The following is a 57,046-nucleotide window of genomic DNA, read 5'->3' as shown; positions in this document are numbered from 1 at the left end:
TCGGTGGCGGCGCCGGTCGCCGCCCGCAGGCGCTCCCCGATGCGCAGGGCGAACGCGTTGAGGAACGACTCGTCGTAGCCGCGGGTCCGCCGGCCGCCCGACTGCCGCCGCTCGCCGCGTCCCCGCAGCATTGCCGCGGTGGCCTGCACGAGCAGCGACGTGTAGAGCAGTTCGACCGCCTCCAGGTCGGTCGGCCACCCCAGCACCGTGCTGAACCCGAGGTCGTCGGACCACACGGCCTCGCACCGGTTGGCCGCCGCGACCTCCTGCACCAGCAGCGCCTTCGCGCCCGCGTACGGGGAATCGGTGCCGAGGCGTACCCCGGTGGGCACGTCGGCCGGGTCCGGTGCGGCCAGCAGGGCCGCCTCGATGCTGTGCCGCGCCATCAGCTCCTGGGCCTTCGCCGTGAAGGCCTCCGCCTCGGCCGGGAAGGTGGTCGACTCGGCTTTGGCCAGCAGGGCTCGGACCCGCTCGAGCATGCGGGAGCCGCCGGGCGCCGGCCGGGTCGTGGCCGCCGCCGGCGCGCCGGGCGGCGGGCGGAGCACCGCGATCGGCGGCAACCCGTCGACCAGCGCCAGCGCGTCGACGGCCGCGCGCAGGGCGGTGAAGCGGTCCGAGCCGGTGCGCGCCGACCAGGCGGCGAGGTGGCGGTCGTCCGCGTTCCACCACACCGTCGCGGCCAGCTCGTGAAGCTGCGCCTCCCACCAGTCCGGCACCGGATCGGCCAGGTCCCGGCGGTGCGCGGCGAGCGCGTCCACCACCAGCCCGGCGTCGCGCGGACCCAGCCGGCGGGTCGCGAGCCGGGCCAGGTCGACCGGCTGCCAGCCGCGCGGCACGAGGCGCCCGACCGTCCGCACCAGCCGCCGGAAGAGGGCGGCGTCCACCGCTCGTGCGCCGTCCGCACCGCCCGTGCCGATCATCAGCCGGTCCAGCTGCCGCTCCGCGAGGCGTACGTCGGCGCCGCGCACCGCCGCCAGCGCATCGCTGACCAGCTCCTCGGCATCCGGCACGGCCGCTTCCCCCCTCGACAGGTCGTGCGCCCGATGACGCCGGCCGCCCAGCCGACCGTACCTCCGGTCGTCCGGCTGGCTCGGCCGCTCGTGACGGCCGCCACGCGCTCGGGCAGGTGTCGCCCGTGCCCGGCATGCGCCGCCCGTTTGCGGGTAGGTCGGATGCCGACGCGAGGTGAGACGAGGTTCGCGGATGGCGGGACAGTGGCTGTTGGGCAACGGTGGCGCTCCCCGGGGAGAGCGGCCCACCGCGGTGCTCCTGGCGGTGCACCGCGAGGACGAGGCGGCCGACACCGGCCCGGGCACCGAGGTGTCGCTGGCGGAGCTGCGCCGGCTCGCCGACACGGACGGGCTGTCCGTGGTCGACGAGGTGGTGCAGAACCGGCCCCGTCCCGACCCCGCCACCTTCGTCGGCTCGGGCAAGGTCGACGAACTCGCGGCGCTGACCGAGCGGACGGGCGCCGACCTGGTCATCGCCGACGGTGAGCTGAGCCCGGGGCAGGTGCGCAACCTGGAGGAGCGCGTGGGCGTCCGCGTGGTCGACCGCACCGCGCTGATCCTCGACATCTTCGCCGAACACGCGCGCACCAGTGAGGGCCGGTTGCAGGTGGAACTGGCGCAGATCGCGTACCAGCTGCCGCGGCTGCGGGGCGACGGGCGGTCGATGTCCCGGGTGGGTGGTGGCCGGATGGCCGGCGGTGCCGGCATGGGTGTCCGCGGCCCGGGTGAGATGCGCCTGGAGACCCAGCGCCGCCGGCTGCGCCACCGGGCCACTACGCTGCGCCGCAACGCCACCGAGCTGGCCCGGCGGCGGCAGCGCAACCGGGAACGGCGGGCCCGGAACCAGGTGCCCTCGGTGGCGATCACCGGCTACACCAACGCCGGCAAGTCGGCCCTGCTCAACCGGCTGACCGGAGCGGACGCGCAGGTCCAGGACGTGCTCTTCGCGACCCTCGACCCGACGGTACGCCGGGTCCGCGTCGACGACGTGCTGTGCACGGTCACGGACACCGTCGGGTTCGTCCGGCACCTGCCGCACCAGTTGGTCGACGCGTTCCGGTCCACGCTTGACGAGGTCAGCCGCAGCGACCTGGTGCTGCACGTGGTGGACGCCTCCGCGCCCGACGCGCTCGACCAGATCACCACCGTGCACGGGGTGCTGCACGAGATCGGCGCCGGCGATGTACCGGAGCTGCTGGTGCTCAACAAGATCGACGTGACGCCCCCGGAGTGGGTCGACGCGCTGCAGCGGGCGTACCCGGAGGCGGTGCCGGCCTCGGCGCTGACCGGCGCGGGCGGGAACGAGCTCCGCGCCGCCCTCGCCGCACGGCTCCGCCGGCGGTGACCCCCCGCTGCGCCGCGTGGGCCGGACCTGGACTCGCTGGTCAGGCCCGGGCCGGGGCGGCGACCACGGGGCCCGCGCCGTCAACCGCGGGCGAGCGGCCCGACGTCGCTGTGCCGGCCGGGACGGACGGCGGCGTGCCGCTCGCCCGGCCCGGGGCCCCGCCGCGCGGCCAGCGCGTCGGCCACCACCCCGGTCGCGTACGCGTAGGTCGCCTTGTGGAGGACGTCGATGACGAGTTCGCGGCGCGGCCAGGTCTGCGGGGGCGCGCCCACACCGGTGGCGTTCTCGAAGATCTGGTCGCTGGTCAGCCGGATCACCGTGAACATGCCGGACGCGAGCGGCCCGCGCATCCCGACGTACGCCATCGTCGACCGCAGCACACCCATGAGCACGCCCTGGCCGTAGTGCATCACCAGGTTCGTCCCGCGTGACCGCTCCGGAGGGCGCTCGGGACGGTGGGCCAGGCGCTGGAGAGTGCGCGCGGGGACGTACGAGTCAGGTCGCCGGGTGATCCGCTGCTCCAGCTTCTCACCGAGCGTCATCACCGCCGCGCCCGCCAACCCGGCGAGCAGGCCCTCCGGCACCGCACGTGACAGCATCCCCGCCCCTACCCGTCCCGCCCGGGCCTACACCTGCCCATGATTCGGCGTTTCAGCCGGATCCGGGCGGGGACACCGTTACGCACAGTTCAGTCGACGGAGGTGGATGACATGGCCAGGCCCCGCACCGACACCGGAAAACACCCGGTGCGCACCGCCGCGCAGCTCGTCGGCGCGGTCTTCCTGCTGATCGGGATCCTCGGCTTCATCCCGGGCATCACGACCGAGTACGACACGATGAAGTTCGCCGGGCACGAATCCGAGGCGAAGCTGCTCGGCCTGTTCCAGGTGTCGATCCTGCACAACCTGGTCCACCTGGCGTTCGGCGTGGCCGGGCTCGCGCTGGCCCGGACCGTCTCCAGCGCCCGCACCTACCTCATCGGTGGTGGCGCGATCTACCTGTTGCTCTGGCTTTACGGCCTGGTCGTCGACCACGACAGCGCGGCGAACTTCGTACCGCTCAACAACCCTGACGACTGGCTGCACCTCTTCCTCGGCGTCAGCATGATCGGCCTCGGGCTGGCCCTCACCCGCCGGCCCGCCCGGCGCTGACCGGAGGCGGGATCCGAACCGGCGCCGTGGCCCGCAACGCCGCGGCGCCGTCGCGTGCCCTCAGCGTGTCGGTCAGCGCGCGGTGTACGGGGAGCCGCCGGTCAGCCGGAGGGTGAAGCCGTCCGGGCCGTGATGCTGGCTGACGTGGTTGCACGACTGGTACGTGATCCACAGGCCCAGACCGCCCGGACTGCCGTTCCCGGCCGGCAGCAGCCCGGCGTACGGGTCGGCCGGGCCGGTGCCCGCGTCGCTGACCGTGACGACGATGCGGTCGGGGGCGGCCCACAGGCGCATCCGGACCGGTGCCCGACCGTGGCGCAGCGCGTTGGTGACGATCTCGCTGACCGCGACGACCAGGTCCTCGAGGTCGTCGACCGGCAGCCGGCCCTGGTCGGCCCCGTAGACGGCGGCGCGGGCGTCCGCCGCCGACGGGTCGCGCAGGTCGACCACCGGCGGGGCCGCCTGGATCGGATCCGGCGGGGCGGGCCGGTGCTCGCGGAGGAAGGCCTCCGGCGGGGTCCAGGTCGGGCTGGGCACGTGCCCGCCGTCCGGCGTGGCGAACCGGGGATGGGTCCGGGCCACGTCGGCCAGCACCGCGGGCGGGACGATCCGGGTGTCGTACGGGCACATGCTCCAGAGCGGGAAGTCGTCGTACGCGTGGTTGATCGCGGACTCGTAGCGGGCCCACCAGTCCCACGTGGCGCCGAGCGCCACCTCGGGGACCTCGCCGATGATCCGGATCTGCTTCGCGCCGCCGGCCACCTGCTCGGCGAGGAGCTGCCGGTAGGACCGGATGGCGGCGGCGGGACGCGCGTACACGTCGCCGCCCGGCAGGAACTCCACCGCCGCTCCGGTGGGCACTGCCGCCCGCACCAGCTTGGCGTTGCGCTCGCCCAGTGCCACGAACGTCGGCTCACCCGCCTCGACGCCGCCGAGCAGGAACGGCACCACCACCGCGAGCAGCTCGTCGTCGGTGTCGTAGCGGATCGCCTCGTGGAAGTAGCCGGGGTGCCCGGCCGCCGCCCCGGTCCTCATCGCACCGTCTCCACCTGGATCGCGGTCAGCCCGAGCAGATCGGTCAGCCGGGCCGGGGTGGGGTGTGACGTCCGCAGGACCACGGTGGCGTCCCGGCGCACCGCGTACGCCTGGAGCGCGATGAGCGCGCGGTGGTCGAGGAAACGCAGCCCGGTGGCCTGGAGCACCAGGCGCCCGTCCGTCGGGCGCAGGTCGGCCCACTCCAGTGCGTCGCGGAACAGCTCCTGGTTCGACGGGTCCAGCTCGCCGGTGAGGGCCGCGTGCCCGTCGACGGGGGCGGTGGCGTACAGGTGGAACATCGGCTCGGTCTGGTTGCTCTCGGGGTGCATGCAGGCCAGCGCGGCGACGGTCGCGTCGCCCAGGGCGGAACGGTCGTACGCGCACACCGCGGCGAACGGCCCGGTGCGCATCCAGCGGTCGATCTGGTGCTCGTAGCGGGTGAACGCGGCGAGCTGCCGGGGGGTGCGGACCATGTCGGTCGCCTCCGCGACGACCCGCAGGCCGGTGAAGCCGGCGGCCAGTGCCGCCTCGGTGGCAGCGGCGTACGCGGCGACCTGGGCGGGCGGGTCGACGACCGCGCCGGCGGTGTAGGTCTCGCCGAGCGGCACCAGGGCGGCGGCGCCGCTGTCGACCGCGTCGGCGAAACCGGGCAGGCGGACCAGCCGCTCCGCCACCGGTCCGGCCGGCGTCGGCGTGACGAACCACACCCGCGCGCCGGCGGCGAGCCCCGCCACGACGTGGCGCTCCGCCTCGTCGGCGAAGACCTCCTGGTCGTCGTAGGACCAGCAGAGGTGGCCGTGCGGTGGCATCGGGTCCGTCACGTTGGTTGCCTCACGGCATCAGTCTATGCCGGGTCCCGTGACCGGCCACTCGGCCGACATGATCACGTCCGGGGGAACGTCGCCCAGATGTTCTTCGTGGTGTCGGTCGCGTACCAGCCCACGTCCAGGGAGAGCTTCTGCGCGATCTGGAGGCCCCGCCCGCCGGAGCCGACCGGCCGGGTGTCGGCGAGCTCCGGGATGGTGCTGAGGTCGTGGTCGGCGACGTCGAGGACGAGACAGCCGTCGGTGGCGAGCAGCCGCACGATGGTCGGCGGGATGCCGTGGCGCAGCGCGTTGGTGGCGAGTTCCGTCGCGATCAGCACGATCAGCTCGGGCACCTCGTCCAGGGCCGCGTCCTCGGCGAGCACGGTGCCGGTCAGTTCCTTGTGCAGGGCCGCACGGAGCCCGCGCAGGTCCGTCGCGTCGGACAGCGTCCACCGCCGCAGTTCGGTGGCACGCGGCGGTGGCGGCGAGGTGCTGAGGCGGCCCATGGCGCTCGTGTACCCCTCCTTCGCCACCGCCACGCCCGCTGTGTCCGGGCGCACGGATGTCGGACGGCGACATGGTGACGGCCGCCGGGGTGTCGGCACCGGGGGTATCTGCTGTGGTCTATGTCACGCTACGGTCGCGGCACGCCGGCACCCGTCCCGCCGGCGTACGCGGACAGGAGAGCCGTCATGAGGACACCGCTGAGACTCGCCGCCACCCTCGCCACCGTCCTGCTGCTGCTGTTGTCCCCCGCCCACGTCGCCGCCGCGTCGAACCCGTACACGAAGACGCCGGTGTCGGGGTCACTCGGCCGGTACGACGTCTCCGCCGTCTACGTCGCCGGCGTCTCCTCCGGCGGCTACATGGTCACCCAGCTCCAGGTCGCCTACTCGGCACGGATCCGGGGTGCCGCCGTCTTCGCCGCCGGGCCCTACTACTGCGCGCAGAACAACGTCGCCCAGGCGCTGTACGGCTGCGGCGACAACCGCTACCCGACCAACCTGTCCAGCCTGACCGCCTACACCCGCACGTGGGCGTCGTACGGGTGGGTCGACGGGGTGGGCAACCTCTCCGGCCAGCCCGTGTACGTCTTCCACGGCGGCAACGACACCACCGTGAAGCGGTCGGTCACCGACGACCTGGTCCGCTACTACCAGCACTTCGGCGCCAGCGTGCAGTACGACTCGGGCAGCGCCGCCGGGCACGCCTGGGTGACCCCGTACGGCACCGTGGGCTGCACGGTCACCGCCGCCCCGTTCCTCAACGACTGCGGCACCGACCCGCAGGGGGCCTTCCTGCGCAAGCTGCTCGGCAGCGTGGCGGCCCCCAACACCGGGCCGCTCGGCGGGACGCTCGTCCGGTTCAGCCAGGACACGTACGCCGTCAACGGCTGGGCCAACGGGCTGAGCATGGACAGCTCCGGCTTCGCGTACGTCCCGGCGTCCTGCGCGGCCGGGCAGTCGTGCCGGCTGCTCGTTGCGCTGCACGGCTGCCTCCAGGGCCACGGCCGGGTCGGTACGGCCTTCGTCGACCGGGCCAACCTCAACCAGTACGCGGACACGAACCGGCTCCTGGTGCTGTACCCGCAGGCGACCACGTCGACGGCCAACCCGAACGGCTGCTGGGACTGGTGGGGTTACCTCGGCGCCACCAACTACCCGATCAAGGGCGGGGCGCAGGTCGAGACGATCATGAACATGGTCCGCCGCCTCGACGGCTGAGCAGGCGCCCGGCCGGCGGCGGTGCGCGGCGCCGGCCGGGCTACACCGCGAGGATGAACGTCATCGCGGCGTAGCTGCCCAGCAGCAGGACGCCCTCGAAGCCGAGCCGTCCCCAACCGCAGGCCTGCCGGACGAGCAGTCCGCCGAGCAGGACCGACGTCATGAACAGCGCGCTGGTGGTGACGAACAGGTCGTCGGGACTGGCGGCGTGGTAGATCGAGCCGCCGGGGTAGAAGGCGTCGCCCACCACGAGGTTGATCGCGTCGAGGCTGTTGCCGCCGAGAACGGCGGCGATCGCCAGGGTCGGCGCGCCCCGGCGGACGGCGGCCACCGCGGTCACCGTCTCCGGCAGGGCGTTCACCACGCCCATCAGGATCGAGCCGACGAAGGCCGCGCTGAGCCCGGCCGCCACGACCAGGCTCTCGGCGGCCAGCGCGATGGCCCAGCCGCCGATCGCGACAACCAGGCCGACCGCCGCGAAGCGCACCCAGAGCCCGGCGGAGCTGGTCCGGTCGAGACGCCCGTGGTCGTGCGGGACGTCCGGCAGCGTCTCGGTGGTGGCCACCGCCTGCCAGAGCGGGTTGGTACCGGACCGGCGGACCAGGTGCAGCCCACCGAGGTAGACACCGACCATGGCGAACGAGGCCGGGTGCAGGCCGCCGAGGGTGACCTCCGGGGCGAAGCTTCCGAGCAGGGCCACCGCGAGCAGGGCGATGAGCAGGGCGCCGAACAGCACGTTGGACAGGGAGGCGGCGGCGTGCTCCAGGTTGACCCGGCGGTGAAAGGCGTCCGCCACGGCGACGGCGGTCGTCTGGGCCGCGATCCCGCCGACGGAGTTGCCGTAGGCGAGCTGGGGCTGCTCGGCCGCCGCGGTCACGGCGGTCATCACGAGGCCGGACAGCGAGGTCGCCAGCCCGAAGAAGACCGCACCGAAGAACGCCTCGCCCCAGCCGGTGCGGTCGGCGAGCGTGTCGCCGAGGGTGACCAACCGGATGCTGCCGACCACGGTGAGCGCGCCGGCGAGACCGAACACGGCGGCGCTGAGCCCTGGTGGCCAGGGCAGGGTGGTCAGAACGTCCGGCACCGGGCCGGGGTTCCCAGAACTCCCCGTCTGAATCCGATCGGGCGGGCCTGTCCCTTCCGCCGGACCGGCGTCAGGCGCGGGTGAGCCAGAACGTCAGGCCGAGCGCGTCGTCGGTGAAGGGCACGTCGTCCGGCCAGGTCGGCTCGCCCTCGGCGCAGTCGGCCGCCAGCACCTCCTCGGCGACCAGGTCGCGGTGCTCGGCGAGGGCCAGCGCCGTCTCCTCCCGGCTGGCCCGGTAGCGCAGCCGGATCCGGTCGGTCACCTCCAGGCCGCTGCTCTTGCGGGCCTCCTGGATCAGCCGGACCGCCTCCCGGGCCACCCCCGCCCGCCGCAGCTCAGGCGTGAGGTGCAGGTCCAGGGCCAGGGTCGCGCCGGCGTCGCCGGCCACCGCCCAGCCGGCGCGGGGAGTCTCGGTCACCACGACCTCGTCGGGGCTGAGTGTCACCGGCTCGCCGTCCACCACGATCGTCGCCGCACCGCTCTCCCGGAGGGACTCCTTGAGCGCATTCGCGTCGACGGCGGCGATGACCGCGGCCACCTGCTGCACCGCCTTGCCGAACCGCCGGCCCAGCGTACGGAAGTTCGCCTTCGCGGTCGTGTCCACCAGCGAGTCGCCCGCCCCACCGAGCGCGGCGACCGACCCGACGTTCAGCTCGGCCGCGATCTCCGCCAGCAGGTCCGGCGGCAGCTCCGCGAAGCCGGGGGCCGAGGCGAGGGCCCGGGACAGCGGCTGGCGGACCTTCATCCCGGAGTCGGCCCGGGCCGCCCGGCCCAGCTCGACCAGCCGCCGGGCAAGGGCCATCCGCGCCGACAGCACCGGATCGACCAGCGCCTCGTCGACGACCGGGTACGCGGCGAGGTGCACCGACGGTGCGGCGTCCGGACTGACCGGCACCACCAGGTCCTGCCAGACCCGCTCGGCGATGAACGGGGTGAGCGGCGCCAGCAGCAGCGTGAGGGTGGACAGCGCCTCGTGCAGGGTGGCCAGGGCCGCCGGGTCGCCCCGCCAGAAGCGCCGCCGGCTGCGCCGGACGTACCAGTTCGACAGGTCGTCGATGAAGCCGCCCAGCAGTCGGCCGGCCTGATGGGTGTCGAACCCGGCCAGCGCGGCGTCGACCTGCCGGACCAGGGTGTTCAGCTCGGAGAGCAGCCACCGGTCGAGGACCGGCCGGTCGGCGGGCGACGGGTCGGCGGCTGACGGGGACCACCCGGCGGTACGGCCGTACAGGGCCTGGAAGGCCACCGTGTTCCAGTAGGTCAGCAGGATCTTCCGGACCACCTCCTGGAGGGCGGTGTGCCCGACGCGACGGGCCGACCACGGCGACCCGACCGACGCCATGAACCAGCGCACGGCGTCGGCGCCGTGCCGGTCCAGCAGCGGGATCGGCTCCAGGATGTTGCCGAGGTGCTTGGACATCTTCCGCCCGTCCTCGGCCAGGATGTGGCCCAGGCAGACCACGGTCTCGTACGGCGAGCGGTCGAAGACCAGCGTCCCCACCGCCATCAGGGTGTAGAACCAGCCGCGCGTCTGGTCGATGGCCTCCGAGATGAACTGCGCCGGGTACCGCTCGGCGAACACCTCGGCGCCCCGGTACGGGTAGCCGAACTGCGCGAACGGCATGGCGCCCGAGTCGTACCAGGCGTCGATGACCTCCTCCACCCGGCGGGCGGTCGCCCCGCACCGGCAGGCGAAGGTCACGTCGTCGATGTACGGCCGGTGCGGGTCCAGCCCGGTCAGGTCGGTGCCGGTCAGCTCACCCAGTTCCGCCAGCGAGCCGACGCAGGTCAGGTGCCCCTCCGGGCACCGCCAGACGGGCAGCGGCGTGCCCCAGTAGCGGCGCCGGGACAGCGCCCAGTCGACGTTGTTGGCCAGCCAGTCGCCGTACCGGCCGTGCTTCACCGTCGCCGGGTGCCAGGTGGTCCGCTCGTTCTCCCGCAGCAGTGCGTCCCGGACCGCGGTGGTCCGGATGTACCAGGACGGCTGGGCGTAGTAGATGAGCGCGGTGTGGCAGCGCCAGCAGTGCGGGTAGCTGTGCTCGTACGGCACATGCTTGAACAGCAGCCCCCGGGCGGCCAGGTCCTCGACCAGCGGCCGGTCGGCCGCCTTGAAGAACAACCCGCCGACCAGCGGCAGGTCCGGCTCGAAGCGGCCGTCCGGGCGGACCGGGTTGACCATCGGCAGCCCGTACGCGCGACTGGTGGCGAGGTCGTCCGCGCCGAACGCGGGCGCCTGGTGGACCAGCCCGGTGCCGCTGTCCGTCGTCACGTACGACGCCAGGACGACGATGTGCGCGTCCGGGACGTCGACCAGCGTGAACGGCGGCCGGTAGGTCCACCGGTCCAGCTCCTTGCCCCGGAACGACTCCCCGGTGAGGTCCCACCCGTCGCCGAGCGCGGACGCGAGCAGCGGCTCGGCGACGACGAGCTGCTCGTCGCCGTCGGTCGCGACGACGTAGCGGACGTCGGGATGCACCGCCACCGCGACGTTCGACGGCAGGGTCCACGGGGTGGTGGTCCACACCAGCAGCGACGCGCGGTCGGCCAGCGGGCCGGAGGTCAGCGGGAATCGGACGAAGACCGACGGGTCGACGACCGTCTCGTACCCCTGGGCCAGCTCGTGGTCCGACAGGCCGGTCTCGTCGCGCGGGCACCAGGGCGCGACCCGGAAGTCCTCGACCAGCAGGCCCTTGTCGAAGATCTGCTTGAGCGACCACCAGACCGACTCGACGTACTCCGGGTCCATGGTCCGGTACGCGTCGGCCATGTCGACCCAGTAGCCCATCCGCTCGGTGAGCTCGGCGAAGGCGTCCGTGTGCCGGGTGACCGACTCCCGGCAGCGGGCGTTGAACTCGGCGATCCCGTACGTCTCGATGTCCCGCTTGCCGGCGAAGCCCAACTCCCGCTCGACGGCCAGCTCCACGGGGAGGCCGTGGCAGTCCCAGCCCGCCTTCCGGGCGACGTGGAAGCCCTTCATCGTCCGGTAGCGGGGGAACACGTCCTTGAAGACGCGCGCCTCGATGTGGTGGGCGCCCGGCATCCCGTTGGCGGTCGGCGGCCCCTCGTAGAACACCCACTCCGGGCGGCCCCGCGACTGTTCCAGACTGCGCGCGAACACGTCGTTCTCGTGCCAGAAGCGCAGGATCTCGTGGTCGAGCGCGGGCAGGTCGACCTGGCTCGGGACGCTGCGGTACATGAGTCCGGAGACTATCGCCGGGGATCGTTCCCGCGCCGGTAATTCCGGGGGCGCTCCGGGCACCCCCGGTAGGGTGGCCGGCATGCGGTTCGGCGTCCTCGGGCCGCTCGCCGTCACGACCGACGCGGGCGACCCCGTCACCGTGCCGGGCGCCAAGGTCCGGGCGCTCCTGGCCGACCTGCTCGCCAACCGCAACCGGGTCGTCTCGACCGACCGGCTGATCGACGACGTCTGGGGTGACGCGCCGCCGGCGAACCCGGCCGGGGCGTTGCAGGTGCGCGTCTCGCAGCTGCGCAAGGCGCTCGACGACGCCGAGCCCGGCGCGCGGGACCTGGTCGAGTCACGCGCCCCGGGGTACGTGCTGCGCACCGACGCCGTCGACGCGGACCGGTTCGTCGAGCTGGCCGCCGCCGACGACGCGGCGAGCCTCACCGAGGCGCTGCGGCTGTGGCGCGGTGAGCCGTACGCCGACGTCGCCGACGAGGAGTGGGTACGGGCCGAGGCCACCCGCCTCGCCGAGGCCCGGCTGGTGGTGCAGGAGAAGCTGGCGGCGGCCCGGCTGGCCGGCGGTGAGCACGCGCTGGTCGTCGCCGACCTGGCCGCGCTGGTCGCCCGGTACCCGCAGCGGGAGGGCCTGCGGGCGCTGCACCTCCGGGCCCTGTACGCGGCCGGCCGCCAGTCGGAGGCCTTGGAGAGCTACGCCGACCTGCGCCGCCGGCTCGCCGACGAGCTGGGCCTCGACCCCGGGCCGGAGCTGGTGGCCCTGCACCGGCGGATCCTCGACCAGGACGAGACGTTGAAATCCGCACCGGTCCGCGCCGGCCTGCCCACGTCGACCGACGCCGGTCGGCCGGCGGCCCGTGCCGGCCTGCCCGCGCCCCTGGACGAGCTGGTCGGCCGCGCGGGGGCCCTCGCCGAGCTGCGGGAGCTGGTACCTGGCCGACGGCTCCTCACGCTGGTCGGGCCCGGCGGAGTCGGCAAGACCCGGCTCGCCACCGAGGTCGCCCGCGGCCAGTCGTTCCCCGACGGCACGCACCTGGTCGACCTGACCGCACTGCCGCCCGGCGGTTCCGGCGTCGCCGAGCTGGTACGCGCCGCGCTCGACGTGCGCGAGGTCGCCGGGGCGAACGTGGCGGCCGACGACCACGTGGTGACGGCGCTCCGGCACCGGCGGGCGCTGCTGGTGCTCGACAACTGCGAGCACGTGATCGAGCCGGCGGCCGCAATGGTGGCCCGCCTGCTGCGGGAGGCCCCCGGCGTGCGCGTGCTGGCGACCAGCCGCGAACCGCTCGGGCTGGCCGGGGAGACGCTGTGGGAGGTACGCCCGCTGCCGGTCCCGGCCGAGGACACCGACGTGGAGGCGGTGCGGCGGTCGGCGGCGGCCCGGCTGTTCGCGGCCCGCGCCGCCGCCCGGCAGCGCGACTTCCGGCTGGACGAGCGGACCGCGCCCGCCGTCGCGCAACTGTGCCGCCGCCTCGACGGGCTGCCGCTGGCCCTGGAGCTGGCCGCGACGCGGGTCCGCGCACTCGGCGTGGACGGCCTGGTGGCCCGGCTGGACGACCGTTTCCGGCTGCTCAGCACCGGCCAGCGGGACGTGCCGGAGCGGCAGCGCACCCTCACCGCCGTGATCGGCTGGAGCTGGGACCTGCTGGCCGACGACGAACGGGCGGTGCTCGCGCGACTCGCCGTCCACCACGACGGGTGCACGCTGGAGGCGGCCGAGGCGGTGTGCGACGCCGACGTCGACGTACTGGCCCGGCTGGTCGACCGCTCGCTCGTGGTGCTCGACGAGTCCGGCGTCGAGCCGCGCTACCGGCTGCTGGAGTCGGTCGCCGCGTTCGCGCTGGCCCGCCTCGACGACGTCGACGCCGTCCGGGCGCGGCACGCGGCGTACCACACCGAGCTGGCCGAGCGCGCCGACCCGCTGCTGCGCGGCGCCGGCCAGCGGGAGTGGCTGGCCCGGCTCGACGCCGAGGGCGCCAACCTGCGGGCGGCGCTGGCGCACGGCGGTGGCCTGCGCCTCGCCAATGCCCTGACCTGGTACTGGTTCCTGCGTGGCCGGCTGTCCGAGGCGCGCCGCGCGCTGACGCTGGACGGCGACGCCGCCGCCCGCGCCGAGGCCGCGGTGTGGCGGGTCGGGTTCGCGCTGCTCCAGGGCGATCCGGTCCCGCCCGCCGAGGTGGAGGCGGCCCTCGACGGGTACGCCGACAGCCGCGCCACCTGGTTCGTGGCGGCCGCCCTGGTCGAGCGCAGCGAGCTGGCCGTCGCCGGGACGTTGCTGGACCGGGCCCTCGCCGCCAGCGACGACCCGTGGGTCGAGGCGGCCGTCCACGTGACGCGCGCCAGGCTGGCCCACGTCGCGAGCGACCTCGTCGCGCTGGAGCGCGAGGGCAGCCGCGCCGCGGCCATCTTCGCCGACCTGGGCGACGCGTGGGGGCGGTTGCAGGCCACCGACTGGGTGGGCGGCCGGGCCGAACTGCTCGGGGAGTACGAACGCGCCGCCGCGCTGCACCGCGAGGGCCTGCGGTGGGCCGAGGAGCTGGCGCTGTGGCCGGAGGTCGGCAGCAAGCTGTCCTGGCTGGCCTGGATCGCGACGCAGACCCGCGACCACCAGCAGGCGCGGGAGCTGGCCGAGCGGGCCCACCGGCTGGCCGTCGAGCAGGGGTCGCCGGCGGCCCTGGTCTTCGCCGAGCTGTGCCTCGGCATCGCCGCCCGCCGCGACGGCAAGCTCGACCTGGCCGTCACCCACCTGGAGCGCCTGGTCGAGGAGGGTGGCGACGACGCCGTGTTCCTGCCGATGGTGCTGACCGAGCTGGGGCGCGCCGTCGCGGACGACGAGCCGGAGCGGGCGTTCGCGCTGCACGCCCGCGCGTACGACCTCGCGGTGGCGATCGCCGCGCCGCTCGACGTGGTCGGCGCCCTGGACGGGCTGGCCTCGGCGGTGCCGGAGCCGGCGGTGGCGGCGCGGCTCCTCGGCGCGGCGGCGGCCGGGCGGGCCGCCTCGGGCGTGCCGGTCGCGCCGGCGGAGCGGGACGAGATCGACCGGCTGACCGCCCGCCTCGTCGCGGCGCTCGGCGCGGACGGCTTCGCGGACGCGTATCGGGCCGGGCACGACCTGAGCCCGGGCCAGGCCCGGGCCCTGGTCGTCGCGCCCGTCGTCAGCCCTTGACCGGCCGGTACGAGGCGATGATGACGCCGCTCTTGTGGATCCGGGTGTCGGCCAAGGTGAACGTCGTCGGCAGCTGACCCAGCGGGGCGCTCACGACGGACCGCCCTGGAGCACCGGGTGGATCCAGAACCGGACCTCGTCGACCAGACCCGCCTGGACCAGGGCATGGGTGACCACGCCGTAGCCGTACATCAGGATGTCCCGGCCCTCGGTGGCCTTCAGCCTGGTGACCGCCTCGATCAGGTCGCCCTCCAGCACCTCGGTGTTGTTCCACTCCGGGTTGGTGAGGGTGGTCGACGCCACGTACTTCTTCACACTGTTGAAGTACTTCGCGCCGGTGGTGGGGTCGCTCTCGTCCATGTTCGGCCAGGCGGCGGCGAAGCCGTCGTAGGTGCGGCGGCCCATCAGCAGGGCGTCGGCCGCGTCGGTCTGCTCGCCCGCGAAGGCGGAGGCCTCGTCGTCGAAGTACGGCACGGTCCATGCCGGGTTCTCGATGACGCCGTCGAGGGTGAGGTAGGTCGAGTTGATGATCCGGCGCACGGTGTCCTCCTGGCTGCGGTGGCTCTCTGCTTTGTGACGCCCCGAACACTGCCAGGACCCACTTACGATCCGCTTCAGGTGTGCTTTCGGTACCGCCCTCCGCCGCGAGCGGCCGGCGCACGAGTGCCGCGCGGCGTCGGGGGTACATGATCGAATGCTTGGCAAACCGGACAGGGTGCGGCGAGCAACGACAGCAGGCGGGACGGAGGCGCAGATGAAGCGCAGGGGCGAGCCGGGGACGCCGTCGTCCGGCGACGTGGGGGAGACCGCCGACGGACCGATGGTTCCGGTGGACGGCAACGGCCGGCGTGCCCGGGCCGGCGGCCTGCTGATGCCGGACTGCGTGGAATCGCCCGCGACCACTGCGCCGCCTGCCGGTCGGCTCGGCCGGTGGCTGCTGAAACACCAGGTCCAGCCAGCGGGTCCGGAGACGCGTGAGCCGCACGCCATTCCGCATGCCTGGTGGAAGGTGATGTGCCTGACCGGCGTCGACTACTTCTCCACGCTGTCGTACCTGCCGGCTATCGCCGCCCTCGCGGCGGGGGCGCTGTCCCCGCTGGCGACCCTGTTGATCGTGGCGTTGACGCTGTTCGGGGTCCTGCCGATGTATCGGCGGGTCGCGCGGGAGAGCCCGCACGGGCAGGGGTCGGTGGCGATGCTGGAACGGCTGCTGCCGTTCTGGAAGGGCAAGATCTTCGTCCTGGTGCTGCTGGGCTTCGTGGCCACGTCCTGGATCATCACGATCACCCTGTCCTCGGCCGACGCGACGGTCCACCTGCTGGAGAATCCGATCCTTCCCGACGCGTTTCCGCACGGCACCACCGCCGCGGTGCTCGTCACGGTCGCGTTGCTGCTGATCCTGGGTGGCGTGTTCCTGCTGGGGTTCAGCGAGGCCGTCGGCGTGGCCATCCCGCTGGTGGCGGTCTTCCTCCTGCTGAACGCGGTCATCGTGGCCGTCGGGCTGGCGGAGGTGCTACGGGATCCGGCGCTGCTCCCGGGCTGGACCGACACGCTGACCGCCGGCACCAGCGGGATCGGCGACGTGCTCGGTCCGGCGGTGCTGGCGTTCCCGCTGCTCGTGCTCGGCCTGTCCGGTTTCGAGACCGGGGTGAGCATGATGCCCCTGGTGCACGGGGACGGCCCGGACGAGCAGGCGCGGTTCGCGGCGCGGATCCGCAACACGCGCAAGCTGTTGACCACCGCCGCACTGATCATGAGCGCCTACCTGATCACGACCACGTTCGTCACCACGGTGCTGATCCCGGCAGAGGAGTTCGAGCCGGGTGGAGAGGCCAGCGGCCGGGCGTTGGCGTACGTGGCGCACGAGTACGTGGGCGAGGCGTTCGGCACCGTCTACGACATCAGCAGCGTGCTGATCCTCTGGTTCGCGGGCGCGTCGGCCATGGCCGGGCTGATCAACATCGTGCCCCGGTACCTGCCCTCGTATGGCATGGCGCCGGAGTGGGGTCGCGCGGTGCGGCCGGTGGTGATCGTCTACACCCTGATCAGCATCGCGATCACGGTCGCGTTCCGCGCCGACGTCAACGCGCAGGCCGGTGCGTACGCCACCGGCATCCTGGCGATGATGGTCTCCGCCGCCGTCGCGGTGACCATCTCCGCCGCCCGGCGGCGCCAGCGCGTCGCCACCGCCGGGTTCGGCCTGCTCACCCTCGTCCTGCTGTACGCGCTCGTCGAGAACGTGATCGAGAAGCCGGACGGCATCACCATCTCCGGTATGTTCATCGCCGGGATCGTCGTGGTGTCGCTGGTGTCCCGGGTGTCGCGGACCACCGAGCTGCGCGCCGAGCGGATCGAGTTCGACGGGCCGGCCCGCCGCTTCGTCACCGAGTCGATCGAGTTCGACGGTCGGCTCGACCTGATCGCGCACCGGCCCGATGTCGTCACTTCCGCGGAGTACCACAGCAAGGAACGCTCCCAGCGGGGCATCAACCCGGTCCCCGGCGCCGCCGACGTCCTGTTCCTGGAGGTCGAGGTCATCGACCCGTCGGAGTTCAGCGACGTCCTGCGGGTGCACGGCGTGACGGTCGACGGGCACCGGGTGCTCCGGGTGCAGAGTCCCGCCGTACCCAACGCCATCGCGGCGATCCTGCTGGCGTTGCGCGACGCCACCGGCGTCCGGCCGCACGCGCACTTCGAGTGGTCCGAGGGCAACCCCGTCGCCCACCTGCTGCGGTACCTGATCCTCGGGCGGGGCGACACCCCGCCGGTGGTCCGGGAGATCCTCCGCAAGGCCGAGCCCGACCCGGCCCGCCGTCCCGGCATCCACGTCGGCTGACCCGCGCCGAACGACGGCGAAACAGCCACCGCGGGGGATTGGGCGGCCGGTGACGGGGTAGGCGCGGCCATGCCCGACGCCGGTCCGCCGAGAGGAGGCAGCGGCCCGGAGCCCACCGACCGTGACACGCCGGCGGTGGCCCGCGCGTTCCACCGCTCGGTCGGGGCGATCCCGGAGCGCCTGCGCCGGGTCCGCGCCGGCCTCGGCCTGGCCACGCAGGCCGGGTTGGCCGCCGGACTGTCCTGGTGGGTCGCCGACGACCTCCTGCACATCCCGCAGCCACTGTTCGCACCGATCTCCGCGGTGGTCACGCTGGCCGCCTCGGTGGGCCAGCGGCTGCGCCGCACGATCGAACTGGTCCTCGCGGTGGCCCTCGGCATCCTCGTCGGCGACGCCCTGCTCTACCTGGTCGGCACGGGGCCCTGGCAGCTCGCCCTGATCGTCGTCCTGGCCATCCTGGTCGCCGGGTTCCTCGGCCGGAGTCCAGCGTTCGTGGTGCAGGCCGCGGCGACGGCGGTGCTGATCGGCACGCTCACGCCCTCGGTGCCGAACCTGGAACTGCCCCGCTTCTTCACCGCGCTGATCGGCGGCGCCGTGGCGTTGGCGGTCACCACCGTGCTGCTGCCGCTGAACCCGTTGCGGGTGATCAACCGAGCCGCCGGGCCGGCGCTGGACCTGCTCGCGGACCAGCTCGACGCCACCACCACCGCGTTGCGCGAACGGGACGCCGGCCGCGCCCAGGCCGCGCTCGACCGGCTGCGCGACAACAAGGCGGAGATCGGCGCCTTCAGCGAGGCGGCACAGGGAGGGCGCGAGGCGAGCACGCTTTCGCCGGTGCACTGGGGCAGGCGGGACGGTCCGATCGACCGGTACGCCGACGCCGTGGAACCGGTGGACCGGGCGATGCGTAACAGCGGCACGCTGATCCGGCGCAGCGTGACCCTGATCGAGGACGGGGAGCGGATTCCGGAGACCATGCCGGCCGCGGTCGCCTCCCTCGCCGACGCCGTGCGCGTCCTGCGCCGCGAGTTCACCCGCGGGGCGGAGCCCCAGCGGACCCGGGAGCAGTCGTTGCGGGCGGTCTGCGAGGCGGGCAAGGCCTACCGGTCCGGCGTGGGCTTCTCCGGAGCCGTCGTGGTGGCCCAGGTCCGGACCACGGTGAGCGACCTGCTGGTCTCCACCGGCATCGAGCAGGAGGAGGCGAACCGCCTGGTCCGTCGCGCCTTCGGACCGATGCGGCCGACCGCCGGGTCCGGGCAACCGTCGCGCGCCGGGGGCTGAGGCACCGGGAGCGCCGCCGGCCGTGCCCGTCGTGCCGGGACGGCCCCGGTTACACGGGCGGTGAAACCCGCGCCGTCGCGTGACCCGGTTCACCTGATCAGCGGAGCGCGTCAAAACCGCGTCAAGAAACGACGCAGCGCCGTCATGGTCGCGTTATAGGCCCTGTCGTCCGACCCGGCCCGGCGCTGCAATTGCTCGGCGCGGCCGGAAGGCGGCCGTGGCGACCCGTTCCGTGATGAGGAGTCAGACGTGTCTGACCTGGTGTTCGTGCTGGTGACGGTGGCGCTGTTCGCGGCGCTCGCCCTCGTGGTGAGGGGCGTGGAGAAGCTGTGAGCGCCGTCAACGCCGTCGGCCTGGTGCTGGCGGTCGGCCTGGCCGTCTTCCTGGTGGTCGCCCTGCTGTTCCCGGAGCGCTTCTGATGACCGTGACGACAGCCGGGGTGCTGTTCATCCTCTCGCTCGTGGTGGCGCTGGTCGCCGTCCACAAGCCCTTCGGCGACCACATGTTCCGCGTGGTCTCCGGCCAGCGGCACTCCCGCGTCGAGCGGGGCATCTACCGTCTCGTCGGGGTCGACCCGGCCGCCGAGCAGACCTGGGGCGTGTACGCCCGCAGCGTGCTCGCCTTCTCCGCCGTCTCCGTCCTGTTCCTGTACGGGTTCATGCGCGTGCAGAACCACCTGTGGCTGTCGCTCGGGTTCGACCCGGTGATGACCCACGGCGCGTGGAACACCGCCGTGTCGTTCGTGACCAACACGAACTGGCAGTGGTACTCGGGTGAGTCGACCATGGGCCACCTGGTCCAGATGGCCGGCCTGGCGGTGCAGAACTTCGTCTCCGCCGCCGTCGGCATCGCGGTGGCCGTCGCGCTGGTCCGCGGGTTCGCCCGCCGCCGCACCGGTGACCTGGGCAATTTCTGGGTCGATCTGACCCGGATCACGCTGCGGATCCTGCTGCCGATCTCGGTGCTCGGCGCCCTCGCCCTGATGATCGGCGGAGCCGTGCAGAACCTCTCCGCCGGCACCGAGATCACCACCCTGACCGGCGGCAGCCAGACCATCACCGGCGGTCCGGTGGCCAGCCAGGAGGTCATCAAGGAGCTCGGTACGAACGGCGGCGGCTTCTACAACGTCAACAGCGCCCACCCGTTCGAGAACCCGACCAGGTGGACGAACTGGCTGGAGACCTTCCTGATCCTGCTGATCCCGTTCAGCCTGCCCCGCGTCTTCGGCCGGATGGTCGGCCAGAACCGGCAGGGCTACGCGATCGCCGCCGTGATGGCGATCCTGGCGACCGCCAGCATCACCCTGACCAACGTGTTCGAGCTGACCGGCAACGGCACCGTCCCGCAGGCGGTCGGCGCGGCGCTGGAGGGCAAGGAGGTCCGGTTCGACGTGTCGAACTCGGCGACCTTCGCCGCCGCCACCACGCTCACCTCCACCGGCGCGGTGAACTCGTTCCACGACTCGTACACCGCCCTGGGCGGCGGGATGCTGCTCCTCAACATGATGTTCGGCGAGGTCGCGCCCGGCGGTGTCGGCGCCGGCCTCTACGGCCTGCTGGTCCTGGCCGTCATCACCGTGTTCGTCGCCGGCCTGATGGTCGGCCGGACCCCGGAGTACATCGGCAAGAAGATCGGCTCGCGGGAGATCAAGCTCGCTTCGCTGTACTTCCTCGTCACCCCGGCCCTGGTTTTGATCGGCACGGCGGCGGCCTTCGCCACCGGCAACAACTCCACCGCCCTCAACGTGGGTCCGCACGGTCTGTCCGAGGTGCTCTACGCGTTCACCTCGGCGAGCAACAACAACGGCTCCGCGTTCGCCGGCATCACGGTGAACGCGCCGTGGTGGAACACCGCGCTGGGGATCTGCATGCTGCTCGGCCGGTTCCTGCCGATCATCTTCGTGCTCGCCCTCGCCGGCTCGCTGGCCCGCCAGCAGCCGGTACCCGCCTCCGAGGGCACCCTGCCGACCCACCGGCCGCTGTTCGTCGGGATGGTTGTCGGCGTCACGGTGATCCTGGTCGCGCTGACCTTCCTGCCCGCGCTCGCGCTCGGCCCGCTGGCTGAGGGGCTGTGACACCCATGAGAGAGAAGGACATGACCACCTCCACGCCGGCACCGCACGGCACCGCCGACGCGGCGACCGCCGGCACACCGGCCACCCACGGCGACCGGGCTTCCGGCGGCCTGCTCGACCCGAAGCAGATGATCAAGTCGCTGCCGGACGCCCTGCGCAAGCTCGACCCGCGCACCCTGTGGCGCAACCCGGTGATGCTGATCGTCGAGATCGGCGCCGTCTTCACCACGCTGCTCGCGGTGACCGACCCGTCCGTATTCGCGATCGCCATCACCGTCTGGCTCTGGCTGACCGTGCTCTTCGCCAACCTCGCGGAGGCGGTCGCCGAGGGCCGGGGCAAGGCGCAGGCCGCCGCGCTGCGCAAGGCGAAGACGGACACCATCGCCACCCGCCTGATCGGTTGGACGCCGGGCGCTCGGGCCAACGGTTACCGGGAGGAAGCCGTCCCCGCGCCCGACCTCAAGCAGGGCGACATCGTCCTGGTGGAGGCCGGCGACATCATCCCCGGTGACGGCGACGTGGTCGAGGGCATCGCCAGCGTCGACGAGTCCGCCATCACCGGTGAATCCGCTCCCGTGATCCGGGAGTCCGGCGGCGACCGCAGCGCGGTCACCGGCGGCACGAAGGTGCTCTCCGACCGGATCGTCGTGAAGATCACGCAGAAGCCGGGCGAGAGCTTCATCGACCGGATGATCAATCTGGTGGAGGGCGCCAACCGGCAGAAGACTCCGAACGAGATCGCGCTGAACATCCTGCTCGCCGCGCTCACGATCATCTTCCTGCTGGCGGTCGTCACGCTCCAGCCCCTGGCCATCTTCTCCAAGGGGTACCAGGGCGCCGCGCCCGACACGCAGGCGATCACCGACGCCGGCGTCAGCGGCATCGTGCTGGTGTCCCTGCTGGTCTGCCTGATCCCGACAACCATCGGGGCCCTGCTCTCGGCCATCGGCATCGCCGGTATGGACCGTCTCGTGCAGCGCAACGTGCTCGCCATGAGCGGGCGGGCCGTGGAGGCCGCCGGTGACGTCAACACGCTGCTGCTGGACAAGACCGGCACCATCACCCTGGGCAACCGGCAGGCCGCCGAGTTCGTCCCCGTCGAGGGTGTAAACGCGGCCACCGTCGCCGACGCCGCGCAGCTGTCCAGCCTCGCCGACGAGACCCCCGAGGGCCGCTCGGTCGTCGTGCTCGCCAAGAACGAGTTCGGCCTGCGCGAGCGGGAGCCGGGCCTGATTCCGCACGCCACCTTCGTGCCGTTCACCGCGCAGACCCGGATGAGCGGTGTCGACCTGACCCCGGACGTCGGGCCGGCTCGGCGGATCCGCAAGGGCGCCGCCGCCGCCGTCATGAAGTGGGTACGCGAGAACGGCGGCCACCCCACCGAGCAGGTCGGCCAGTTCGTCGACGAGATCAGCGGCATCGGCGGCACGCCGCTGGTGGTCGCCGAGCACGTCGACGACCAGCCGGCCCGCGCCCTCGGCGTCATCCACCTCAAGGACGTCGTCAAGACCGGTATGCGCGAGCGCTTCGACGAGATGCGCCGGATGGGCATCCGGACCGTCATGATCACCGGTGACAACCCGCGTACCGCCCGGGCGATCGCCGAGGAGGCGGGCGTCGACGACTTCCTCGCCGAGGCCACGCCGGAGGACAAGCTCGCCCTGATCCGCAAGGAGCAGGAGGGCGGCCGGCTGGTCGCGATGACCGGTGACGGCACCAATGACGCGCCCGCGCTCGCCCAGGCCGACGTCGGCGTCGCCATGAACACCGGCACGTCGGCCGCGAAGGAAGCCGGGAACATGGTCGACCTCGACTCCGACCCGACCAAGCTGATCGAGATCGTGGAGATCGGCAAGCAGTTGCTGATCACCCGGGGCGCCCTGACGACCTTCTCGATCGCCAACGACATCGCGAAGTACTTCGCGATCATCCCGGCCATGTTCGCCGGCATCTACCCGAGCCTGGACACGCTGAACATCATGCGGCTGTCCAGCCCGGAGTCGGCGATCCTCTCGGCGGTCATCTTCAACGCGGTCGTCATCGTCGCGCTGATCCCGCTGGCCCTGCGCGGCGTCCGGTACCGGCCGGCGTCCGCGTCGAAGCTGCTCAGCCGCAACCTGCTGGTCTACGGCCTCGGCGGCATCGTGGTGCCCTTCATCGGCATCAAGCTCATCGACCTCGTCATCCAGTTCATCCCAGGGATCTCGTGATGCGCCTCCCCACCTGGCTCGCCCAACACCTGGCCGCGCTGCGCGCGCTGCTCGTCTTCACCGTGCTGCTTGGGCTCGCGTACCCGCTGGCCCTCGTCGCCGCCGGCCGGATTCCCGGCCTCGCCGACAAGGCGGACGGGTCGCTCGTCTCAGCCGGCGGACAGACCGTCGGCAGTGCCCTCATCGGCCAGTCCTTCACCGACGCGGACGGCAACCCCGTCCCGCGCTACTTCCAGTCCCGCCCGTCGGCGGCCGGTGACGGGTACGACCCCACCGCCACCGCCGCCAGCAACCTCGGCCCGGAGAGCGTGGTCGACACCATCGCCACCGACCCGGAGGAGTCGACACTGAGCCTGCTCACCCAGGTGTGCGAGCGCAGCAAGGCCGTCGGCGAGCTGAACGGCGTCGACGGGCGGCGCCCGTACTGCACCACCGACGGGGTCGGCGCGGTGCTGGCGGTGTTCCGCCGGGACGGCCTGACCGGCCCGGTCACCCGGGTGGTCAGCGTCAACCAGGTCGCGCCCGCCGCCCCGTTCCTCGCCCGCTACGAGGGCATGCCCGTGGAGCTGGCCCAACCCGGCGAGGACTACGTCGCAGCCGGCGGGCTGGTCACCCCGATCCGGGGCGACGCTCCAGCCGAGCCGGCCGTTCCGGCCGACGCGGTGACCGCCAGCGGCAGCGGCCTCGACCCGCACATTTCCCCGGCGTACGCGGAAATCCAGGTCGAACGGGTGGCGCGGGAGCGGCGCGCGGACCCCGCGGCGGTCCGACGTCTCGTCGATTCGCACACCACCGGCCGGTCGCTCGGCTTCATGGGCGAGCCCGGGGTGAACGTCCTGGAGCTCAACCTGGCGCTCGACCGGCAGTTCCCGGCCCGCTGATCCACCGCGCCCGGGCTGGGTCACCACACTGGTGGCCCAGCCCGGGCCTGTCCGACCGCTCGATGCCCGGCGACGGTGTCGTCAGAGAGGATGTCCGCGTGCCACGAGGCGAACTCCGCATCTACCTCGGCGCCGCCCCCGGCGTCGGGAAGACGTACGCGATGCTGGAGGAGGCGCAGCGGCGCCTCGAACGCGGCACCGACGTGGTGATCGGGTACGTCGAGACCCACGGGCGCAAGCACACCGCGGCGATGATCGGCGACCTGGAGCAGGTGCCCCGGCGCACGGTGACCTACCGGGGCGCCGAGTTCACCGAGATGGACCTCGACGCGGTGCTCGCCCGGCGGCCCGAGGTGGCGATCGTCGACGAGTTGGCGCACACCAACGTGCCCGGATCCCGGAACGAGAAGCGCTGGCAGGACATCCAGGAGCTGCTGGACGCCGGGATCACCGTCCTCTCCACGGTCAACATCCAGCACCTGGAGTCACTCAACGACGTCATCGCCCAGATCACCGGCACCACGCAGCGGGAGACCGTGCCGGACGCCATCGTCCGCGCCGCCGAGCAGGTCGAACTGGTCGACATGACGCCGGAGGCGCTGCGCCGGCGGATGGCACACGGCAACATCTACCGCCCGGACAAGATCGACGCGGCGCTCGGCAACTACTTCCGCGTCGGCAACCTCACGGCCCTGCGCGAGTTGGCGCTGCTCTGGCTCGCCGACAAGGTCGACGACCAGCTCGACGCGTACCGGGCCCAGCAGGGCATCTCGGCCACCTGGGAGGCGAGGGAGCGGGTGGTCGTGGCGCTCACCGGAGGACCCGAGGGGGAGACCCTGGTCCGGCGGGCCGCGCGCATCGCCGCCCGCAGCAAGGGGTCCGACCTGTTGGCCGTGCACGTCGCCCGGAGCGACGGGCTGGCCGGGGCGGACCCGGCGCAGCTCGCCCGGCAGCGGGTGCTGGTCGAGAGTCTCGGCGGCACCTACCACCAGGTCCTCGGCACGGACATCCCGGCCGCGCTGCTGGACTTCGCCCGGGGCGTCAACGCCACCCAACTCGTGCTCGGCGCCAGCCGCCGCGGCCGGTTCGCCCAAATCTTCTCCCGCGGTGTCGGCGTCACCACGACCGCGCTGTCCGGGGCCATCGACGTACACCTGGTGACCCATGCCGAGGCCGGCCGGGGACGGCGGGCAGCCGCCGTGCCGGCGGCGCTGTCCCGGCGGCGACGGATGCTCGGCTTCGCGCTGGCCGGGCTGGGCATGCCGCTGCTGACTCTGCTGCTCTGGGCGCTGCCGGACATCACCCTCGCCAACGACATCCTGATCTTCCTCGCCGCCGTGGTCGGCGTCGCGCTGGTCGGTGGCCTGTGGCCGGCGCTGATCGCCGCGCTCGGCGGCTCCCTGCTGCTCAACTGGTTCTTCACCCCGCCCTACTACACGCTGACCATCGCCGAGGCGGACAACCTGCTCGCCCTCGGCGTCTTCGTCGGCGTGGCCATCGCGGTCAGCTGGATCGTCGACGTGGCCGCCCGACGTACCCGGGAGGCCGCCCGCGCGTCCGCCGACGCGCAGACCCTCGCCACCGTGGCCGGCAGCGTGCTGCGTGGCGAGCGGCCCCTGCCGGCCCTGCTGGACCGGCTGCGGGAGACGTTCGCGCTGCGCTCGGTCAGCGTCCTGGAGTCGGTGGAGGCCGCCGAGGGGCGGCCCGGCCGGGCCCGCGAGGAGGGTGCCTGGCGGGTCGTCGCGAGCGTCGGTGACGCACCCGCGACGAGCCCCGGCGCGGGCGAGACCGCCGTACCGGTGGACGACCGGCTCACCGTCGTGCTCTGCGGCCGCCGGTTGGAGGCCGCCGACCGGCGGATCGTGGAGGCGTTCGCCGCGCAGGCCGCCGTCGCCCTGCGCCAGGAGCGGCTGGCCGAGGAGGCCGCCGCCGCCCGGCCGCTCGCCGAGGCCGACCGGATGCGGACCGCGCTGCTCGCCGCGGTCAGTCACGACCTGCGTACGCCGCTGGCCTCGGCGAAGGCCGCGGTGACCAGCCTGCGTAGCCCCGACGTGGAGTTCGACGAGACGGACCGGGCCGAGCTGCTCGCCACCGCCGAGGAGTCCCTGGACCGGCTGGCCCGCCTGGTGTCGAACCTGCTGGACATGAGCCGCCTCCAAGCCGGTGCCCTCGGTGTGCACCCGGTCGCCGTCGGGTTGGAGGACGCCGTGCCCCGGGCGCTGGACGAGCTGGGACCCGTGGCCGCCGACGTGGTGACCGACATCCCCGCCCACCTGCCCGCCGCGCTCGCCGACCCCGGCCTGCTCGAACGGGTCCTGGTCAACCTCGTGGCCAACGCCCTGCGGCACAGCCCGCCCGGCCAGCCGCCCACGATCACCGGCAGCGCCCATGCCGGGCAGGTCGAGCTGCGGGTCATCGACACCGGTCCGGGCATCCCGGAAGACCAGTGGGAGCACGTCTTCCTGCCGTTCCAGCGGCTCGGCGACCGGGACAACCTGACCGGCGTCGGTCTCGGTCTCGCGCTGTCCCGGGGTCTCGCCGAGGCCATGCGTGGCAGCATCACCCCGGAGACCACTCCCGGCGGAGGACTCACCATGGTGCTGCGGCTGCCGGCCGCCACCGACACCGGCACGTCCGGAGGGCCAGCGGAATGACCCGCATCCTGGTCGTCGACGACGAACCCCAGATCCTTCGCGCGCTGCGCATCAACCTGCGCGCCCGCCGGTACGACGTCGAGGTCGCCGCCACCGGTGCCGCCGCGCTGAAGGCCGCCGCCAGCCATCCGCCCGATCTGGTCGTCCTCGACCTCGGCCTGCCCGACCTGGACGGCATCGAGGTCATCCGTGGCCTCCGCGGCTGGACCACCGTGCCGATCATCGTGCTCTCCGGGCGCGCCGGCAGCGAGGACAAGGTGGCGGCGCTCGACGCCGGCGCCGACGACTACGTCACCAAGCCGTTCGGGGTGGACGAGCTGCTGGCGCGGATCCGTGCCGTCACCCGGCGGCTCGGTGCCGGCACCGAGGCGGCCAGTGCCAGCGTTCGGGTCGGCCGCCACACCGTCGACCTGGCCGACCACGTGGTGACCCGCGACGACGGTATGGAGGTCAAGCTGACGCCGACGCAGTGGGGCGTGCTGGAGAAGCTGCTCCGGAACCCCGGCAAGCTGGTGAGCCAGCGGCAGCTCCTGCACGACGTGTGGGGGCCGGAGTACCAGAACGAGACCAACTACCTGCGCCAGTACATGGCCCAGCTCCGGCGGAAGCTGGAGGACGATCCGGCGCGCCCCCGGCACCTCATCACCGAACCCGGCATGGGCTACCGGTTCCGGCCCTGACCGTGTCCCGGTTTGAGTGGTGCCGGAGCGGGGATCCCCGGCCGGTCGGTGCGGGACATCCGGGAGGGGCATGGGCGGGAACGGATGGTCCCGTTCGACCGGGGGGTTCGGGCGGCGTCTGGACGAGCACGAGCCCGGCCGTGCGGCGCCCGGCCGGGGCGGCCTCGTGGACAGTGCCGTCTACCTCCGGGGCCGCCGCCACGCCACGCCGGCGACCCTCGCCGACACGTACCGGTGCCTCCAGGAACTCGACGACGCGATGGCCTGGATCGGGCTCTACCGGCCCGGCCGGGGTCAGATCCACTCGCTGGCCCACGAGTTCCAACTCCACGAACTCGCCGTGGAGGACGCCATCAACGCGCACCAGCGGCCCAAGCTGGAGCGTTACGGCGACACCCTGTTCGTCGTGCTCCGCGCCGCCCGCTACGCCGACGACCGGGAGGAGGTGGATTTCAGCGAGCTGCACCTGTTCCTCGGGCCGGGCTTCGTCATCACCGTCCGGCACGGCGAGGCGCCCGATCTGGCGGCGGTCCGCCGGCGGATGGAGGCCGAGCCGCAGGTCCTCACGCTCGGGCCGGAAGCGGTCCTCTACGCCGTCCTCGACCAGGTCGTCGACGGGTACGCCCCGGTCGTCGCCGGGCTGGAGAACGACATCGACGAGATCGAGACCCAGGTGTTCGGCGGCGACCCCAACGCCAGCCGTCGCATCTACGGGCTGAGCCGGGAGGTCGTCGTGTTCCAACGGGCGGCCCGGCCGCTGCTCGGCGTCCTCGACGCGCTCACCGCCGGCTTCGAGCACTACGGCACCGACGAGGAACTGCGCCGGCGGCTGCGTGACGTCACCGACCACCTCACGCAGGTGGTCGAGCGGGTCGACGGCTTCCGGCACCTGTTGCAGAACATCCTCACCGTCAACGCCACGCTGGTCTCGCAGGCGCAGAACGAGGAGATGCGGAGCCTGACCGCCGCCAGCTACGAGCAGAACGAGGAACTGAAGCGGGTGTCCGCCTGGGCGGCGATCCTGTTCGCGCCGACCCTCATCGGCACCGTCTACGGCATGAACTTCGCGGACATGCCCGAACTCGAGTGGCAGTACGGCTACCTGTTCGCCCTCGGGCTGATGCTGCTGGTCTGCGCCGGCCTGTACCTCGTCTTCAAGCGCCGCAACTGGCTCTGACCCGCGGGCGCGGCCTCAGACGTCGACGGTCAACCGGACCGTCACCCGGTCGCCCACGTCGAGCGCCTCGGCCCTGCGTACGGCGGCCTTCAGCGGTACGACGTAGCGGCCGTCCTTCGGGAAGAGCGAGGTGGTCCACCGGGTCTCCCCGATCCGGACGGTGACCGGAACCATCCCCCAGCCGTAGCTGACGGCCGGTGCGACCGCGGCGAGAGCCGTGCAGTCGCTCTCCGGGACGGTGACGAAGTGGTGCGGCGCGGGTCCGCGCCAGAACCAGACCTCGCCGTCGAACTCCAGCTGCATCGACCGAGCATAGGTGCGGTGCGTGCCCCGGCGCGACGCGTGTGGGACCGGGTGCGGGCCCCGCCGAAACCGGTGCGGCGGGGCCCGGACCGCCGGGTCAGCAGTACAGGTTCGCTCCGGCGGGTACGCCGAGGATGCCGACGAACTGCTGGTACCGGCTGACGCGGCTCTGCACCTGCGCGGGGTTGCCGCCGTTGCACTCGATCGCGCCGTTGATGCTGCGGATGGTCTCGCCGAACCCGGCGCCGGTGACCATCGCCGTGTGGGCGGTCATCCGGCCGGGCCCGTTCTGGGTCATCCAGTACCAGATGGCGGTCTTCCAGGCCACCGCGGCGTCGTTCTGCACCAGCCAGGGGTTGGTCAGCAGGGGCAGCCCGAGGGCGTTGCCGGCGGCGTTGTAGTTGAAGTTCCAGCTCAGCTGGATCGGCCCCCGCCCGTAGTAGGCGTCCTGCCCGGCGGGGCAGCCGTACGGTTGGCTGCGGTCGCAGTAGTGCGGGTAGTTGGCCGTGTTCTGCTCCACGATGTGGACGAGGCCGCCCGTCTCGTGGTGCACGTTCGCCAGGAACGCCGCGGCCTCCTGCCGCTGCACGGTGGCGCTGCCGGTCTTCGTGAACGCCGGGTAGGCGTTCAGGGCGGCGACGAGCCCGGAGTACGTGTAGAACGGGTTCCGACCCGGGAACATCTGGTTGAACTGAGCCTCGGTGACCACGAAGCCGCCGGGGTTGGGGGGCGGCGGGCTGCTGGTGGGCGGCTGGCTGCCGCAGGTGTACGGATCCCAGTACCAGGTGCTGATGGTGGGGTCGTAGCCCGGGTTGTCGTGCTCGGCGATGTAGTACAGGCCGTTGGTGTACCGGACGATGCTGCCGGCGGTGTACCAGGTGCCGGCGACCCAGTTCGGGTGGTTGCAGGTCCCGCCCGGTGGTGGTGTGGAGCCGCCGCCGCAGGCGCCCAGGTCCTGCCAGACGCCGGTGGTGCCCGGCGGCGCCTCGTTCTGGGTCCACCACTTCGCCTGGTAGTTGCGGCCGTTGCGGGAGACCTGCATGCCGCCCGTGTAGACGGCCGAGGACTGCCACGGGGTCGCGCAGGCGGCGGCGGACGCCGCGGACGACGGGACGATCGCCGCCAGTCCACCTGCGACGGTGAGCGCGGCCACCGCGAGCAGGGCGCGCAGTCTCGACATGTGATCACTCCTTCCTGGGGATCCACGGGTCGACGGCGCGGAGCGCGGCATCGACGAGGCTCACTGTAGCACTACTGTTCACAAACTTTTCTATTAAGTTCCGCGGCCGGTCGACCGGGCTCGGTCCAGGAGTTCGTAGGGGCAGGTGCCGGCGCTCGGCCGGCCGCACGCTCGGCGGTCAGGCGAAGATCAGCAGCGGGTCGGTCGCCGAGCGGACCCCGACGAAGCACGCGGCCGAGGTACGGCAGCCCTTGCGCACCTCGCGGACGCCGTGCATCCGGCCCGCCTCGAACATGACCAGGTCGCCCTTGCCCGGCAGCACCGTGTCCAGGGGTGGGCCGACCCGTTCCGGCTCGATGCCGTAGTCGAACGGGTCCGTCTTGAGGGCCACGAACTCCTCCTCGGAGAGGTGACCCCAGAAGTCGATCTCGCCGCCCTCGCCCGACTCCGGCACCTCCAGGTAGACGTTCACACCCAGTCTGCGGTCCAGCTTGTAGGTGTCGAGCAGCGGGATCTGGCGGCGGTCGATGTGCGGGCGGCCCCGGCCACCCGGCGTCATCCGGCGCAGCACGCCGGGCAGCATCATCCGCCCCTCGTGCCGCCCGACGGTCGCCCCGTACGGCCACATCTCGTCCAGGTCGAGCCGGATCAGGTCGGTGGGGGACTGCTGACCGCCGAACACGTCGTGCCGGATCAGGCGGGTGGTGGCCGGGGCGGTGTCCAGGTAGCGGTGGACGCTGTCGCCGCCGTTGGCCACCTCGCCCATCGACGTCCCGACACTGGTGAACTCCTTGGTGAGCAGGAAGTTCGCCTCCTCGGCGGCGCGTACGACCCGGGGCAGCGCGGCGTCGCACTGCTCCGGCGGGTAGTACTCGCGGTGCCAGATCAGGTCGATGTCCCCGGTCGCGAGTTCACGCAGCGACTCGGCGGTCAGTCGGTCCCGGCGGCGAAGTTGATCGCTCACGTCAGCTCCCTCGTACGCTGGCTACGGTGCCGCGGTCGGACCTCGCGTCCGTACCCGTCATCCCTCACGGAGCTTCCTGAGGTCGGCCTCGGCGCGGGCCGTCTCGGCGTGGTCGTCGCCGAGGATCCGCCGGCGGTCGGCGACCACCCCGACCAGCACCTTCTCCGCCTCGGCGGCGGCGCCGGTGGCGATGAGGCAGTGCGCCAGGGTGTGCCGGGCGGCGATCATCGCGAAGTGCTGGACCTGCCGCTTCGCGGTGTCCGTCGCGAGGATCTCGCGCAGGTCGGCGAGCGCCGCCTCGACGTCGCCCTGCTCGTACCGGCAGATGTCCAGCGTGTGCCGCACGGTCAGGGTCTCGAAGTGGTCCGGCGCCCAGTGCCGCAACCGGATCTCCAGGATCTCGGCGAGCTCGGCGCGCGCGTCCGCGTACCGCCCCTGGTAGACGATCGCGCGGGCCAGGCTGTGCCGTGCGGTCATGGTGTCCCGGTCCTCCGGCCCGCGGACCCGGTACTCGGCCCGGACGATGTCCCGGAGCTCCTCCTCGGCCTCGCGCCACCGGCCCTGTTCGAGGATGGTCCGGGCGAGCTTGTGCCGGCTGGCCAAAGTGTTGCGGTGCTCGCGGCCGAGAAGCGCCTCGCGGGCGGGGATGATCTTGCGGAGTTCCTCCTCGGCCCAGGCGAGGTGCCCCTGCTCCAGGGCCGCGCGGGACCGCTCGTGCCGGAGGCTCAGCACCGGCCGGTCGTCCAGGTCGACGCCGATCCGGCGGCAGCCGGCCAGGCACCGCTCCAGGAAGATCTCCGCCTGCCCCGGCAGACCCACCGCCAGGATGTAACGGGCGATCAGCCGGGCCAGGTCGAGCGCCACGTCCAGCAGGTCCGCCCGGCTGCGCGGCAGGTCACCCGCGTCGAGGAAGTCCAGGACCGCGCCCATCGTGGGCGGGGCCAGCACGTGCCAGCTCGCCCACTTGTCCGGCTCGTCGGGATCGAACTCCTCCTCCCGGGGGCGGTCCGGATCCCGCAGGCGCAGCACGTCCAGCAGGTCCAGTACGAGTTCGTGGTACGCCGCCCGGTCGGCCACGACGTCCGGCTGGTCCCGGACCAGCTCGCGGACCAGCGGGTGCAGGGTCACCACGTGCGAGACCGGCGACTGCGCGGGCAGCGACTCGATGACCCCGAGGTCGACCAGCGCGAAGTCGGCCAACGAGCGGAGCACCTCGCGCAGCCGCTCCTCGCCGATCTCGCCGACCAGCGGCGAGGCCGACAACCGGACCGGGTCGAGCAGAACCGAGTACGGGATCGGCGCGTCGCCGAGACAGGCCAGCAGCCGCAGCATGGGCCGCGCCTGATCGAGCCCGCGCCCGCCGAGCAGGTCCAGAGACATCTCCCAGGACTGCACGACCGGCCGGACCGCCGTGTCGAACCCGCTCGACCCGCCGCGCCGCGTGCCGGCACCGGCTCGGCGGTCCAGCGCCTCCCGGTAGTCGTCGTAGGTGCGGATCGAGGACCGGGCCGCACCCACCGGGATGCGGTTGGCCTCGGCGAGGTAGGTGCCCGCGCCACGCAGCGCCAGCGGGTGCCCCTTGAGCCGAGCGGCGAGCGCCCTCGCCTGGGCCAGGGTGCCGGGGGCGGTGCCGGCGAGGTCGACGAGCACCTGCGCGCCGTCCGCGGGCGCCAGCTCGCGCACCGGGTGCATCGTGGACCACTCGCCCCAGGTCTCCTGGCGGCCGTCGCGCGTCGTGACCAGGACCAGCCCGTTGGGCGTACGCGGCTGGCGGAACCAGCCCGTGCCGTCGGCGACCCGCCCGTCGGCCGGTGCCAGCAGCGACGGCTCGTCCGCGTTGTCGAAGATGAGCAGCCACGGCCGGGCGGAGTCGTTCAGCAGGTCCCACACCAGCTCCACCGGGCTGCGCGCCTTGCCGGCCCACGCCAGGTCCAGTTGGCTCTCCGGCGCCTGGAGCTGGCCCGCCACCTCCCGCATGCCGGCGCTGACCCGGGCCGAGTCCTTCGCCGAGATCCACCAGACCAACCGCCCGCGCCCCTCGAGCTGGCGCGCCACCTCCTGCGCGGTCAGGCTCTTGCCGCAGCCGCCCAGCCCCCACAGGATCTGCGCGGCCTCCTCCGGCACCCGCGACGTGCCGGCGGGCGGCTCGGCGGCCCGCAGGATCGTCTCGACCAGCTGGTCCCGGCCCCGCAGTGGCAGCCGGTTCCGGCGGGGCGGGATGATCGAGAAGCCGGCGTCCTGGGACGGTGCGGTCATCGTCGGCCGGTTCCGTGGCGGTGCGCGTGGCGTCCCGTCGGCTGCGCCCGGCCGCGCCGCCGACCGTCCACGACGGACAGCGTGGGGTGGGCGGGCGGAGTGGGGCTGAGGCGGCTCATCTGACCTCCCGGAGGGGCGGGACGGGCAGGGTCCACGATGGTCGGTCCGCCCATGGGGTGGCGGCCGGTCGCGTGATCCGTGTCTCAACCCTACCGGCTCAGGCCCCCGGTATCACTCCGAGCAGCCGGCCTGACACGAACGAACCGATCCCGCCGACGGGACGGTGGACCGGTCCACCCGGACGGCCGAGGGGCGGGCGGACTGGCGTACCGCGACTACCGTCCTCGGTATGTCGATCGTGGAGGGTCTGGGCTGCATCCCGGCCGACTGGCGCGTCAACTGGGGGTCCGTCCCGGACTGGTTCGCCGGGCTGGGCACCGTGGGCACCCTGCTCTTCGGGGTGCTCAGCCTGCGCCGGGAGATCCGTACGCGGCGCCGGGAGGACCGGGCGGCCCGGGCCCGGCAGGCCCGGCTGGTCTCCACCACCGCCCGGATCGAGGGGAGCGGGGTGCTGCGCGTGCGGGTCGCCAACGACAGCGACGGGCCGGTCTTCGACCTGGTGGCGACGCCGGTGGTGCACACCGGTGCCCCGGGTCCGGGCGGTCGCCGGGTGCCGGTCGCCACGGTGACCGGCCCGGTCGACCGGCTCGACGGCCGCACCGGCGCCGAACTCTTCGTCGCCGTCGACCGCACCGTCGACCTCACCGGCTACGCGTCGGCCACCGTCGACCTCGGTTTCACCGACCAGCAGGGCAACCGGTGGCGACGGTCGGGCTCCGGGCAGCCGGAACCCGACCTGGGGGCTGATCCGCCGCGCCGTCGCTCCTGGCTGCGCCGCCGCCGATCCGACCGGGTCCGGCAGTGATCCGACGCGATCACGTCACGACCGTCGCGGGGTGGCCGGGTGCGACGTTCGAATCTTTCGGCTTTTTGCCGTAGCCTTTCAGCGATGACGAAGCGGCTGACCGACGTGGCCCGGAAGGCGGGCGTGAGTGAGGCGACCGTCAGCCGGGTGCTGAACGGTCGCGGAGGCGTGTCCGAGGCGACCCGTACGGCCGTGCTGACCGCCCTCGACGTGCTCGGCTACGAGCGCCCCACCAAGCTGCGCGGGGAGCGGGCCCGGTTGGTCGGGCTGGTGCTCCCCGAGTTGCAGAACCCGATCTTCCCGGCGCTGGCCGAGGTGGTCACGGGCTCGCTGGCCCAGCGCGGCTTCACCCCGGCGCTCTGCGCGCGCACCATCGGCGGTGTCTCCGAGTCCGACTACGTCGACATGCTGCTGGAACACCAGGTTTCCGGGGTCATCTTCGCCGGCGGGTCGTACGCGCTGGGCGACGCGTCGCACGAGCACTACCGGCGGCTGACCGACCGGAAGCTGCCGGTCGTGCTGGTCAACGCGGGCGTGGACGAGCTGACCTTCCCCCGGGTGTCGACCGACGACGCGGTGGCGGTGGAGCAGGCGTACGGGCATCTCCGCTCGCTGGGCCACGAGCGGATCGGGATGGTGCTGGGCCCGGAGGACCATGTCCCGTCCCGGCGCAAGCTGGCGGCGATGGCGCGGATCGCCGGCTGGACCGACGCGGACCAGGAGGTGGAGCGCACCAGCTTCTCCATGGAGGGCGCCCGGGTGGCGGCCACCAAGCTGGTGCGCCGGGGGGTCACGGGGGTGATCTGCGCCAGCGACGTGCTGGCGCTGGGCACCGTCCGCGCCGTCCGCCGGCTCGGCTGCTCGGTCCCGGGCGACGTGTCCGTGGTGGGCTTCGACGACTCCGCGTTCATGACCTGCACGGACCCGCCGCTGACCACCGTGCGGCAGCCGATCGAGATGATGGGGCAGGCGGCTGTCGACCTGCTGGTCACCCAGATCGAGGGTGGCGGGGTGCTCGCCGACGAACTGCTCTTCGAGCCGGAATTGGTGGTGCGCGGCTCCACCGCGCCCGTCCCCGCCGCCGACCCGGTCCGGCCCCGGGGCGGCTGACCGAACTCTCCGGTGAGCACCGTCGCGGCCGCTGGTCACCCCGCCGGCCCCTGACCGGCCACCCTCTTCCGGCCGTTGAACCACGCTCCGGCCGTCGACCGCCGCACGCGGTCGGCGGCCGTTCCGTCGTTGTCCGACCTGGTGCGCGGGGCCGCGCGTACGCGGCCTCGGCATCGACCTACGCCGTTGGTTCAGTCGGCCCCTGCCTGGCGTCCCAAAACACGGTGATACGTGGATGTACCGGGCCGCCCTTATGCCATCGTCGTGATTTCTCTCAGTCCAGTCGCGTTCTTTCATAATCAGATCGAAACCTTGCTGCGATGAGTCCGTCTCGCTACAGTGACTCCACTCACATCCGGCCCTGGAGCGGCTACCGCGGGTCAGGGCCGCATGGCGGACACCGATCAGTAGCAGGGCACACGGCGGTGGCGATCACCGCGGACCAGCGAACTTCACGGAGACACTCGTTCCCGAAGGGATGGACAGATGTCCGTACCGCAGTACCGGAAGGCTGCGGCATCGTCATGAGCTTCCAGCACACCGGCGGGGCGAGACCACCTGGGTCGGCTGGGACAACTACGTCCGCATCCTCGACGACCCCAGCTTCTGGACCGCCTGGAAGAACACCTTCTCCTTCACGGTCCTCGCGCTCCTGCTCGGGTACGCGGTGCCGTTCTTCGTGGCGATCCTGCTGAACGAGTTCCGCCACGCCACGGGGTACCTGCGGATCCTGGTCTACCTGCCGGTGATGCTGCCGCCCACCTCCGCGCTCTTCCTCTTCAAGTTCTACGCGTACGACCCCAGCGAGGCCGGGCTCTTCAACGCGATCCTCAAGGCCCTGCACCTGCCGACATCGCAGTGGATGCAGTCGCCGGAGATGACGATGCCGGCGATGGTGATCGCGTCGACCTGGATGAACATGGGCGGCGCGGCACTGATCTACCTGGCGGCGTTGCAGAACATCCCCGGCGAGCTCTACGAGGCGGCCGAACTCGACGGCGCCGGCGTCTGGCGGCGGATCCGGCACGTGACCGTCCCGCAGACCCGGCTGATCCTCGCCCTCCTGGCGATGCTGCAGATCGTCGCCACCATGCAGCTCTTCATCGAGCCGCTGATCCTCGCCAACGGGGCGGGCGCGGAGGACTCGGCGACGTCGGTCGCGTACCTGATCTACCAGCACGGCTTCTTCCAGAACGACCTCAACGGCGCCGCGGCGCTCGGCGTGATCATGCTCGTGGTGCTGGCCGGCTTCTCGGCCGTCTACCTGCGGCTGACCGCGAAACAGGACTAGGACGGGGGACGACCCATGGCACAGGATTCCGGGACCCGGACCCTCATCTCCCGGGCCCAGCTCCGGCGCGGGCGCGGCCGGGCGATCTACTGGGCGCTGCTCGCCGTCGTGGTCATCGGGTTCACGCTCGTCTTCCTCGGGCCGCTCTACTGGATGGTCACCGGCGCGCTCAAGTCCGGCCAGGAGATCGCGCAGACGCCACCGTCACTGTTCCCGCAGGACCCGCAGTGGCAGAACTACGCCGACGCGTGGAACAACCTGGACCTCGCCAAACTGCTGTTCAACACGTTCTACTACGCGACCGGGGCGGTGCTGTTCCAACTCGTCCTCGACACGGCCGCGGCGTACTCCCTGTCGAAGCTGCGACCGATCTTCGGCAACGTGATCCTCGGCCTGATGCTGGCGACGCTGATGATCCCGGCGATGGTCCTCATCGTCCCGCAGTACGTGACCGTGATCGACCTGCCGATCCTGCACGTCAGCCTGCTCGACTCACCGTTCGCGATCTGGCTGCCGCTGGTCGCCAACGCGTTCAACATCTTCCTGCTGAAGCGGTTCTTCGACTCGATCCCGGAGGACCTGATGGCGGCGGCTCTCATGGACGGGGCGACGCCGCTGCGCACGCTCTGGTCGATCATCCTGCCGATGTCGCGCCCGATCCTCGGCGTGGTCTCGATCTTCGCCGTGACCGCGGTCTGGAAGGACTTCCTCTGGCCGAAGCTGGTCATGCCGTCGCCCGAGACCCGGACGGTCAGCGTCGGCATCTACGCCTTCGCCGGCGGTACGCCCATGAACGTGGTGATCGCCGCGTCGGTCATCGCCGCGATACCGACGGTCATCCTCTTCCTGATCTTCCAACGCAACATCATGTCCGGTCTGACCACAGGCAGCCTCAAGGGATAGCCCCGGCGAACCCCGCCGACGTACCGACGCAGAAAGCAGGTGCTCGTGTCCACAGCAGACAGCTGTCCGTGGTGGCGTGGCGCGGTGATCTACCAGGTGTACCCACGTAGCTTCGCCGACGGCAACGGTGACGGCATCGGCGACATTGCCGGCATCCGGTCCCGGCTGAGCTACCTGTCCGCGCTCGGCATCGACGCGATCTGGTTCAGCCCCTGGTACCCCTCCCCGATGGCCGACGCCGGCTACGACGTGGCCGACCACCGCGACATTGACCCGGTCTTCGGCACGCTCGCCGAGGTGGAGGCGCTGATCGCCGAGGCACACGCGCGCGGCATCAGGACGATCGTCGACGTGGTGCCGAACCACTGCTCCGACGCGCACCCCTGGTTCCAGGCGGCCCTTGCCGGCGGTCCGGCCGCACCCGAGCGAGACCTCTTCTGGTTCCGTCCCGGCCGGGGCCCGGACGGTGGCCAACCGCCCACCGACTGGGTCGGCGAGTTCGGCGGCCCGACCTGGACCCGGACCACCAACCCGGACGGCACCCCCGGCGACTGGTACCTGCACCTCTTCGCGCCGGAACAGCCGGACTTCAACTGGGACCACCCCCGGGTGCGCGCCGAATTCGAGGACATCCTGCGGTTCTGGTTCGACCGTGTGGACGGCATCCGGATCGACTCGGCCGGGCTGCTGGTCAAGGACGGGACGCTGCCCGAGATCCGGCCGGACCGGCCGCACCCGTTCCACGACCTCGACGGGGTGCACGAGATATACCGGGGCTGGCGGCGGGTCGCCGACGCGTACCCCGGCGACCGGGCCCTGATCGGTGAGGTGTGGCTGCCGGACCGGCAGCGGTTCGCCCACTACCTGCGCCCGGACGAACTGCACGCGGCGTTCAACTTCGACTTCCTCGGCTGCGCCTGGGACCCGGCCGCACTCCGCGAGAGCATCGACGGAACGCTGAGCGCCCACGCGCCGGTCGGGGCGCCCGCCACCTGGGTGCTGTCCAACCACGACGTCACCCGTCACGTCACCCGGTACGGCCGCGCGGACACCACGTTCAGCTTCGCCGCCAAGCGCGAGGGGATCCCGACCGACCTGGAACAGGGCACCCGCCGGGCCCGGGCCGCCGCGCTGCTGTCGCTGTCGCTGCCCGGTGCCGCCTACGTCTACCAGGGGGAGGAGCTGGGGCTCTGGGAGGTCGAGGACATCCCGTACGAGCTGCGCCAGGATCCGATGTGGGAACGCTCCGGGCGGATCGACCCGGGCCGGGACGGCTGCCGCGTCCCGCTGCCCTGGTCCGGCGAGGTGCCCCCGTTCGGCTTCAGCCCCGACGGCGCGACCACGGCGCCCTGGCTGCCCCAGCCGGCGGACTGGAAGGACCGGACCGCCGCCGCACAGGCCGGCGACGCGCGTTCGATGCTGGAGCTGTACCGGGCCGCCATCGCCGTCCGCCGGGCCGAACCGGCGCTCGGCGACGGCGGGATGACCTGGCTGCCCGCCCCGGACGGAGTGCTCGCGTTCCGGCGTGACCCCGGCTTCACCTGCCTGGTCAACCTCTCCACGACGGCGGTGCCGCTGCCGCCGTACACCGAGCGGCTGCTCGCCAGCGGGCCGCTCGACGACGACCTGCTGCCGCCCGACACCGCCGTCTGGCTGCGTCCCCCCGCGACCTGACCCCCACGACCGATCCGTCGCGGCGCACCGCCGCCCCGAGGAGAGAGGAGGTACGACCCGTCGCGCCGGACCGCGTGGGGCGGTCCGTTCCACCACCCGCACGGAATCCACCACACCCCGTACACGCCTCTCCACGTCCCCGGAAGAAGGTGTAACCCCACCATGTCCAGATTCCGCAACCGGCTGACCGCCGTGCTCGTCACGGCCGGCCTCGTCCTCACCGCGGCGCCCGCGCCCCCGGCCGTCGCCGCCGGCGGCCCGAACCTCGCCGCCGGCCGCCCCGCGACGGCCAGCAGCGTCAACGGCCCGTACGCCGCGGCCAACGTCACCGACGGCAACGCCGGCACCTACTGGGAGAGCAGCGGCGCTCTCCCGCAGTGGGTGCAGGTCGACCCGGCTACCCGTTCATCGGGTTCGGGGCCAGCCCGCCCACCCGGTTCGAGAACATCTCCCTGATCCGGGCCGGCGGCCACTTCTGGGGCGCGCAGACCTTCCCGGCGATCTGGGTGTTCTCGGCGTCGAAGGAGTTCCGCGGCATCCGCGTCTCGGACGTGGACATCGTCGACCCGACGTACTCCGGGATCATGTTCCAGACCAGGTACAACGGGAGCCAGCCGGAGAACCCGATCACCGACACCGTCTTCACGAACGTGTCCATCACGGGGGCACGCCGCAGCGGTGACGCGTTCGACGCCAAGTCGGGCTTCGGCATCTGGGTCAACGAGATGCCGGAGGCGGGTCAGGGACCGGCGGTCGGCTCGGCCACCTTCACCAACCTGCGGTTGAGCGACAACTGGCAGGACATCCGCAACACCACGACGACCTTCACCATCAACCGCAACTGACCGGATACCGCGGCGCCGCCGGGGAGCACGCCTCCCGGCGGCGCCCGCCGTGTTCATCGGTGACGCGGGCCGGTAGCCCGAGGCAGGCTCGACGTGCCGGAGCGCACCGATGTTCAGCCCGCCGACCCGGTTCTCGACTCCTGTCCTGAAGGTCGCCCGGCCTGCGGGTACGGCAGGCCGCGTACGCGGTCCGACCCTTCTCGCTCGGCGGCGTCGATGCGGGTGACGGGGGCGACGACGAGGTCGTGCATGCGCCAGTCGAACTTGCGGGCGAAGGCGCCCAACTCCTCCAGCCGCTCGACCAGGCGGTCGGTGCCCGGCACCGGTACGACGAGCAGTTCACCGACGAAGACGTGGCCCTCCTCGCGGAGGCGCAGCCAGGCGTCGGCCACCCAGTCGTGGTCGCGGACGGCGGTGAGCAGATTGTCGCGCAGCGGGTGGGGGCGGCTACCGTCGACGACGCGGGGCCGGTTGTCCATCAGGTTCGCCACCGCGCTGCGCAGGGTCCGCGTGCCGTCGCGGACGATGTCCCCGCCGATGACCAGCGCGGCGACGGCGTCGGCCCACCACAGGCCGACACCGATGCCGAGGACGCCGAGGATCGCCGCACCGGCGGTGAGCCAGTCGGCCCGGTTCATCTCCGCGTCGGCGTAGAGCACCTTGTCGTGCAGCTGCCGGGCGATGCGCTGCTTGACCCGGCCCAGCAGGATCGCCGGCACCATCGTGGCGAACAACGCGGCTATCATCAGCCAGCCCAGCCACAACTGGTGGCCGTACACGTCGATCAGGCCGATCGGCGGACGCTCCCGGGCGATCAACCGGACGAGGGAGTCGTAGACGACGTACGCGCCGAGCCCGAGCAGCGCCACCGAGCCCGCCAGGAACGCGATGCTGACCGAGCGGTGGTAGCCGTACGGAAAACGGTCGTTCGGCTTGCGGTTGCGGAACCGGGCCGCGATCAGGAAGGCGGCCGGCGGCACCAGGCCGAGCATGTCCTCGATCCACGCCGCCTTCATCGCCTGCGACTGGCCGAGGGTGAGCGCCAGCAGGGCGACCGCGACGAGGAAGAACGCGATCGTCCACCACTCCAGCTGGACGGCCCGCCGGTGCAGCTCGGCCTTGTCCGGGGGAAGCTCGAACCGGTCGTACACCCTCACGCCGAAGCCTCCTCCCGCTCGGCCGCGGCCAGCAGTCCCTCAACCTCGCCGTGCGACAGGGCCAGCAGGAACCGCTCCACCTCGACCTGCCAGGCGTTCTCACCCGGCGGAACCGCCCACACGTGGTCGTGGATGGCCAGTTCGTGCCCCGTGGCCCGCAATCCCAGCTCCGCCAGGCGCCACTGGCCGACCACCACCGGCAGCCCCTCCCGGCCGGTCACCTCCGCCACCGGAACCGGGACCGCCTCCTCACCACGCAGCGCGGCCACCTCGGCCGTGCCGGCCGGCACCGCCACCCGTGCCCCCGCCAGCTCCTGCGGTGCCGGCACGCCGGCGGGCACCGCCACGATCGTCTGCATGGTGACGTACGGACGGGTCAGCGACGCCTCCTTCGTCCAGGGCGCCTTCGCGTCGAGCCCGCCGACCACCAGATCGAGGACGCGGCCGTTCAGCGCCGCCATCAGCGAAGACTCCGACCCCGGATACCACTCCACCCGCGCGTCGAGCCGCTGCGCGAGGCGCTCCACCAGGCGGGCCTCCGCCCCGGTCACGGCCCCGGCGTCGGTGACCCGGGTCCAGGGCGGCGCCTCGGTGACCCCGACCCGCAGCACCCCACCGCGGACATCCTCAAGTGTGGTGCCGACGTCCTGCGGCCATCGGCACCCGGCGAGCAGCACGAGTACGACACCCACCAGCGCGATCGTCCGGCGCATCCGACCTCCTTCCGGCCGTCTCCGCCCACCCTCCTACCCAGGGCGGTGCCCGCCGACGCCGCACCACGCCGCGAACCGTCGTGCCTCGCGCTGACGGAAGCCGCTCCACGCCGCTCCCTGCCCGCCGTGCCGACGGGCTGGTCGCTAGACTGGGCCCTCGCGCCCTCGTAGCTCAGGGGATAGAGCAACGGTTTCCTAAACCGTGTGTCGCAGGTTCGAATCCTGCCGGGGGCACCAGGTCACAGCCTTGATCACCGATCACTGTTCCGCCTTGCGGGGCTTTCGTGCCCGCTGCGTGCCCGATCGCTTCGTCGCCTTCGCTCGGCTCTCGTCCAGGTGCTGCGCGACCTCCGCGTCCCGAATTGACCTCTTAAGGATCAAGGCGGCCCGCAAGCGGGCCGCGCCGGCCGCGCTCGGCCTGCTGGCGGCGCGAGCGCCGGCATCGGCCGGCGCGCCGGCCAATGAAGGGCATGCCTCCGGCGGGGGCCAGACGACTCCAGGATGGATTGCCGAACGGTTGCGGTGGGTGAGTGGCTGAGGTGGGATGCCATCCCGCCCGCCACCGACCCAGGCAAGCCGAGCAGGCGCGAAGCATGGATAAGCCCCGGGCCGCCGACGAGAGGCAGCTCCGGGGCAAGGCGTAGACGACTGATCAGTGTGAGGTCGGGCGTCATCCGGTCCACAGCAAGGCCGCTGCCCGCGTAGATGAAGAAGACTGGCAATCCCCTGAAACCGTAGAGACGTCAGTATAGTGATCTTGAAGGTTTTTTAGATCTTGGTTTGGGTCTGGGACCACCCGGCGCGTTAGCCCAGCGGATAGACGTTGGCGGCGTCCACGGCGGCCTCGCCGGACGAGGTGACCCGCCAGCGGCCCGCGTGACGCTCGATGAGCCCGTGCGCGGCCAGCGCGTGTAGCCAGGCGCGTTGATGCCCCTCGGCGACGACGCCGGCCGGCGGCTCGAGTATGTCGGCGCCGCGGGCGATCGACCGGAGCAGGCTGCGCAGCCCCGCCCGGCGGGCGCTCCGGTAGTACTCAAGCTCCTCGGCCGCTGCTGGGAGCGTCTCGGCCGCCGCGCCGAGCGTCTCGGCCGTCCCCGACGGCTGCACGGGGAGGAACACCGCGAGGACGGGCCGGCCGTAGGGCTGTTCCGGCAGACGAGCGGTGTAGATGCTGAGGGCGAGGAAGCGGGCGCCGGACGGGACAGGGATGTTGGTGGACCTGTCACCGGTGGTGATCGGTTCGTCCGTGCTGAAGCCGCCAGTGGAGAATCCGTAGAAATAGTCGGTTCCGAGATCGTCTTCGAGGAATGCCTGCCAGGCGTAGCTCCGGCGGCCGTGCTCCCGGAGCTCGGCCACGCTGAAGCCAGGGCATGCCCGGTAGCGCAGCACCACACGGTCGGCGCCCAGTTCCAGCGTGTCGAGTTGGAGGGTGCGGCCGGGCAGGACTGCGGCGCTGTCGACGGCGACCGGCAGCGTCAGCGGTCCCTGGTGCGACTGGTTGGGGTTTTGCCACATTGAGTCCACCTAGCTCCCACTGGATTCGGCATTGGGCGGGCCGCTTCGACGCCGGAAGCCGCCTATGCTGCGATCTTCCGATCCCGCCGACGCCGCGCGAGCTGTACGACTAGCAGAACCGCCGAGCCAACGGCGACCGCCATCGCCAGCAAGGTAGTCCCGAAATCAGGACCGTACAGCGCGAGCAGGATCGTCCCCTGATGCTCCGTCTCGATCAGGCACCCGGCGTCCGTCATCGTGCTCCCGGTCCACCCGGACACGCCCGCGCCGTTCTCCAGGCATCCTCGCGCACGGGCGAGATCGTGCAGACCCCAACCGGCGAGGGTTACGCCGGCCAGCATCAGCCCGGCCAGAAGGGCGGCGGCAAGAGTCTGAGCGCGAGACACGTACACATCATGTCTAATGCGCCCAGGCTCGTTTTTCCAAGGTGCCGGGCTGGCTGACGTCCGTCGTCGCCAGGCTGATCCAAGACCCGGAGCATCGTGGGCGACTCGCCACCGACGAGCCCGCGAGCACCTCGACCCCTGTTTAAGTTCGTAGACCCCGATTAGCGGGCCGGCCAATGTCTCCAGAAGAGGCTGTGTGGGCGTCGGAAGCGTCAGCGGAAAGTCAGCGAGAGCCCTGACACTGGTTGATAGACGCTAGCAACGGGCGATTGGCGATTGGCGATTGGCGATGGGCGCTGGGCATGGGCGACTGGCGTTGCCATCAGTCGCCTACGCTCAGCGCCCGCTACTCGCCTTTGCAAGGCGGTGGTCGGCGATCGCTTCCGGCCGGCGGTCGGGGCAAGCACCCGGCGTGCCATTAGCGTGCCATTGGGCGAGGACAACAGGGGCCAGCCGAGGCCACGCGAGACTGCCGAGACCAGGCCGCCAAGCCCGTGGCCCGCCGGAGATCGACAATTCCCAAGCTGACAGTCCTCCCGTGAACGCGTGCCCCTTGCGTGCCCGTTGGGATGGGAGACGACGGGCAACGGCGGTCAGCTCCTGGACGTGGCAGCCCGCGTGGCGAGGCAGGTCGAGCCAAGTCGTCACCGTGCGACTTCCAGCCGTGTCCACACTTCCTAAACCGTGTGTCGCAGGTTCGAATCCTGCCGGGGGCACCTCGATGATCAACCCAAAAACGCTACCTGCCGGTACCGGCCTGCGAGCAGGAAGTCACGTGTGGGGATGCCTGGTGATGCCGTCCAGGGCTGTCGGACGATGATGGCCCGATGGACCAGCTCTCAGGAGATCGGGACGCACACTGCCGTGTGCGGATGACCACCGAGCAGTGGCGCTCCGTCGATCGTGTGGTTGACAACGAGATCAGCGTTGAAGCGGAGAATGGGGATCCCCGCCAGGTCCTGGGGCCGGCGATAGGCATCCGGGAAGCGGGATGGGAACAAGTGGCGGACTGGACGCGGGGCGTTGCGAGCTCAGGTGCCTGGCCGCCGGACGATCAAGAGGTTGTTGTCGAGCTGTCAGGCGCACAGTGGGAACTCGTCGTCGAGTGCCTCGCCCGCTGGGGCGCTGTGACCAGCAGCGGTGGGAACGACATTGGGGCTGCGCGCTTGCGATCCATCCGTGATCTTGTTGTCGACCAGATTGCTGTACAGCGGCCTGGCTAGTGTTCAACGCGACGAGGCTGGCGCTCGGATGTACCGCGCGAGCCCGGACAGGCGCGCGGTGGGGCCGGGCCGACCTTTCTCAGCGGCCTCCGCCGCCAGCGTGGCTGTTGCCTGGGCTGGCAGGTAACGGCAGGTGCGGGTACCGTCCGAGACGGCGCCCGAAGCGCCACGTCGAGGTCGGCATCGCCGCGCACCAGCTCGGTCCTCTTCGGCGCCGGATGGTTGGTGGCTACCTCGTCCGGCCCTCCAATCGCCCTTCGCTGGGCGGGGGGCCGAGTCCTTCGATGGACATTGCCGATGGTCGCGACGCATTCCGATACGACTATCACGACGTCAGGCCAAGCATTCGCTACATCAACCTCAGCGGTGAAGCCGACTTGGCCGCCGCCGGCCGACTTGAGGGCGACCCGAGGGGCCTGCTGGTGCCTTCGTACGTGACCTGTCTCGCTCTTGACCTGGCAGCGTTGCGGTACCTCGATTGCGCCGCCCTCGCTGCGCTGTTGGCCTTCAGGGAAACCGCCTTGGCGCGACAAGCGGCTGATCATCACCGCCGCCTCCCGGGCGGCAGCGCGAGTCCTCGCGCTCACCGCAGTCGAGCAGCTTTCGGCTACCCAGCGCAACCAGGATGCGACCGCCAGAACTCACCGCGACCGAATACGCGACTCCTGACGGTTCCATGTTGACCGCGAGCAACGCGCCCTGAAGCCCTTGACCTCAACCATGGTTGAGGTTGTCGGATCGGATCATGCACGCGATCCGGCTCCACGAATTCGGTCCTGCCGAGAATCTCGTCCTGGACGAGCTGCCCGACCTCACGCCCGGCCCGGGGGAGGTGCGCATCGCCGTCGAGGCGAGCGGCGTACACCTGCTCGACACCACGCTGCGGCGCGGCGAGGCCGGCGGCCCGCTTCCGCTGCCCGAGCTGCCCACCATCCCGGGCCGTGAGGTGGCCGGGATCGTCGACGCCCTCGGGCCCGGCGTCGACGACGACTGGTACGGCCGCCGGGTCGTGGCCCACCTCGGCATGGTCCCCGGCGGGTACGCCGAGCAGGCGGTGACCGCCGTGGGGACGCTGTTCCCCGTACCCGGGGGGCTGACCTCCGCCGAGGCGGTGGCGGCGGTCGGCACGGGCCGCACCGCCCTCGGGATCGTCGAGCTGGAACGGCCGACGGCGGACGACGTGGTCCTGGTGCCGTCGGCCGCCGGCGGCGTCGGGTGGCTGCTGGTCCAGGCCGCGCGGCACGCCGGGGCCCGGGTGGTGGCGGCCGCGCGCGGCGCGGAGCGTACGGCGGCCCTGGAGGGGCTCGGCGCGCACCTCGTGGTGGACTACGGGCGCCCGGACTGGGCCGACCGGGTGCGCGAGCGGTTCGGCGGCGTGACCCTGGTGTACGACGGGGTCGGCGGCGCGCTGGGCCGGACCGCCCTGGAGCTGCTGAATCCGGGTGGGCGGTTCGCGATGTTCGGCTGGTCGGCCGGTGAGGCGACGCGGATCGAGACCGCCGACCTGATCGGGCGCGGCATCACCGCCGGGTGGCTCGGGCAGCGGATGCGCGCCCTGCCGGGCGGGATCCCCGGCCTGGCCGCCCGATCACTGGAGCTGGCCGGTCGTGGCTGGTGGCGGCCGCTGGTCACGACGTACCCCCTGGCCGACGCGGCGCGGGCGCACGCGGACCTGGAGGGGCGCCGGGCGCTCGGCAAGGTGGTGCTGACCGCGTCGCGGTAGGACGGTGGTGTTGTTGAAAAGGGCCCCTTGTACAACGCGAGGCGTTAACAAGGGGCCCTTCCTTACCCCTCAGAGGGCGGCGCGGATCGCCTCGGCCAGGGTGGTCGGGCGCCGGCCGATCAGCCGCTCCAGGTCGTCGCCGACCTGCAGCTCACCGGCGGCGGCACCCCGGTCGCCGTCGGCGAGCACCTCCGCGTACTGCTGGGGGAGACCCGCGCCGACCAGGACCTCGGTGTACTTCTCCACCGGCAGGTCGGTGTAGCCGACCGGCCGGCCCGCCTGCCGGGCCAGCTCCTCGGCGAACTCCGTCATGGTGAACGGCGCGCCGCCCAGCTCGTACGTCCGGCCGGCGTGCCCGTCGGTCGTGAGCACCAGGGCGGCGGCCTCGGCGTAGTCGGCGCGGGCGGCGGCGCTGATCCGGCCGTCACCCGCCGCTCCGGCCACCCCGTGCTCCAGGTACGTGGGGATCTGCGGCAGGTAGTTCTCGAAGTACCAGCTGTTGCGCAGGAACACGTGCGGCAGGCCGGAAGCCCTGATCTCCTGCTCGGTGCCCCGGTGCTCCGCGGCAAGGAGCAGGCTGGAGGTGTCCGCCCGGGGGATGCTGGTGTAGGCGATGAGCTGGACGCCGGCCTCCTTGGCGGCGGCGACCACGTTGCGCGCCTGCTCGACCCGGCGGCCCACCTCGTTGCCAGAGACGAACATCAGCGTCGTCGCCCCCGCGAAGGCGGCACGTAGCGAGTCGGGGTCGTTGTAGTCGGCCGGTCGGACGGTGACGCCGCGGGCGGCCAGGTCGGCGAGGCGGCTGGTGTCCCGGCCGAGCGCGACGACCTGGTCGGCGGGTACACCCCGGTTCAGCAGCGAGGTGACGATGAGCCTGCCCAGGTGGCCGGTGGCCCCGGTAACGACGATCGACATGAGGTTCTCCCGGTGTGTGACGTGGGGTTTGACGTCTGCTCCAACCGGAACACCCCGCCGTCACTTCCCGTTGGAGAGTAGGCACCTTGAAGTGCGTGACCCACCTGCGGGAGAGTGCGGAGATGGAGCCGAACGTCTACAACCGGAACTGCGGCAGCCGGCAGGTGCTCGACCGGATCGGCGACCGGTGGAGCATGCTGGTGGTGCTCACCCTCGCCGACGGCACCAAGCGTTACAGCGAGCTGGCCGCGCGGATCGAGGGGGTGAGCCAGAAGATGCTCACCCAGACCCTGCGCGGGCTGGAGCGTGACGGTCTGGTCACCCGGACGGTGCACGCCAGCGTGCCGCCCCGCGTCGACTACGCGCTGACCGACCTCGGCCGCACGCTGCTCGACCTGCTCGCCGGTCTGGAGTCCTGGGCCACCACCCACCTGTCCGAGGTGCAGGCCGCCCGCTCCCGCTACGACGCACGGGTCGAGGCCGGCTAACGAGGGCCGTCGATGTAACGAATTTGCGCCGGAACGCGCTGCGCCCCTGCGTGCCGGCGGATTCCCGTGGCCGGGAATAGGCTTCGATGCACTGACGGCTTCGCCCGACGGCGCGCCGTCCCGACGTGCCGGAGTCGGACGCGATCGAGGGGGCGCGTCCGGCGTCGGTACGAATCTCCCCTCGTACCGACGCCGGCCGGCTCAGCCCGACGTGAGCTGCGCGGCCCGGCTGATCACGTGGTCGATGAGGCCGTACTCGCGGGCCTGGTCGGCGGTGAACCACCGGTCCCGGTCCCAGTCCTGCTGGATCTCGTCGACGGTGTGCCCGCTGTGCCGGGCGATCAACTCCTGCATGGTCCGCTTCACGTGCAGCATGTTCTGCGCCTGGATGGTGATGTCGGCGGCGGTGCCGCCCATGCCGCCGGACGGCTGGTGCATCATGACCCGCGCGTGCGGCAAGGCGTACCGCTTGCCCGGCGTTCCCGCGCAGAGCAGGAACTGACCCATCGAGCCGGCCATGCCCAGCGCCAGGGTGGCCACGTCGTTGCGGACGAACCGCATCGTGTCGTACACCGCCATCCCCGCGCTCACCGAGCCGCCCGGCGAGTTGATGTAGAGGCTGATGTCCCGGTCCGGGTCCTCGGCGGCCAGCAACAGGATCTGGGCGCAGATGCGGTTGGCCGACTCGTCGGTCACCTCGGTGCCGAGGAAGACGATCCGCTCCTTCAGCAGCCGCTCGAACACCTGGTCGCCGAAGCTCCGCTGCCCGTCGTCCAACATCCTGATCATCACGTGCGACCTCCACCGTGCCGGCGGGCGACCGCACCGCCCGGGGGACCGGCGCTTCCAGCCTGCGCGGGCTGGTGGTCGGGCTCCCAACGTTTCTGCCGGCGGCAGATCGGCCCAGGGCAGAGCGGCCCCGGTCGGTGTCACGACCCGCCGCGCCGGGACTCGGCGCGGCGCTATCGTGCGGCGAGCCGGCGCCGGCCCGTCCGGGCCCGCCGTCGCGCCAGCATCCTGGCGGTACGCGCACCGGGGCGGCCGGTCGGCGCGGAGGGGATCAACCGGACCCGCAGCCCGGACGTGGTGAGCGGTGTGCCGGCCCAGCCCGCCAGCCCGCCGGCGAGGTCGGGCCCGATCGTGCCGGGAGTCCCGGCGACGTGGAGCAGCCGCTCGGGAGACCTCGCCGGGAGGGGGAGGACGACGCCCGCGGTCACCGGGCGGGCCGCGTACGCCGCCGGGCCGTCGGCATGGAACCCGATCCGCACGCGCGGGCCGGCGGACTCGGCACGCGAGAGCGGCACCCGGTCGAACCGGGCGGGCGCGGACCCCACCGGCTCGTGCCGCTCCACGCGACGCAAGTCGTCGCGGGCCTCCTCCAGCAGGTCGGACAGGCGGATTCCCAGCGCCCGGCAGATCGCCGCGAGCACCTCGGACGACGCCTCCTTGCGCCCGCGCTCGATCTCCGACAGGTACGGCATGGAGACCCCGGCTGCCTGGGCCACGTCGCGCAGGGTGCGGCCCTGCCGCTGGCGCAGCCGGCGCAGCACGCCGCCGATCACTCGTCGCAGCAACGACATGCTCCGCCTCGCTCTCGCGGTCGTCGTCCGGGGACACCCCCATCATGCCCGGCCGGCCGGCTCGGCGACGTCCCACCGCCCCGGCGTGCGGATCACCGCGTACCCGCTTTCGCGCTGTCCACTAACGTTCGCCGGCCTGATGGCCGTGGTGAAAGTGTCGCAGGAGTCGTGTTGACTTGGGCTCATGCCCCGTCGTTCGGATGCGGCCGCGCCACGGATCGTGCACCGCACTGCCCGCGTTGCACTGAGAGTGACGTCTGGGCAGCGGCGGCGTTGCTTCGGGCTGCTGCGCTCGGCTGGTGACGTGTGGGCCTGCGTGTTAGAGGTCAACGCGTGGCGGCGCCGCCGTAATGACGCTCCGCTGGTAGGCTATCAGGAGTTGTGCCGGGAGTTGGCGGCGTCGGGGCCGGGCACGTTCGGGGATCTGGACACGACGGGCGCCCGGTCTGTGCTGCGCCGGTTCTCGGATGCGTGGTTCGCGGCGGCGAAGCGCCGCAAAAGCGGTGACTTGTCGGCGGGGTTCCCGCGTCGCCGGCGCAGGTTGCTGCCGGTGCGCTGGTATCACGGCACCTTCGCCGTCGATGGACGCCGGGTGCGCCTCCCGACTGCCAGAGGTGGCCGGCCGTTGTGGATGCGGTTGGTCCGCGATCTGCCGTACCCGCTGGAGCAGGTCCGGTCGGTCACTCTTTTGTGTGAGGGTGGCCGGTTATTCCTGGATGTGACCGCCGAGGTGCCGGTCGCGTCCTACCCGCCCGGTGAGGGGCCGGATCCGGAGCGGGTGGCGGGAGTGGATCTCGGTGTGATCCACCCGTACGCGGTGGTCGGCCCCGGCGGAGAAGCGCTGTTGGTGTCCGGCCGGGCGATCCGCGCCGAGCATCGGATGCATCTCGCCGACACGAAGGCCCGTCGCCGGGCTGCCGCCCGCCGCGCCCCGCAACCCGGCCAGCGGGGGTCGCGGCGGTGGCGCCACTATCGTCGCCGCGCCCGTCGGGTGGAGGCCCGGCATGGGCGTAGGGTCCGTCAGGCCCAACACGAAGCCGCGGCCACCGTCGTGTCCTGGGCAGTCCGGCAACGGGTCGGGGTGCTGAAGGTCGGCGACCCCCGCGGCGTGCTCAACCTGCCGGCGGGGCGGCGGCATAACCTGCGGCTGCGGCAATGGCAGATCGGCCGGCTCCTGCAGGTCCTCACCGACAAGGCCACCCTGGCCGGCATCACCATCCGCTTGGTCGACGAGCGGGGCACCTCCTCGACGTGCCCCGCCTGTCACCGACGGGTCCCGAAGCCGCGCGGGCGGAGCCTGTCCTGCCCACATTGCCACTTCTCCGGGCACCGCGACCTCGTCGCGGCCGCCAGCATCGCCACCCGCAATCCGGGCGGCGGCCCCACCACCCCGACAGCCGTTGTGCTGCCGGAGGTGGTCACGCACCGTCGAGCCGGCCGGCACCTGCCCGGCGCCGGCCGGTCCCGGCGTGATCCCCGCCGCCCACCCCGGACGGCGCGAGGATCAGTTGGCCCGCGGAGGCCCGCCCCACCGCCAGGTGGGGAGTCGCTCGCCCGAAAGGCGAGGATCCACGACAATCGCCGGGCCCCCGGTGAACGTTCGTGGACACCGCACTATGTTGTGGACGTGCAGGCGACAGCGGAGTCCGGGCAGGGCGAACGGTGATCCACTTTCCGGCGCAACGACGTGACCCGCTGAGCGCGCTGAGCCTGCGGCTGGCCGGGGCCCTCGGCCTGGTCCTCGCGAGCGTGGCGGTCGTCTGGTTCGACCGGGACGGGTACCGCGACGGCAACGAGGACGGTCTGACCCTCCTCGACTGCTTCTACTACGTGGTCGTCTCCCTCTCCACCACCGGGTACGGCGACATCACCCCGGTCAGCCAGTCCGCCCGGCTGATCAACGTCCTCTACATCACCCCCGCCCGGGTGATCTTCCTGATCATCCTGGTCGGCACCACCCTGGAAGTCCTGACCGAGCAGTACCGGACCGGCCGTCGCCTGTCGCGGTGGAGGAGAACCGTGAAGGACCACGTCATCATCTGCGGCTACGGCACCAAGGGCCGCAGTGCGGTCTCCGCCCTGCTGGAGAACGGGTTCGACAAGTCCCGGATCATCGTGGTCGAGCGCAGTGGTGGCGCGCTCCGGCAGGCCACGTCGGCGGGCCTGGTGGCGATCGAGGGGTCGGCGACGCGCTCCGCGACCCTGAACGAGGCGCACGTCCGCACCGCCAAGGCGGTGATCATCGCGACCGACAGCGACGACGCGTCCGTCCTGGTGGCGCTGACCGTCCGGCAGCTCACCGCCGGCCAGGTACGGATCATCGCCGCCGCCCGGGAGGCGGAGAACGCCCCGCTGCTGAAGCAGAGCGGCGCCCACCACGTGATCGTGTCGTCGGCGACCGCCGGCCGGCTGCTGGGCCTGTCCACCTCGGCGCCCCCGCTGATCGACGTCGTGGAGGACCTGCTCACGCCCGGCCAGGGCATGGCGCTGGCGATGCGGTCCGCCGAGCGGCACGAGGTCGGCAAGTCCCCGCGCGAGCTGGACACTCTGGTCATCGCCCTGGTCCGGCGGGGGAAGGTGGTCACCCTGGCGGACAAGGCGGGCGCGGTGATCGAGACCGGCGACATGCTCGTCCACGTCCGCGACGACCGCCCGACCGCCACCGCGCCGGTCGCCTGACCGGGCGGCGTCAGCAGGCGTCGGCGGCCCCGGTCTGCTCGCTGATCGCTTCGGTGCAGGTGGCCGGCGCCGTCCCGGTGGCCGCACGCCGGAGCAACTCGTAGAGCGTGTCGCGCTCGGCCGGGTCCAGCGCACCGAGGACCTCGTCCTCGGCGGCGGCCAGCGCACACTCAGCCTCGCAGAGGCGTTCCTTCCCGGTCGTGGTGAGCTCCACGACGTGTCGTCGACGGTCCTCGGGTGAACGCCGTCTCTCGACCAGGCCCGCCGCCTCCAGTTCGTTCAGCAGCCCGACGACGTTCGTCCCGTCCATCTCCAGGGTCCCGGCGAGGGCCTGCTGGCTGGTGCCGCCGCCCTCCCGCAGCACGGTGAGCGCCACCAGGTGACGGGGACGTAGGCCGAGCGGGGACAGGACCGACTCCGCCCGCAACCGGATCCGCCGGGACAGGTGGGCGAGAAGAGCCCCGGAACGGCGCTCCGAGCGGTCCACCGGCTGGCCAGGCATGTGATCCAGTTTACCCGCATCACGGAAGATCTGCCTGCTATAAATGGTTGGTCTATCGCAAACGATCTGTGGAGGATTAACCAATGCCGCACCTGCTGCACATCGACTCGAGCATCCGTGGAGAGCACTCGGTGAGCCGACGACTGACCGCCCGCGCCGCCGCCGCCTGGCGGGCCGCGCACCCCGACGGCACGGTCACCTACCGGGATCTCGGCCGGCAGCCGCTGCCGCACCTGGACGAGGCCGGTGGCCTGGCCCGGATGGTGCCGGCAGAGCACCACACCCCCGAACAGCGCGCGTCGTGGGAGCTGAGCGAACGGTTGGTGGACGAGATCAAGCGGGCCGACACCGTCCTGCTCGGGCTTCCGCTCTACAACTACGGCGCACCGAGCAGCGTGAAGACCTGGGTCGACCACCTCATCGCGCCGGGCATCGCGTACGACCCCGGCAACGGCACCGGCCTACTGGGCGGGCGGGAGTTCATCGTGCTGGCCAGCCGGGGTGGCGGCTACGGTGCCGGGACTCCGAAGGAGGGCTGGGACCACGCCGAGCGCTGGCTCCCGCACGGCATCTCGATGACCGGCCTGGAGCCGCGCTTCATCACCGCCGAGCTCACCCTCGCCCCGGTGAACCCGGCGATGGCCGAGCTGATCCCGCTGCACGAGGCGAGCCTCGCCACCGCGGAGCGCGAGATCGACGAACTGTGGACGCCGGTGTCGGCGGCGGCCTGAGACCGTTTGTCGGTCAGCGTCGACCGGCGAGACGACGAGAGGGCGGGCCGTTCCCTGTGGAACGGCCCGCCCTCTCCGTGTCAGTGGCGACGCGTCAGATGATCGTCCAGGTGTCGCCGCTGCCCAGGAGGCCGGCGAGCTGCTGCTCCGGCGTCTCGGTGACCTTCGCCCGCGCGGCGTCGAGCTGGCCCTGCACCACGCTGTCGTAGGACGGGCGCCCGACTGAGCGGAACACGCCGATCGGGGTGTTCCGCAGGTCCAGGCCGGGCAGCCGGGACAGTGCGAACGCGTACGCCGGGTCGGCGACCGTGGCGTCGTGCACGACGATCTCCTCGGCCGGGGTGGCCGCCGTCTCGCGGACCTCCAGGCCGAAGCCGCCGGGCGGGTGGACGACGCAGAACTGCCCGTCCTTGCCGAACGTGATCGGCTGGCCGTGCTCCAGCCGGATCAGGTAGTCGTCCCGGGTGGCCGGCTCCTTGAGCTGGTCGAAGGCGCCGTCGTTGAAGATGTTGCAGTTCTGGTAGATCTCCACGAACGCGGAGCCCTGGTGCTCGGCGGCGGCCCGCAGCACCGACTGGAGGTGCTTGCGGTCGGAGTCGATCGTGCGGGCGACGAAGGTCGCCTCCGCGCCGAGCGCCAGCGAGAGCGGGTTGAACGGGGCGTCGGCCGAGCCGACCGGCGTCGACTTGGTGATCTTGCCGACCTCGGACGTCGGCGAGTACTGCCCCTTCGTCAGGCCGTAGATCCGGTTGTTGAACAGCAGGATCTTGAGGTTGACGTTGCGGCGCAGGGCGTGGATCAGGTGGTTGCCACCGATCGACAGCGCGTCGCCGTCACCGGTCACCACCCAGACCGACAGGTCGGGACGCGTCGCGGACAGGCCGGTGGCGATCGCCGGGGCGCGGCCGTGGATCGAGTGCATGCCGTACGTGTTCATGTAGTACGGGAAGCGCGACGAGCAGCCAATCCCGGAGATGAAGACGATCCGCTCGCGGGGGATGTTCAGCTCCGGCATGAAGCCCTGGACGGCCGCGAGGATCGCGTAGTCACCGCAGCCGGGGCACCAGCGCACCTCCTGGTCGGACTTGAAGTCCTTCGCGGTGAGCTTGAGGGCGACGGGCTCAGACATTCTTCAGGACCTCTTCCAGCGTCGTCTCCAGCTCGTTGGCCGTGAACGGCAGGCCGCGCACCTGGTTGTAGCCGATCGCGTCGACCAGGTACTTGGCGCGGATCACGTGCGCGAGCTGGCCGAGGTTCATCTCGGGGATGACCACCCGGTCGTAGGCGCGCAGCACCTCGCCGAGGTTCGCCGGCATCGGAGCGAGGTGGCGCAGGTGCGCCTGCGCGATGGAGTGACCCCGCTGGCGCAGGCCCCGGCAGGCCGCGCCGATCGGGCCGTACGTCGAGCCCCAGCCGAGCACGAGCACCCGGGCGTCACCGTCCGGGTCCTCGACCTCGACGTCCGGCACCGGGATCGTCTCGATCCGGGCGGCACGGGTGCGCACCATGAAGTCGTGGTTCGCCGGGTCGTACGAGATGTCGCCGGTCTTGTCGGCCTTCTCCAGGCCGCCGATCCGGTGCTCCAGGCCCGGCGTGCCCGGGATGGCCCACGGCCGGGCCAGGGTCTCCGGGTCGCGGAGGTACGGCAGGAAGGTGGTGCCGTCCTCGCCGTTGGCCTGCGTGGCGAACTCGACCCGCAGGTCCGGCAGTGACTCGACGTCGGGCAGCAGCCACGGCTCGGAACCGTTGGCGACGTAGTTGTCCGACAGCAGGATCACGGGGGTGCGGTAGGTCAGCGCGATCCGCGCCGCCTCCAGCGCCGCGTGGAAGCAGTCCGCGGGAGACTTCGGCGCGATCACCGCGACCGGGGCCTCACCGTGCCGGCCGTAGAGCGCCATGTTGAGGTCGGCCTGCTCGGTCTTGGTGGGCATACCGGTCGACGGCCCGGCCCGTTGCACGTCGACGATGACCAGCGGCAGCTCCAGCGCCACGGCGAGGGAGATGGTCTCGCTCTTCAGCGCCACGCCGGGGCCGCTGGTGGTGGTGACGCCGAGCGCCCCGCCGTACGAGGCGCCCAGCGCCGCGCCGACCGCGGCGATCTCGTCCTCGGCCTGCATCGTCAGCACGCCGAACCGCTTGTGCTTGCTCAGCTCGTGCAGGATGTCCGACGCCGGCGTGATCGGGTACGCCCCGAGGAACACCGGCAGCCCCGAGCGGACGCCGGCGGCCACCAGCCCGAGGGACAGGGCCATGTTGCCGGTGATGTTCCGGTACGTGCCCGGCTGCATCTTCGCCGGCTTGACCTCGTACCGGACCGCGAAGTCCTCGGTGGTCTCGCCGAAGTTCCAGCCGGCCTTGAACGCGGCGACGTTCGCCGCGACCAGCTCCGGCCGGGCCGCGAACTTCCGCTCCAGGAACCGCAGCGTCGACTCGTACGGCCGGGAGTACATCCAGCTCAACAGGCCCAGCGCGAACATGTTCTTGGCCCGCTCGGCGTCCTTCTTGGACACCTCGTGCGTGGCGAGCGCCCCGATGGTCATCGAGGTCAGCGCCACCGGGTGCACCACGTACCCGGCGAGCGAGTCGTCCTCGAGCGGGTTGGTCTGGTAGCCGACCTTGGCCAGGTTGCGCTTGGTGAACTCGTCGGTGTTGACGATGATGTCCGCCCCGCGCGGCAGGTCGGTCAGGTTGGCCTTGAGCGCCGCCGGGTTCATCGCGACCAGCACGTTCGGCGCGTCGCCGGGGGTCAGGATGTCGTAGTCGGCGAAGTGCACCTGGAAGCTCGACACGCCCGGGAGGGTGCCGGCGGGGGCGCGGATCTCGGCCGGGAAGTTGGGCAACGTGGAGATGTCGTTGCCGAGCTGGGCCGTCTCCGAGGTGAACCGGTCACCGGTCAGCTGCATGCCGTCGCCGGAGTCCCCGGCGAACCGGATGACCACCCGGTCCAGTTGACGGATCTGCTTGGTCACGCCTGCACCTCGCTTCGGTCGGCGCGGTCACCCGGGCCGCCAAACCTGATCATGACCTCGCCCTGCCCGGCCACGTGACCTCCTCGGCGCACCGCCGTACCCCACCGTGGTGGTTGTCCGGCCGCTGTCGTTTCTCACTTGAGAGCCTACGTCGGATCACCTCGTCAACCTCTCGAGAGGTCCGCCGACTGGGACCGGGAAAGGCGGGCTTTCGACCGGATTCATGGTGTATTGCCCCGCACGCCGTAATCCAGATCACCGGGCACCGGCGGTGGCCGGACGCCAGCGGCTGGCCAGGTGGCGGGCCGTAACTCCGAGATCGTGGGACGTCTGACCTCTTCAGGGTTGCCGTTTCCGCTCCAGCTCCGAGCGTCCGCTCATGCCTCGTGGTGACGTCCGCGCCGTCTGGGTGGGATGTCCGGTTCGGGGCTGGGCTGCGCTGGGCGCCCCGTCCGGTTGGGGGTCGGGTGTGCTGTGGTCGGGGCCACTCTGGCCGTGGAATCGGTGGGTGGGTCGGGTCGTTGTACATGCCGTGACCGCACGGGGTAGCTCCCCCGGACGGGATCCCTGAGCCGCCCCCGTGTGGGCTGGCGGTGAGCCGGAATGGTTCAGGGCCCCGGGTCGGTTACATCCCCGGACCCCCGAGCACCTCCGCCGGGCTGGTCCACCTTTCCTAGCGCGCCGGCGCTGTCCCCCCTTTTTTT

At 72.2% G+C, this 57,046-nt stretch carries 47 protein-coding genes, 1 tRNA gene and 1 pseudogene (1 of these 49 cut by a window edge); 27 read left to right on the top strand and 22 right to left on the bottom strand.

Features of this window, described 5'->3' with window-relative positions; translation table 11 throughout:
* Window positions 1-1,010, bottom strand: partial view of a DUF2786 domain-containing protein gene (locus HCJ94_RS03595; RefSeq protein WP_167999515.1) — the 5' portion only. The gene continues 223 nt to the left of window position 1, outside the view; the window shows 1,010 of its 1,233 coding nt (coding positions 1-1,010); its start codon is at window positions 1,008-1,010; the stop codon falls past the left edge of the window.
* A gap of 193 nt (window positions 1,011-1,203) precedes the next feature.
* Here HCJ94_RS03595 and hflX point away from each other — a divergent pair, with 193 nt between their 5' ends.
* Entirely contained in the window at window positions 1,204-2,355 is a 1,152-nt protein-coding gene (gene hflX, locus HCJ94_RS03590; protein ID WP_167999514.1) for a GTPase HflX, read from the top strand.
* Between the two features lie 80 nt (window positions 2,356-2,435).
* Here hflX and HCJ94_RS03585 read toward each other — a convergent pair whose 3' ends face one another.
* Entirely contained in the window at window positions 2,436-2,954 is a 519-nt protein-coding gene (locus tag HCJ94_RS03585; protein WP_167999513.1) for a hypothetical protein, read from the bottom strand.
* A 111-nt stretch (window positions 2,955-3,065) separates the two neighbouring features.
* Between HCJ94_RS03585 and HCJ94_RS03580 the strand changes: the two genes are divergently transcribed.
* Window positions 3,066-3,506 (top strand): DUF4383 domain-containing protein, encoded by a 441-nt coding sequence (locus HCJ94_RS03580; RefSeq protein ID WP_167999512.1) that lies wholly within the window; start codon window positions 3,066-3,068, stop codon window positions 3,504-3,506.
* A 72-nt stretch (window positions 3,507-3,578) separates the two neighbouring features.
* On the opposite strand, the gene HCJ94_RS03575 is transcribed toward HCJ94_RS03580, so the two are convergent.
* The 3 genes from HCJ94_RS03575 to HCJ94_RS03565 all read right to left on the bottom strand — a co-directional run bounded on the left by HCJ94_RS03575 (window position 3,579) and on the right by HCJ94_RS03565 (window position 5,886).
* A complete protein-coding gene (locus HCJ94_RS03575) occupies window positions 3,579-4,541 on the bottom strand; it encodes an anti-sigma factor RsbA family regulatory protein (RefSeq protein ID WP_167999511.1) in 963 nt (320 codons plus the stop codon).
* Window positions 4,538-5,362, bottom strand: a complete 825-nt coding sequence (locus tag HCJ94_RS03570) for an MEDS and STAS domain-containing protein (protein ID WP_167999510.1) — start codon at window positions 5,360-5,362, stop codon at window positions 4,538-4,540. Before HCJ94_RS03570 ends, HCJ94_RS03575 begins: the two co-directional genes overlap by 4 nt.
* A 62-nt stretch (window positions 5,363-5,424) precedes the next feature.
* Entirely contained in the window at window positions 5,425-5,886 is a 462-nt protein-coding gene (locus HCJ94_RS03565) for an ATP-binding protein (protein WP_309227131.1), read from the bottom strand.
* Window positions 5,887-6,039: 153 nt separating this feature from the next.
* Here HCJ94_RS03565 and HCJ94_RS03560 point away from each other — a divergent pair, with 153 nt between their 5' ends.
* On the top strand, window positions 6,040-7,071 hold the full coding sequence (locus HCJ94_RS03560; protein ID WP_167999509.1) for an extracellular catalytic domain type 2 short-chain-length polyhydroxyalkanoate depolymerase: 1,032 nt from the start codon (window positions 6,040-6,042) through the stop codon (window positions 7,069-7,071).
* A gap of 40 nt (window positions 7,072-7,111) precedes the next feature.
* On the opposite strand, the gene HCJ94_RS03555 is transcribed toward HCJ94_RS03560, so the two are convergent.
* Window positions 7,112-8,155 (bottom strand): sodium:calcium antiporter, encoded by a 1,044-nt coding sequence (locus HCJ94_RS03555; protein WP_167999508.1) that lies wholly within the window; start codon window positions 8,153-8,155, stop codon window positions 7,112-7,114.
* Between the two features lie 70 nt (window positions 8,156-8,225).
* A complete protein-coding gene (gene ileS / locus HCJ94_RS03550) occupies window positions 8,226-11,348 on the bottom strand; it encodes an isoleucine--tRNA ligase (protein WP_167999507.1) in 3,123 nt (1,040 codons plus the stop codon).
* An 82-nt stretch (window positions 11,349-11,430) separates the two neighbouring features.
* Here ileS and HCJ94_RS03545 point away from each other — a divergent pair, with 82 nt between their 5' ends.
* The gene (locus HCJ94_RS03545) at window positions 11,431-14,517 is read left to right on the top strand and encodes an AfsR/SARP family transcriptional regulator (RefSeq protein WP_167999506.1); all 3,087 of its coding nucleotides are present in this window, start codon (window positions 11,431-11,433) and stop codon (window positions 14,515-14,517) included.
* Window positions 14,518-14,607: 90 nt separating this feature from the next.
* Here the strand turns inward: HCJ94_RS03545 and HCJ94_RS31045 are convergent, their stop codons facing one another.
* On the bottom strand, window positions 14,608-15,057 hold the full coding sequence (locus tag HCJ94_RS31045) for a dihydrofolate reductase family protein (RefSeq protein ID WP_309227130.1): 450 nt from the start codon (window positions 15,055-15,057) through the stop codon (window positions 14,608-14,610).
* A 331-nt stretch (window positions 15,058-15,388) separates the two neighbouring features.
* Between HCJ94_RS31045 and HCJ94_RS03535 the strand changes: the two genes are divergently transcribed.
* The 9 genes from HCJ94_RS03535 (at window position 15,389) to corA (ending at window position 28,310) form a co-directional block, all read left to right on the top strand.
* Window positions 15,389-17,353 carry an APC family permease gene (locus HCJ94_RS03535; protein ID WP_205800623.1) on the top strand — a complete coding sequence of 655 codons (1,965 nt, stop codon included), beginning with the start codon at window positions 15,389-15,391 and terminating at the stop codon, window positions 17,351-17,353.
* Window positions 17,354-17,422: 69 nt separating this feature from the next.
* Window positions 17,423-18,634: an FUSC family protein gene (locus tag HCJ94_RS03530; protein ID WP_167999505.1), complete on the top strand. Its 1,212-nt coding sequence runs from the start codon at window positions 17,423-17,425 to the stop codon at window positions 18,632-18,634.
* 329 nt (window positions 18,635-18,963) lie between these two features.
* A complete protein-coding gene (gene kdpF / locus HCJ94_RS03525; protein WP_167999504.1) occupies window positions 18,964-19,053 on the top strand; it encodes a K(+)-transporting ATPase subunit F in 90 nt (29 codons plus the stop codon).
* Window positions 19,053-20,708, top strand: a complete 1,656-nt coding sequence (gene kdpA, locus HCJ94_RS03520; protein WP_167999503.1) for a potassium-transporting ATPase subunit KdpA — start codon at window positions 19,053-19,055, stop codon at window positions 20,706-20,708. The genes kdpF and kdpA overlap by 1 nt, the downstream gene beginning before the upstream one ends.
* Before the next feature lie 20 nt (window positions 20,709-20,728).
* Complete coding sequence (gene kdpB, locus HCJ94_RS03515; protein WP_167999715.1) at window positions 20,729-22,918, top strand: potassium-transporting ATPase subunit KdpB; 2,190 nt, start codon at window positions 20,729-20,731, stop codon at window positions 22,916-22,918.
* Complete coding sequence (locus HCJ94_RS03510; RefSeq protein WP_167999502.1) at window positions 22,918-23,799, top strand: potassium-transporting ATPase subunit C; 882 nt, start codon at window positions 22,918-22,920, stop codon at window positions 23,797-23,799. Before kdpB ends, HCJ94_RS03510 begins: the two co-directional genes overlap by 1 nt.
* Before the next feature lie 98 nt (window positions 23,800-23,897).
* Window positions 23,898-26,453: a DUF4118 domain-containing protein gene (locus HCJ94_RS03505; RefSeq protein WP_167999501.1), complete on the top strand. Its 2,556-nt coding sequence runs from the start codon at window positions 23,898-23,900 to the stop codon at window positions 26,451-26,453.
* Window positions 26,450-27,133, top strand: a complete 684-nt coding sequence (locus tag HCJ94_RS03500; protein ID WP_167999500.1) for a response regulator — start codon at window positions 26,450-26,452, stop codon at window positions 27,131-27,133. The genes HCJ94_RS03505 and HCJ94_RS03500 overlap by 4 nt, the downstream gene beginning before the upstream one ends.
* 70 nt (window positions 27,134-27,203) lie before the next feature.
* Window positions 27,204-28,310: a magnesium/cobalt transporter CorA gene (gene corA / locus HCJ94_RS03495; protein ID WP_167999499.1), complete on the top strand. Its 1,107-nt coding sequence runs from the start codon at window positions 27,204-27,206 to the stop codon at window positions 28,308-28,310.
* A gap of 15 nt (window positions 28,311-28,325) precedes the next feature.
* Here the strand turns inward: corA and HCJ94_RS03490 are convergent, their stop codons facing one another.
* From HCJ94_RS03490 to HCJ94_RS03475, 4 genes are all read right to left on the bottom strand, one after another.
* On the bottom strand, window positions 28,326-28,613 hold the full coding sequence (locus tag HCJ94_RS03490; protein WP_167999498.1) for a DUF1905 domain-containing protein: 288 nt from the start codon (window positions 28,611-28,613) through the stop codon (window positions 28,326-28,328).
* A 97-nt stretch (window positions 28,614-28,710) separates the two neighbouring features.
* Window positions 28,711-29,793: a glycoside hydrolase family 19 protein gene (locus HCJ94_RS03485; RefSeq protein ID WP_167999497.1), complete on the bottom strand. Its 1,083-nt coding sequence runs from the start codon at window positions 29,791-29,793 to the stop codon at window positions 28,711-28,713.
* A gap of 178 nt (window positions 29,794-29,971) precedes the next feature.
* Window positions 29,972-30,757 carry a 2OG-Fe(II) oxygenase gene (locus tag HCJ94_RS31040; protein ID WP_167999496.1) on the bottom strand — a complete coding sequence of 262 codons (786 nt, stop codon included), beginning with the start codon at window positions 30,755-30,757 and terminating at the stop codon, window positions 29,972-29,974.
* A 57-nt stretch (window positions 30,758-30,814) separates the two neighbouring features.
* A complete protein-coding gene (locus HCJ94_RS03475; protein ID WP_167999495.1) occupies window positions 30,815-33,013 on the bottom strand; it encodes a tetratricopeptide repeat protein in 2,199 nt (732 codons plus the stop codon).
* Between the two features lie 349 nt (window positions 33,014-33,362).
* Between HCJ94_RS03475 and HCJ94_RS03470 the strand changes: the two genes are divergently transcribed.
* The 7 genes and pseudogenes from HCJ94_RS03470 to HCJ94_RS03440 form a co-directional block, all read left to right on the top strand.
* Window positions 33,363-33,938 (top strand): hypothetical protein, encoded by a 576-nt coding sequence (locus tag HCJ94_RS03470; protein WP_167999494.1) that lies wholly within the window; start codon window positions 33,363-33,365, stop codon window positions 33,936-33,938.
* 84 nt (window positions 33,939-34,022) lie between these two features.
* Window positions 34,023-35,048 (top strand): LacI family DNA-binding transcriptional regulator, encoded by a 1,026-nt coding sequence (locus HCJ94_RS03465; protein WP_167999493.1) that lies wholly within the window; start codon window positions 34,023-34,025, stop codon window positions 35,046-35,048.
* Window positions 35,049-35,526: 478 nt separating this feature from the next.
* Window positions 35,527-36,339 (top strand): carbohydrate ABC transporter permease, encoded by an 813-nt coding sequence (locus tag HCJ94_RS03460; protein WP_240943904.1) that lies wholly within the window; start codon window positions 35,527-35,529, stop codon window positions 36,337-36,339.
* A gap of 15 nt (window positions 36,340-36,354) precedes the next feature.
* The gene (locus HCJ94_RS03455) at window positions 36,355-37,242 is read left to right on the top strand and encodes a carbohydrate ABC transporter permease (protein ID WP_167999492.1); all 888 of its coding nucleotides are present in this window, start codon (window positions 36,355-36,357) and stop codon (window positions 37,240-37,242) included.
* Window positions 37,243-37,287: 45 nt separating this feature from the next.
* Window positions 37,288-38,916 (top strand): glycoside hydrolase family 13 protein, encoded by a 1,629-nt coding sequence (locus HCJ94_RS03450; RefSeq protein WP_167999491.1) that lies wholly within the window; start codon window positions 37,288-37,290, stop codon window positions 38,914-38,916.
* 162 nt (window positions 38,917-39,078) lie between these two features.
* Window positions 39,079-39,372, top strand: a complete 294-nt coding sequence (locus tag HCJ94_RS03445; RefSeq protein WP_205800603.1) for a discoidin domain-containing protein — start codon at window positions 39,079-39,081, stop codon at window positions 39,370-39,372.
* A pseudogene (locus HCJ94_RS03440) lies at window positions 39,312-39,761 on the top strand (discoidin domain-containing protein); the annotation flags it as partial. The gene HCJ94_RS03445 and the pseudogene HCJ94_RS03440, both read left to right, overlap by 61 nt.
* Window positions 39,762-39,874: 113 nt before the next feature.
* Here HCJ94_RS03440 and HCJ94_RS03435 read toward each other — a convergent pair.
* Window positions 39,875-40,918: a cation diffusion facilitator family transporter gene (locus HCJ94_RS03435; RefSeq protein ID WP_167999490.1), complete on the bottom strand. Its 1,044-nt coding sequence runs from the start codon at window positions 40,916-40,918 to the stop codon at window positions 39,875-39,877.
* Complete coding sequence (locus tag HCJ94_RS30870; RefSeq protein ID WP_167999489.1) at window positions 40,915-41,631, bottom strand: substrate-binding periplasmic protein; 717 nt, start codon at window positions 41,629-41,631, stop codon at window positions 40,915-40,917. The genes HCJ94_RS03435 and HCJ94_RS30870 overlap by 4 nt, the downstream gene beginning before the upstream one ends.
* Before the next feature lie 161 nt (window positions 41,632-41,792).
* Between HCJ94_RS30870 and HCJ94_RS03425 the strand changes: the two genes are divergently transcribed.
* Window positions 41,793-41,868: transfer RNA gene (locus HCJ94_RS03425), tRNA-Arg, on the top strand.
* 567 nt (window positions 41,869-42,435) lie between these two features.
* Here the strand turns inward: HCJ94_RS03425 and HCJ94_RS03420 are convergent.
* Window positions 42,436-43,146 carry a hypothetical protein gene (locus tag HCJ94_RS03420; RefSeq protein WP_167999488.1) on the bottom strand — a complete coding sequence of 237 codons (711 nt, stop codon included), beginning with the start codon at window positions 43,144-43,146 and terminating at the stop codon, window positions 42,436-42,438.
* Window positions 43,147-43,208: 62 nt separating this feature from the next.
* Window positions 43,209-43,532: a hypothetical protein gene (locus HCJ94_RS03415; RefSeq protein ID WP_167999487.1), complete on the bottom strand. Its 324-nt coding sequence runs from the start codon at window positions 43,530-43,532 to the stop codon at window positions 43,209-43,211.
* A gap of 872 nt (window positions 43,533-44,404) precedes the next feature.
* Between HCJ94_RS03415 and HCJ94_RS03410 the strand changes: the two genes are divergently transcribed.
* Window positions 44,405-44,755, top strand: a complete 351-nt coding sequence (locus HCJ94_RS03410) for a hypothetical protein (protein WP_167999486.1) — start codon at window positions 44,405-44,407, stop codon at window positions 44,753-44,755.
* A 745-nt stretch (window positions 44,756-45,500) separates the two neighbouring features.
* Complete coding sequence (locus HCJ94_RS03405) at window positions 45,501-46,478, top strand: zinc-binding dehydrogenase (protein WP_167999485.1); 978 nt, start codon at window positions 45,501-45,503, stop codon at window positions 46,476-46,478.
* A 69-nt stretch (window positions 46,479-46,547) separates the two neighbouring features.
* On the opposite strand, the gene HCJ94_RS03400 is transcribed toward HCJ94_RS03405, so the two are convergent.
* Entirely contained in the window at window positions 46,548-47,393 is an 846-nt protein-coding gene (locus HCJ94_RS03400) for an SDR family oxidoreductase (protein ID WP_167999484.1), read from the bottom strand.
* A 122-nt stretch (window positions 47,394-47,515) separates the two neighbouring features.
* On the opposite strand from HCJ94_RS03400, the gene HCJ94_RS03395 reads away from it, so the two are divergent.
* Entirely contained in the window at window positions 47,516-47,881 is a 366-nt protein-coding gene (locus tag HCJ94_RS03395) for a winged helix-turn-helix transcriptional regulator (protein ID WP_167999714.1), read from the top strand.
* Between the two features lie 201 nt (window positions 47,882-48,082).
* On the opposite strand, the gene HCJ94_RS03390 is transcribed toward HCJ94_RS03395, so the two are convergent.
* Window positions 48,083-48,670, bottom strand: coding sequence for a ClpP family protease (locus HCJ94_RS03390; protein ID WP_167999483.1), 588 nt, complete (start codon window positions 48,668-48,670; stop codon window positions 48,083-48,085).
* A 173-nt stretch (window positions 48,671-48,843) separates the two neighbouring features.
* A complete protein-coding gene (locus tag HCJ94_RS03385) occupies window positions 48,844-49,461 on the bottom strand; it encodes a helix-turn-helix domain-containing protein (protein WP_167999482.1) in 618 nt (205 codons plus the stop codon).
* Window positions 49,462-49,645: 184 nt separating this feature from the next.
* Between HCJ94_RS03385 and HCJ94_RS03380 the strand changes: the two genes are divergently transcribed.
* Window positions 49,646-51,127, top strand: a complete 1,482-nt coding sequence (locus HCJ94_RS03380; RefSeq protein WP_240943901.1) for an RNA-guided endonuclease InsQ/TnpB family protein — start codon at window positions 49,646-49,648, stop codon at window positions 51,125-51,127.
* The gene (locus tag HCJ94_RS03375) at window positions 51,124-52,140 is read left to right on the top strand and encodes a potassium channel family protein (RefSeq protein ID WP_167999480.1); all 1,017 of its coding nucleotides are present in this window, start codon (window positions 51,124-51,126) and stop codon (window positions 52,138-52,140) included. The genes HCJ94_RS03380 and HCJ94_RS03375 overlap by 4 nt, the downstream gene beginning before the upstream one ends.
* Before the next feature lie 10 nt (window positions 52,141-52,150).
* On the opposite strand, the gene HCJ94_RS03370 is transcribed toward HCJ94_RS03375, so the two are convergent.
* A complete protein-coding gene (locus HCJ94_RS03370; protein ID WP_167999479.1) occupies window positions 52,151-52,642 on the bottom strand; it encodes a MarR family winged helix-turn-helix transcriptional regulator in 492 nt (163 codons plus the stop codon).
* 83 nt (window positions 52,643-52,725) lie between these two features.
* Here HCJ94_RS03370 and HCJ94_RS03365 point away from each other — a divergent pair, with 83 nt between their 5' ends.
* Window positions 52,726-53,373 carry an FMN-dependent NADH-azoreductase gene (locus HCJ94_RS03365; protein ID WP_167999478.1) on the top strand — a complete coding sequence of 216 codons (648 nt, stop codon included), beginning with the start codon at window positions 52,726-52,728 and terminating at the stop codon, window positions 53,371-53,373.
* Window positions 53,374-53,467: 94 nt separating this feature from the next.
* Here HCJ94_RS03365 and HCJ94_RS03360 read toward each other — a convergent pair whose 3' ends face one another.
* Both HCJ94_RS03360 and HCJ94_RS03355 read right to left on the bottom strand, forming a co-directional pair.
* The gene (locus HCJ94_RS03360) at window positions 53,468-54,502 is read right to left on the bottom strand and encodes a 2-oxoacid:ferredoxin oxidoreductase subunit beta (RefSeq protein ID WP_167999477.1); all 1,035 of its coding nucleotides are present in this window, start codon (window positions 54,500-54,502) and stop codon (window positions 53,468-53,470) included.
* Entirely contained in the window at window positions 54,495-56,342 is a 1,848-nt protein-coding gene (locus HCJ94_RS03355) for a 2-oxoacid:acceptor oxidoreductase subunit alpha (RefSeq protein WP_167999476.1), read from the bottom strand. The genes HCJ94_RS03360 and HCJ94_RS03355 overlap by 8 nt, the downstream gene beginning before the upstream one ends.
* Window positions 56,343-57,046 lie beyond the last annotated feature (704 nt).

The sequence above is a fragment of the Micromonospora thermarum genome, assembly GCF_012034245.1.
In the GTDB taxonomy this organism is placed as follows: Bacteria; Actinomycetota; Actinomycetes; order Mycobacteriales; family Micromonosporaceae; genus Micromonospora; species Micromonospora thermarum.
Note: the sequence above shows the minus strand (reverse complement) of the source record. Positions and strands in the feature narration are given on the sequence as shown.

What these genes read in the sequence shown, in the direction of transcription:
- hflX (WP_167999514.1), top strand. Translation starts at nt 1,204, where the DNA reads ATGGCGGGACAGTGGCTGTTGGGCAACGGTGGCGCTCCCCGGGGAGAG.
- HCJ94_RS03585 (WP_167999513.1), bottom strand. Translation starts at nt 2,954, where the DNA reads ATGCTGTCACGTGCGGTGCCGGAGGGCCTGCTCGCCGGGTTGGCGGGC.
- HCJ94_RS03580 (WP_167999512.1), top strand. Translation starts at nt 3,066, where the DNA reads ATGGCCAGGCCCCGCACCGACACCGGAAAACACCCGGTGCGCACCGCC.
- HCJ94_RS03575 (WP_167999511.1), bottom strand. Translation starts at nt 4,541, where the DNA reads ATGAGGACCGGGGCGGCGGCCGGGCACCCCGGCTACTTCCACGAGGCG.
- HCJ94_RS03560 (WP_167999509.1), top strand. Translation starts at nt 6,040, where the DNA reads ATGAGGACACCGCTGAGACTCGCCGCCACCCTCGCCACCGTCCTGCTG.
- ileS (WP_167999507.1), bottom strand. Translation starts at nt 11,348, where the DNA reads ATGTACCGCAGCGTCCCGAGCCAGGTCGACCTGCCCGCGCTCGACCAC.
- HCJ94_RS03545 (WP_167999506.1), top strand. Translation starts at nt 11,431, where the DNA reads ATGCGGTTCGGCGTCCTCGGGCCGCTCGCCGTCACGACCGACGCGGGC.
- HCJ94_RS03535 (WP_205800623.1), top strand. Translation starts at nt 15,389, where the DNA reads ATGCCGGACTGCGTGGAATCGCCCGCGACCACTGCGCCGCCTGCCGGT.
- HCJ94_RS03530 (WP_167999505.1), top strand. Translation starts at nt 17,423, where the DNA reads ATGCCCGACGCCGGTCCGCCGAGAGGAGGCAGCGGCCCGGAGCCCACC.
- kdpA (WP_167999503.1), top strand. Translation starts at nt 19,053, where the DNA reads ATGACCGTGACGACAGCCGGGGTGCTGTTCATCCTCTCGCTCGTGGTG.
- kdpB (WP_167999715.1), top strand. Translation starts at nt 20,729, where the DNA reads ATGACCACCTCCACGCCGGCACCGCACGGCACCGCCGACGCGGCGACC.
- HCJ94_RS03510 (WP_167999502.1), top strand. Translation starts at nt 22,918, where the DNA reads ATGCGCCTCCCCACCTGGCTCGCCCAACACCTGGCCGCGCTGCGCGCG.
- HCJ94_RS03500 (WP_167999500.1), top strand. Translation starts at nt 26,450, where the DNA reads ATGACCCGCATCCTGGTCGTCGACGACGAACCCCAGATCCTTCGCGCG.
- corA (WP_167999499.1), top strand. Translation starts at nt 27,204, where the DNA reads ATGGGCGGGAACGGATGGTCCCGTTCGACCGGGGGGTTCGGGCGGCGT.
- HCJ94_RS03490 (WP_167999498.1), bottom strand. Translation starts at nt 28,613, where the DNA reads ATGCAGCTGGAGTTCGACGGCGAGGTCTGGTTCTGGCGCGGACCCGCG.
- HCJ94_RS03485 (WP_167999497.1), bottom strand. Translation starts at nt 29,793, where the DNA reads ATGTCGAGACTGCGCGCCCTGCTCGCGGTGGCCGCGCTCACCGTCGCA.
- HCJ94_RS03475 (WP_167999495.1), bottom strand. Translation starts at nt 33,013, where the DNA reads ATGACCGCACCGTCCCAGGACGCCGGCTTCTCGATCATCCCGCCCCGC.
- HCJ94_RS03470 (WP_167999494.1), top strand. Translation starts at nt 33,363, where the DNA reads ATGTCGATCGTGGAGGGTCTGGGCTGCATCCCGGCCGACTGGCGCGTC.
- HCJ94_RS03465 (WP_167999493.1), top strand. Translation starts at nt 34,023, where the DNA reads ATGACGAAGCGGCTGACCGACGTGGCCCGGAAGGCGGGCGTGAGTGAG.
- HCJ94_RS03460 (WP_240943904.1), top strand. Translation starts at nt 35,527, where the DNA reads ATGGACAGATGTCCGTACCGCAGTACCGGAAGGCTGCGGCATCGTCAT.
- HCJ94_RS03455 (WP_167999492.1), top strand. Translation starts at nt 36,355, where the DNA reads ATGGCACAGGATTCCGGGACCCGGACCCTCATCTCCCGGGCCCAGCTC.
- HCJ94_RS03445 (WP_205800603.1), top strand. Translation starts at nt 39,079, where the DNA reads ATGTCCAGATTCCGCAACCGGCTGACCGCCGTGCTCGTCACGGCCGGC.
- HCJ94_RS30870 (WP_167999489.1), bottom strand. Translation starts at nt 41,631, where the DNA reads ATGCGCCGGACGATCGCGCTGGTGGGTGTCGTACTCGTGCTGCTCGCC.
- HCJ94_RS03420 (WP_167999488.1), bottom strand. Translation starts at nt 43,146, where the DNA reads ATGTGGCAAAACCCCAACCAGTCGCACCAGGGACCGCTGACGCTGCCG.
- HCJ94_RS03410 (WP_167999486.1), top strand. Translation starts at nt 44,405, where the DNA reads ATGACCACCGAGCAGTGGCGCTCCGTCGATCGTGTGGTTGACAACGAG.
- HCJ94_RS03405 (WP_167999485.1), top strand. Translation starts at nt 45,501, where the DNA reads ATGCACGCGATCCGGCTCCACGAATTCGGTCCTGCCGAGAATCTCGTC.
- HCJ94_RS03400 (WP_167999484.1), bottom strand. Translation starts at nt 47,393, where the DNA reads ATGTCGATCGTCGTTACCGGGGCCACCGGCCACCTGGGCAGGCTCATC.
- HCJ94_RS03395 (WP_167999714.1), top strand. Translation starts at nt 47,516, where the DNA reads ATGGAGCCGAACGTCTACAACCGGAACTGCGGCAGCCGGCAGGTGCTC.
- HCJ94_RS03390 (WP_167999483.1), bottom strand. Translation starts at nt 48,670, where the DNA reads ATGATCAGGATGTTGGACGACGGGCAGCGGAGCTTCGGCGACCAGGTG.
- HCJ94_RS03385 (WP_167999482.1), bottom strand. Translation starts at nt 49,461, where the DNA reads ATGTCGTTGCTGCGACGAGTGATCGGCGGCGTGCTGCGCCGGCTGCGC.
- HCJ94_RS03380 (WP_240943901.1), top strand. Translation starts at nt 49,646, where the DNA reads ATGCCCCGTCGTTCGGATGCGGCCGCGCCACGGATCGTGCACCGCACT.
- HCJ94_RS03370 (WP_167999479.1), bottom strand. Translation starts at nt 52,642, where the DNA reads ATGCCTGGCCAGCCGGTGGACCGCTCGGAGCGCCGTTCCGGGGCTCTT.
- HCJ94_RS03365 (WP_167999478.1), top strand. Translation starts at nt 52,726, where the DNA reads ATGCCGCACCTGCTGCACATCGACTCGAGCATCCGTGGAGAGCACTCG.
- HCJ94_RS03360 (WP_167999477.1), bottom strand. Translation starts at nt 54,502, where the DNA reads ATGTCTGAGCCCGTCGCCCTCAAGCTCACCGCGAAGGACTTCAAGTCC.